This window comes from Flavobacterium bomense (assembly GCF_003970355.1).
Window position 1 is genome coordinate 1 of sequence record NZ_RYDJ01000014.1, and the last position, 57,671, is coordinate 57,671.

Below are 57,671 nucleotides of genomic sequence, written 5' to 3' on the forward strand. Positions count from 1 at the left end.
TAGGTGGTCATTTTGAATTGGAATCAGGTGCTCACTTTAAATTGGAATTGGGTGGTCAATATCACTGGAATTTGCACCTTTGGGACACAAGTTCCCTTACCCATAAATTTAATTTTCATAGGAACTTGAACTTTGGCTACCGCCAAGAAACCAAGCTGGTGGACCGCGCTGGTCGAAAACTGCTATTCTGTGTAAATTTCCTGTTTTACAACACGGACACTTGGGTAAAAAGGGCTTCTTTTCTACTTTTTCTAAAACTTTTACCCTAAGTTTTTCCTGTAAAAGTTTCAGCTTTTGTCGCTTCCAAGTGCTGCTCAAAAAACCATAATGTCTTATTTTTACAAAACGTTTGGGCAAAATATGCAACGCAAAACGCCTGATAAATTCCTGATGCGTGAGTGTCATTTGTTTTTTCACACCCGCTACTCGGTAATCCTTATAAGTAAAAGTCACGTTTTCATTGTCAATGTTCTTGATTCGATGGTTGCTAATGGCGATTTTATGGGTGTATCTCCCCAAATATTCCACCACTGACTTTGGACTTCCAAAAGGCTTCTTAGCAAATACAACCCAAGGCTTGCGCCACAATTCTTTCCGGATTTGTTCGTATTCTGTGCAAATGGATTTATATTTTGGGATACTAAGAGCAATATTTAACCCTTTTTACGGACTGTTTTATTTTAATAATCATAAAGCGAGTTTTGCCAGAACGAGTTTTAATTGTAGTTTAAATAACATATATTTACTCACTGTTTAACCAAATACAGTTCGTTTAGAGGGTTTTAGACGAACTGACGTTGTGCGACATGCGAAAAAAAAATCATACTAAACAACTTCATATCTAAAAAAGATATACCTTTGTGATATCAAATTAAAACATATGAAAACAGTATCACTTAAAATAGATGATTCAATTTTCGGAGAAACCGAAAAAATTCTTTCAAGAATCAGTATTCCTAGAAATAGATATATCAACGAAGCAATTGAATATTATAATAAAGTACAGAAAAGACAAATTTTAGAAAAAAGACTTAAAGCCGAATCCGAATTAGTCAAAAAAGATTCAATGAACATTTTAAAAGAATTTGAAAAAATTGACTATGCAGATTAATCAATACGAAATTTGGATTGCTGACTTGAATCCACAAATAGGAACTGAGGCAGGTAAATCTAGGCCTGTTCTAATTGTTCAAACAAATTTGCTGAATAAAGTATCGCATCCCTCAACAATCGTTTGTCCAATAACTACAAACGTTGAAGATGATTCTGATATTTTAAGAGTTCATATTAAAAAGGGAATGGCAAATTTACATGAAGATTGCGACATAATGATTGATCAAATTCGAGCAATCGACAACAAAAGATTATTTAAAAAAGTTGGAAAATTACCAACCGATTTAATTGAAAAAATAAAAGAAAATATTGCGATTATCATGGACCTAGAATAAGCACGACCAGATGGCTCGGAAATACACTCAGTTTTCCCCTTAACAAATAGCGCGGTTTTGCAAACCGTGCCCATTCCAATTGGTAATTATAACACTTAGTCGGTAGGTAGCCGAAGAAATAAAGCTAACAAAACCCAAAAAAAAACTGACGTTAAAATGTAAAAGCTATGCCGCTTTAAGGATATAGCTTTTCTGACTTGTTTTATCTGCATGCGCCGGTGGGCACGGTTTACAAAACCGCGCTAACCTTAGTGACGACATATCTGATAGACATGGAAATTTTAAAAGCCAAATTACTAGTTGGACAAAAGAATGACCTCAACGCTACATCGTGTTTATTCAAAAATAAATCTGTCGTTTAATCCTAATAAAAAACCCTTCTTTTTCACTTCAAAAGGTTTTCATAGCAATTACAAACACCGTTACTTAAGAAAAAGTAATGGTGTTTTTTTATTGCTACAATTTTGTATTTTGCAACAGCATTTAATTCTAAAATAAAAACATGAATACTAATCATATCGATATTATTATAATAGGAGCGGGTTTATCCGGTATAGGCGCTGCGTGTCATTTGTCACGTAAAAATCCAGACAAAAACTATGTTATTTTAGAGGCAAGAGCGGAACTTGGAGGTACCTGGAGTTTGTTTCAATACCCTGGAATCCGTTCCGATTCGGATATGTATACTTTTGGGTATTCCTTCAAAACATGGGAGGATCAAAAGTCTTTCGCCGACGGACCTTCTATATTAAAATACCTCAATGAAGCCGCAGACGAATATAAAGTGCGAGAGCATATCATCTACAATCAACGCGCTCTTTCTTATAACTTCGATACAGAAAAAAAATCATGGACGGTCACTACCGTAAATACCGTCACGGAAGAAGAAACAGTTTATAGGTGCCAGTTTATCTTTAGCTGTAGCGGCTATTATAATTATAACAAAGGGTACACTCCTGAATTTAAGGACCAATCCCGTTTTGAAGGTAAAATTGTCCATCCTCAAAAATGGCCTGAAAAATTAGATGTTGCCAATAAAAAAGTGGTTATAATTGGCAGCGGAGCCACTGCTGTGACCATCCTTCCGGAGCTTGCCGCCGAAGGTGCACAAGTTGTCATGCTGCAACGATCGCCAACCTATATTGCTGCTTTACCCAATAAAGACAAAATTGCTGCTCGCCTCAAAAGCCTGTTCCCAAAAAAAGTAGCTTATAGACTGATTCGTTATAAAAATATTTTTTACGCTATTGTCTTTTTTAATCTGTGCAAGTTCTTTCCAGAGGCAATGAAAAAATTCATTATAAAAGGGGCCGAAAAGGCTTTGGGTAACTTTCCCGTGGACCCTCATTTTATACCCAATTACAATCCATGGGAACAACGTTTTTGCATTGCGCCAAACGGAGATTTTTTTAGAGCCATCAGAAAAGGGAACGCAGCGGTAGTTACGGATCATATCGATTGTTTTTTAACAAATGGGATTTTACTAAAATCGGGGAAGACACTGGCCGCCGACATTATAATTACCGCAACTGGACTTGATTTAGTGGCGTTTGGAGGCGTAAAAATTCAACTGGATTCGCAACCTTTTGATGTTTCTAAATCTTTTGTCTATAAAGGCCTCATGTTAAGCGAACTCCCCAACTTCTTTATTTTTGTTGGCTATACCAATGCTTCGTGGACGTTGAAAAGTGACCTTACCAGCGAATATATATCTCGGGTTTTAAATTATTTGGACAAACACCATTATAAAGCGGTGCAGTCAAAAGTAGTCGAGACAAATTTAAAACCGGTTCCACTACTCAACCTGAATAGCGGCTACATTAACAGAGCAGCGAATACGCTTCCTAGTCAGGGAAACAAAGCACCTTGGCGTATTTACCAAAATTATGTGCTGGATTATAAAATGCTTCGCTTGGATGCCGTTAAAGACAAACGACTTACGTTTTTCAAATAAAGAAGGTTCAAGAGTCCGGATAGTAAAGAATTGGGTATTAATAATCCGGAAGTAAACGGTCTTCGAGCTCCAAAATCCTAATAAAACCTGAGAACGTTCAACAACATATCAATAATGCAAATTAAATAGATTGTCAAAGTATTTAAAACACGTTTGGAACAATCTAAACGCCCAATTCTTTGGCTAAAAGAAAAATCATGCTATTATTACTGCATTGATGATCGAAAGGTCAAACGGAATGAACGTGGAAGATCATATGATTAACGGAAACCAAAATCACACGGAATAAAAACATAAAAAAAATTGATTTGATTGTTTGTACATACGTTGTAACACACAAGAGATGAACAAGAATAGTATTAAAAGTCGGGTTGCTCTGCAGCGTCTCCCGACTATTAATACTATTTCAGTAAGCAATAAATTTGAGTAAGAAATCTGGAAACTTAGTCAACGGATTACCTCATATTCACGAAAAGAAAAGGCCATTTAAATAGAAATCAAAATGGTAATAGCATCACCAACAGTAACAAGACCAGTTCCAGAACCGATCAAGTTTTGTCCAAACAACACATTATTTCCCGATGTCCTGTATTTTGCCAAAGTCCGCAAAGGATCTTTTCCTGATGTCACTCCTTTTTCTTGGTCTACAGTTGTCATTACGCATCTCCCGCAAGGTTTCACTCCAAAAAAAGTCAGCTCACCTATTGTGAATTCTTTCCAAGAATCCTCTTCATAAGCGTCACCTCCTGTAACAACAAAATTAGGTCGAAACCGATTCATCGGCAGTGCTTTTTTTAAACGGAAATTCAAATCATCCAATGACGATTGACCAATCAACAAAAAAGGATAGCCATCCGAAAAAGAATTAATATCAGCTTGCGTAACGGCATATTTAGCCTCTACTTTTCGGTGACTTTCCTCAGGCATGTATACCAAACGAGCCGAAAATCCCAATATTCGAGAAAACCAATCTGAAACAACCGAATCTACTTCATACGCCTGAATGGAGTCCTCCCAGACCATCACATCAATTTTAGTTTCGGCTTCCGAAAAAGATTGCTGCAGCGGAAATTGTATTGTTTCTAACTGCATGCGATGTGTAATCTTCAGGAAATTCCCTATAATTTCAGGTAGAAAAAGAGCTAATTCCGGATGTTCCCTTTGCGACAGAAACATTCCGTTTTCATCAATCAACAACCAACGGCGGTCGTGTTCCAAACCACGATCGGTCACTTGAGCTTTTTGCAATTTAATTCCACCTAATGATTTTACAGGATAAATCCAGATTTCTGAAAGTTGTACCATAGCACTCTATTTTTCCCAAAATTACAAAAACAAAGTATTCCGTTTTTAATAATTCAAACTCAATCCAAAACCCATTCCCATATCGCTGTCATAATGCGTGGTAATTCCAAAATTTCTCTTGACTATATACCGCAATCCCGCCATGTATTCTTTGTCCGTATTCCACATTAAATTCATGCGCAATCTTTTAGAAACCGGAATATCCATGCGTTCAAATTGCAACCTGAAATTCCCGTCGGTATACACTTCGGCTTGTGCTTTAATCAGCATTGGCATGGTATATTCGACTCCGGCACTAAAAACGGCGCGATTGTCTTTGGTATTGGTTTGCCCAAAAAGATTCTCTTCCATTGCTCCCATTTCCATTTTTCGATACCGCCAGTCAAAACCAATAAATGGCATTAACCACTGCATTTTCCCTAAATATCGTCCAATATGCGTTTCCGTTTCATACCCGTGATGATCGGTATAACCCAAACGCCATTCGGTACCAATACTCCAACGCGTGTTTTGAATCATCAGCATTCCATCGTTCCCATTGGTGGCAAAATCATTTTCGGCCATCACATGGAAGGCTCTGTCATCGGCAAATAATTTGCGTTGCGCTAATTTTGGATTTGGAATCAAAGGATTGGGCTCTTGATTTTCATAACTAAAAACGCGACCCATTCCCGCCATCATGTGATAGAGAATGTGACAATGAAAAAACCAATCGCCTTTGACATTCGCATTAAACTCAATCGTATCGGTTTCCATCGGCATAATATCGATGATATTTTTCATGGGAGCGAACTCTTTCTGACCATTCAGGACTCTAAAATCATGTCCGTGTAAATGCATCGGGTGGCGCATCATGGAACCATTGAAGAGTACAATTCGAACATTCTCTCCTTTTTTAATTAAAATTTTATCGGCTTCAGAAACCACTTTATTGTCCAGACTCCACACGTAGCGATTCATATTTCCTGATAATTCAAACCGCAGTTCTTTTGTCTCCCCAGTCCCCGAAGGGGGAGTTGGAAGCGTTGTTTTAGTAGGTGATTTCAGCATGGCATAATTTAAGGTAGTAATATCAGATAATGCATTACTATTATAATCTTCCTCCGTCATTTTCATACCATCCATCTTCGGAGCGGTTGCCTCCATTTTCATTTTTCCCATATCATGAGACGAATGATCCATCTCCACTTCTTGTTGTGTTCCTCCTTTAGAATCTATAGGCCCCGTGATTTCAGGATACATTACTACATTCATATCCATTTGGTTCAGTGACATTTTCATTCCCATATCATCTAAATCGCCATTCATTTTCATCATGCCGTTCATCATTTTCATTCCTTCAAAATATTTTAATTTTGGCAAAGGCGACATCAGTTGCTTGATTCCATCTCCTAAATACAACGAAGCTGATTTAGTTCTATCCTCCGAAGTAACTAAAAATTCATACGCCGTTTTATCTGCTGGAATCGTTACAACAACATCATACGTTTCAGAAACAGCTACGATTAATCGGTCGACTTCAACTGGTTCCACATCGTTTCCATCACTGGCCACCACGGTAATTTTCCCACCGGCATACGTCAGCCAAAAATAAGTAGAAGCGCCACCATTGGCAATCCGCAACCTCACTTTATCTCCCGCTTTGAACTTCCTCAACCCAGACCCCTCTCCAAAGGAAAGGGGAGAAGAAACGCCATCTATTTTACTTTCATTTTTGCCGTTGATCAAAAACTTATTGTAATACACATCGCTTACATCCATCGCATTCATTCGTTTCCATTCATTGGTAATTTTTGTCTTAAAATGTCCTGCTTTTATGGCTTCGGCATAGCTCTGGGTAGTTCCTTTTTGAATTGCAAACCAATCGGTTGCATTGTGCAGCATCCGATGGACATTTTTTGGATTTAAATCCGTCCATTCACTCAAAATGATTGGAACGGTTGGTAAATCATCAATTCCTGCTCTAAAAGTTGGATCCTCATTTCGTTTGTTCATAACAAAGGAACCGTACATCCCAATTTGTTCCTGCAACCCCGTATGACTGTGGTACCAATGTGTTCCGTGTTGAATAATTGGAAACGTATATTTATGGGTGGTATGCGGTTTTATTGGCATTTGAGTCAAATAAGGCACGCCGTCTTCTTTATTGGGTAAAAACAATCCGTGCCAATGCAGCGAAGTATCTTCATTTAATTCATTGTGTACATAAATTTCGGCAATATCGCCTTCGGTAAACGTGAGTGTCGGCATGGGAATCTGTCCGTTTACGGCAATCGCTCTTTTGGGTGTATCGCCAAAAGTGACAATCGTATCCCGAACATATAAATCATACCGAACTATTTTTTGCGCTTCAGCATTCCAAGCAAAAAGCAAGAGTATAATTATTATGGAGTATTTTTTCATAATTAAAATTTTAAATTACGCAATCGCAACGCATTTGCAATTACTGAAACAGAGCTAAAACTCATGGCCAAAGCCGCAATCATTGGCGAAAGCAACACGCCAAAAAACGGATACAAAACACCCGCTGCAATTGGAATTCCAAGCACATTGTAGAAAAAGGCAAAGAATAAATTTTGCTTAATATTTCGCATCACCGCATGACTTAAGTTTTTGGCTTTGACTATTCCTTGCAAATCGCCTTTCACTAACGTTATTTTGGCACTTTCGATAGCCACATCTGTTCCTGTTCCCATGGCAATTCCTATGTCGGCTTGTGCCAAAGCCGGCGCATCGTTGATTCCATCACCTGCCATGGCTACAATTTTCCCTTCGGCTTGCAATCGTTTAATTTCTTTGAGCTTGTCTTCAGGCAAACAACCCGCTTTATACGAACTCAAATGCAACTCCTGAGCCACTGCTTTTGCCGTATTTTCATTATCACCGGTAAGCATGATTACCTCAACTCCCTGACGCATCAGTTCTTTTATAGCTGTGATGCTTGTGGCTTTGATGGCATCTGTAATCGAGACAAATCCCACCGCAATTCCGTCAATTGAAATATAAGAAACCGTTTTTCCGAGTTTCTGTTCGGCGATAATTTTATTTTCTAATTCTTCGGAAATCGTGGCATTTACCTGCTCCATCAATTTTTTATTTCCGAGTGCCACTTTTTTATCGACTACGGTTCCAATAACTCCTTTGCCGGAAATCGCTTCAAAATCCTTGACTTCGATTAATGAAACTGCTTTCGCTTTCGCAAAATTGACTACGGCTTGCGCCAAAGGATGTTCGCTATACTGATTTAAAGAAGCAATACTTTGCAACAAAGAATCTTCTTCATTATTTAAAGAGAATACTTTTTCAACAGAAGGCTTTCCTTCCGTAATGGTTCCTGTTTTATCGGTAATCAGCACATTTACTTTATTCATATTCTCTAACGCTTCGGCATTTTTTATCAAAACTCCAGATTGCGCTCCTTTACCAACACCAACCATTACGGACATGGGCGTCGCCAATCCCAAGGCACACGGACAAGCAATAATTAATACTGCAATCGCATTGATAAATCCATACACCATTGCGGGTTCAGGACCAAATTGTGCCCAAACAAAAAAAGTGATTATGGAAACCCCAACTACAATTGGTACAAAATATTTAGCGATTCTGTCCGCTAGTTTCTGGATTGGTGCTTTAGACCTACTGGCAGTGTTGACCATTTGTATAATTTGCGAAAGCACCGTTTCCGAACCTACCTTTTCAGCAATCATCACAAAGGATTTATTGCCGTTAATGGTTCCGGAGCTAATACTATCGCCTGTTTTTTTATCTACAGGAATGGGTTCACCTGTTATCATCGATTCATCAACAGTACTTTCTCCATCGGTAATTTTTCCATCCACCGGAATTTTATCTCCCGGTTTTACCCGCAATAAATCTCCTTTTTTGATATCATGAATCGAAATCACTTTATCCCCTTCATTGCTAACCAAAACAGCTTCGGTTGGCGCTAACTTCAATAATTCTTTTATCGCTCCACTGGTTTGACTGTGCGCTCTAGCTTCGAGTAATTGCCCCAATAAAACCAAAGTTAATATCACCGTTGTAGCCTCAAAATAAAGATGAACCGCTCCGTTATCCGTTTTAAATTCATCCGGGAAAATAGCGGGAAAAAACAATCCAACCAAACTAAACAGAAAAGCGACTCCAGAACCAATTCCAATCAACGTAAACATATTGAGATTCCAAGTAACTATAGATTTCCATGCACGCTCAAAAAACATCCAACACGCATAAAAAACGACAGGAAGTGAAAATAATAATTGTACCCAATTCCACTTTTCTAAATCCATAATTTTCATTATTGGATTATTCGGAATCATATCTGACATGGCAATAATAAAAATGGGAACTGTAAAAACTACCGCTATTTTCATTTTGCGGACTAAGTCATTGTACACTTTGTTTTCTTCAGAAGCGGTGGGTTCCATTGGTACTAAATCCATTCCGCAAATGGGACAGGAACCGGGACCGTCTTTGATTACTTCGGGATGCATCGGACACGTGTACCTTGTTTTTGCAACACTCAATTCGGGAACTTTTTCCAGATTCATTCCGCACACAGGGCAACTTCCCGGTTTATCATAGACTTTTTCCCCCTCACAATGCATCGGACAATAGTATTTGCCTTGCGCAGTAGCGGGTAAAATTACGGTTGATTTCTCTTGTGGTTTATTCGAACTGCAACATGACTTCTCAATTGGTTTTTCAGTAATTCCATGAGAATCAACACCAGTATTCATTTCTATGGTGTAGTTTCCAGCGCCAGTTAAAACCTCTTGTAATTGAACTGTGGAAATGTGTTGATCCATTGTTATAGTCGCTATTGGCGGATTCAAAGTAACTGTCGCTTGAATTCCATCAATAACATTCAATGTTTTTTCTACTTTGGAACGGCAACCGTCGCAAGACATTCCAGTGACTGTATAAGTATGTTTCATAATGTTGAATTTAAAAAAAATCGGTTCTATAAAAGTATAGAACCGATTTAAAAAAACTTTAATGTTGATGATTCTCTTCTTTTGTATCACTTGCTTTTGGAGTCATCTGCATCCCACATTTTGGATATTTTACAGATTTATCACTCATTTCTTTCGGGTGCATTGAACAAGAATACATTGCTTTATGGGTTTCCTTTTGGGAAGATTTCACCACTTCTTGAGCTGATGCTATGGAATTCACTGCTAAGAATACGCTTAGTACGATAATTAATGTTTTCATTTTTTCTATTATTAAAATATTTAGCTAAACATTCATTGCTACTAAACAAAGGTACATAACCTTCTATTTTAACTTGTTGTAGAATTTTGGAAATGATTTGTAAGTTTTACAACGCATCAATTTGCGATCTGTTATTTTCTTTTAACTGTTTAAAATGAGTTGGCGTAACGCCCGTGATTTTTTTAAATTGATTGCTCAAATGCGCTACATCGCTGTAATTTAACTTATTTGCAATTTCACTTAAAGTTAATTCTTTGTACATTAATAATTCCTTTACCTTTTCAATTTTTTGAGCAATAAAATAATGCTCAATAGTTATGCCTTGCATTTCTGAAAATAAATTACTCAAAGTACTGTAATCCTGCCCTAATTGTTCTGATAAATAGTGTGATAAATTAATTTTTAATTCCTCATTTTGATGATGTACCAAATCAATAATTAGGCATTTAATTTTCTCTGTCAGTATCGTTGTTTTGTCTTCTAACAATTCAAACCCGAACGATTGTAATTTTATTTCTAACTCTCGCTTCTGATTTTCTTTGAAATTTTCTACTACTTCGACTTCTCCTAACTTCACCGAAACAGGAAAAATTCCAAGTTTTTCGAGCTCGGATTTCACAACCATTATACAGCGACCACAAACCATATTTTTGACATAGAATTTCATCGCTATTGAACGGTTCCTATTCTCCTGCCACAATTTAGCATCTCCGCACCAAAATAGGGATTAATCACGTCTTGGGTTTCACTGATCCAATACCCGTTTTTTCCTGCTCCATACATGGGACAGTAATCCTGATATACGGTTTGTTTGGTTCCAAAGGCTTTTATCAAATCAAAAACATCTTTGCTCAATAACGAAAAATACGTTCTTTGATGCTCCATTTTACCGGCATTATCCCCAATATGTTTGACATTTACTTTGGCATCCGCCACAAAAGCATTGTATTTATTTTTTAATTTGGTGTCTAATGAAGTTGCGCTGGAACTATTCAATATAGTATGCAAATCTTTTGCCGCGATGGCTGCTCCTTTTGAATCGTCTTTGGTTAATGCATTTTTAATTTTGAGATAATTAGATACAATAGCATCGGTTGGAAAAGTCATTTTATCAGCACTCTCCGTTTTGAGCACAGCACCGGATTTTGCCCTGTTTTCAACAGGAGTTAGCTCTTTTTCAGTAGGGATTGTTTGCACCACTTTCTCGGTTAGTTCCATCCCGCATTCTGAACATTCGCCATCGGAAGCACCAGTAACTTCCGGATGCATCGGACAGGAGTATAACTCAGTAGTTTTTTCTGTTTTCCCAGAACTTGTAGCTGCTGCTTCTTTGTTTTTCTGGTCACAAGAAACCGTCATAAATACCGTTATTAAGGACAAAAGCATTATTTTTTTCATTGTGTTTTTTTTATAATTACAAATTTACTTTTATTTAAAATCAATTATTCATTGTTATAAATTTAAGCTTTATCTATTTATTTTATGATATTAAAAAAATTATATTCTAAATTTAAATAAATTCCATTGGGTGCTGTACGCATCATAGAACTCATAATTTCCCTCCGGTAAGCCAAATCCAAACGGGCTTGACTATTGAAAATAAATTGTATTGCCGGAACCACATCAAGATACGATTTTCCATTTTCATTGATCGTTTGCCCAACAAATTCAACCATCAGGTTAATATTTGTTTGTTTAAAACTGGTGTATTTTTTGGGATACATCAGTTTACCAAAAGACAAGGTATAATTCGTGGCGTTATTGCCTAATTCACTTGGAAAAGGATAATTTGGTTTATTATCAAATGCCTTTTCAAAACTTACCGACGAACTAATTGCTACTTTTTTTATCAGTTTCGTGGCTACTAATCCGGTCTCAAAACCCGTATTGTGCCCCATTATTTCAATTTGATCCTGATGAATATCCGCGTTATTAAAACTATACCTTCCAAAAGCAGCCAAACGAAAATGACTGTTTAAATCATCTGTCGAGAAAAACCGGTATTTAGCATAAAAACCGCCTCCTTCTGTAACCAATTGACTGTTTCTATTACTGACAAATGCGGTAGCCCTAACCATCAAATTTTTATTCAAACCATAGGTTACTTCCGGCATCAAATGATAGTTGTACTCTTCACTAAATTGCTCCTCAAAAAGGGATTGTGACAGTCTTACACTCAATGAATTTGCAGGGATATTACTGGCTGGGTCCGTAACAACAAATAATTCTTGGGCTTGCATTTGAGCCGATATCAGGAATAGGACAGCAAAGCGTAAATAACTCATATTAAATTGTTTTAAGGTGAAAATTATTTTCATTTTCAACCATATAACTAGGGTATTTCGACAATGTTTTAAGTGTTTTTTTATACTCTTTTTGAGTAACAAAACCTTTATCAACCACTTTTAACTTTGTTTCCCCGTTCATTGTCTTTGCTTTCACATCAACAAATATAAAGGTGTGTTGACCCTTTTTCAATGCTAGGTTGTCTTCTATTTTCAAATTATCGAAAGCCATTGTCAACACCATGGAGCCCACAAAAAAACCAGCTTTTTCGACACTCGTTTTTAAAGTTTTTGGACTTATTGAATTATTTTCCTTCAAATAAACGGTAAACGTATTCGTATTTAGATCTGTACTGACGCTGTCTACTTCAGTCATGGCCTTTAGCTGTTTGTTAATTGCATTGGAACACATGGAACACGTTAAACCCGTTGCAATTATGTCTGCTTTTGAAATTTGAGAATAGGACTTCATGCTTGCCATCAAAACCAAACAAGCAATACCAATGAATTTTATATTTATATTTTTCATCTTATTTTATTTTTTTATTTGCATTAAAATTTGTTCTTCTGTTGGATTTACAGCAACCAGTTTCCCTGTTGCATCAAAAAGATAGGCACTAGGCAACTGCTCTACGCCAAAGACTATAGCCGATGGCGCATCAAACCCTTTGGGATCAATCAACTGCTCATATTCTAATTTGTCTTTTTGAATGGCACTTATCCATTTCGCTTGATCCGTATCCAGGGATATCCCTATAATTTCGAAATTTTCTGTTTTATACTGATTGTAAAAAGGCACCAGCTTTTTATTGGCCATTCTACACGGTGCGCACCAAGAAGCCCAAAAGTCAATTAAGACGGTTTTCCCTTTTACAGAAGCCAAACTTACAGTGGCCTCTTTATTATTTTTAAGTTCAAAATCAGGTAAATTATCTCCAATTTTCATCTGGGCATTAGCCGTTGAAAAACTGATTATTACACTTACTACCAGAATTATTTTTTTCATTTTATTTTCCTTTAAATAATTATTGAAGCGTCTCTACCGTTTTTCCACAAGTCATCATTTGCGAACCGTAATACGGATTCTTAACGGCATTTTCTTTGCTCAACCAGTTGGCTCCTTTACCGCCATTTGCCATAGGACAAAACTGAAGATAAACCGGAGTCTCGTATTTAGCCACTTTTATCAATTCATACATCGATTTTGATAAATCCATGAAATGATCTCTCTGATGAGAAATATCTTTTGTATCACCAATATGCTCTGAATGTTCTTTTAAGTCATTCAAAACTTTCATCCAAACAATATGTTCTTCCGATTTTAGTGTTTCCATCTTCACGGAATTGATTGCCATTAATAAATCCTTCGCTTTCAAGGAAGTACTGTTTCCGTCTGTTTTCACTAAAGCATCTTTTAAAAGAAAATAGCTATCAAAAACAGCTTTTAATGTAGTATCTACTTGTTGTTTTGGAACTGCATTATCTGGGTGATTGGCGTGGCCTGCATGATTTTCTGTAGTGACGGTTTCCATTTTCGTTGCTGGAGAAACGGCTACTTTTGCTTCTCTTTCATATTGGCAACAGCCATGTAGTTTGTCATAAACAGCATCTGGAGCAAGAAACTTATCACTGTCATACCCTGCTAAAGCAATGCGTTTCAGGATTTCGTCTTGACTTGTTTTAGTCGAGTCATACGTGAGTGTTGCCATTTTGGTGTCTTTATTCCACTCGACTTTCGCTGCTTTTTTCAGGTTACCTGTAGTTTCTATGGTGCTTTTACACATCTCACAGTTGCCATATATTTTTACCGTTTCTGTTGTAGCATTTTTAATTTGCGCATGGCTGATTGTGATTGAAAGCAACAGAGTAGTTGCCATCAATATTTTTTTTATTGAATTCATTTTGATATTATTTTGAAGTGAATTAGTCACAAAACATTGAAAACAACAGCTTATTTTGCTCTGTTTTTTGAATTGTAATTGACTACGTTTATTGGTTTTTAAAGCATATACTGCTTTGAACAAGACAGTTTTTTGGCTGTCAAAAAAGAAATTTAGCTTATTTTAGGTGGAAGCCAAATAGAACGGAAATGGGATGAGATAAAGATTTCCGAGTAATAATAATTTTGTTTTTCAGTAGAAAAACTAAAAATTTGCTTGTTTAATTCCGTGTTAAATATGGATGTTAAACCCAAATGAATTGCTGTACTGCCACAAGAAATACTCTTGCAAGCACCGTTACAACCATCATGCAACCCTTTATTTGATTTTTTTTCTTTATTACAACAGTCTTTTTGCTCCGTTTTTGAAGAGAATTCTTTTTTGCAACACGATTTCTCTGCTTTTATTCCACACGCAATAGCTACGCTTGGAGTCATAAAGAACCCAAGCGTAACTAGTAACAATATGTAAAAATTTTTAGACATAGTATCGTTTAAATAAAGTACAAAGATATTGATTGATTCTTAATTTCAAATGCATTACGTCATAAATACGTGTTAAAAATAGCCTATTATTTTCCCTCGCCTAGAATTCCATTCATTATAGACTGCGATACGGATAATATAATACTAAAAAACAAGGCAGTCCAAAACGTATCTACGCGAAAACCGTCCACAATTTTTGTACACAACAAAATCATCAGTGCATTAATAACCAATAAAAACAAACCTAAAGTTAGTATCGTTACCGGCAAAGTTAGTATCACTAATATTGGCTTGATAAATATATTAAGTAATCCAAGAACAATTGCCACAATCAAAGCCGTGGCGAATCCATCTACACGCACACCCGGCATAAAGTTCGCAATAAGCAATACTAAACCAGAGGTAATAAGAATTTTGATGAGTAAATTCATAAGTTTATCTTTTTAAATTTTAATAAATGTAGTGAAAATTAGAAACCATCTCCTTTATTTTAAAAAAGAAGTGACTTTTTGATAGAACTCAGCTGGATTTTCGGCATGAAGCCAATGCCCTACATTAGGAATCGTTTCAATATTTGAATCCGGGAAATGCTGTTTTATAATTTCAAAATCGCTGTCTAAAATATAATTTGATTTTCCGCCTCGAATGAACAAGGCTGGTTTCTCGAAAACGGAATTCTTAGGCAACGGAATTCCTATTTCATCCATTTTTGTATTGAAAACTGCCAAATTAAATCGAAAGGCAAGTTGCCCGGGCTCTTGCCAAAACAAATTCTTCATCAAGAATTGTCTGGTTCCAAAATCAGGAACAAACTTCTCCATGATTTCTTCGACATCACTTCGACTTGGTTTTTTTGAAAAATCAACCGCATTCAATCCCGCCAAAATATCCTGATGATGCTGCGGATAAAATTTTGGTCCTATGTCCGCAACAATTAACTTATTAACTAATTCAGGATGCAATGTTGCCAGAAGCATGGCTATTTTCCCGCCCATCGAGTGTCCTAAAATATTGATATTTTCTAATTTATGAGCTTGACAGTACTCGTAAACATCCTGCGCCATAATTTCGTAGGTAAAATTCTCTGAGTGCAGGCTTCGTCCGTGGTTGCGTAAATCGAGAATATGAACCTGAAAATCAGTTGCGAATTGCGTTCCGAGTGTTTTCCAGTTATCAGACATCCCCAGAAATCCGTGAAGAATTAAAAGTGGCTGTCCTGATCCTTCTATTTTTGAAAAAAGCATATAATTTTAGATTTTAACGTTATGATTTAAATTAAAAACCATTAAGAAAGTAAAGCTATTAAGCTTAAAACTTAATCCATCATAATTTCTTAATGGTTAAAAAAAACTATTTTAATTTTTGCAAATACATATTCACCACATTGTCTAATCCCAGATAAATAGCTTCGGAAATCAGTGCATGACCAATAGAAACTTCGAGTAATCCCGGGATATTTTGTTTAAAAAATTGAATGTTATCCAAACTCAAATCATGACCTGCATTGATCCCTAATCCAAGCGCATTGGCTAGGATGGCAGCGTGTGTGTATGGCACAATTCCGTTTTGATTTCCTAAACTGTATTGGTGTGCGAATGCTTCGGTATACAATTCAATTCTTTCGGTTCCAATTTTTTTTGCACCTTCAATCATTTCGAGAACAGGATCTACAAAAATGGACGTTCTAATTCCGTTTCGTTGAAACTCCTGAACAATTTCAGTCAAATAAGAAGCGTGCTTTATGGTATCCCAACCAGCATTAGATGTTATGGCATCTACAGCATCCGGAACTAGAGTTACCTGAGTCGGTTTTATTTCCAGAACAAGGTCGATAAAGGTTTTTTCTGGATTTCCTTCTATATTATATTCCGTATAAACAGTCGTTTTTAAATCCCGTGCATCCTGATAGCGAATGTGGCGCTCATCCGGACGGGGATGTATGGTAATTCCTTGCGCTCCGAACTTTTGAATGTCGGCAGCTACTTTTAATAAATCAGGAACATTTCCTCCACGAGCATTACGTAAAGTAGCTATTTTATTGATGTTTACACTTAATTTTGTCATTGGAACCCTTTTTGATTAAACCAGTACTATTTCTTGAAGCAAAAATACAAAGTAAAACTTAGGAGTTTTTGCTTATTTTTGATTATTTTGCATGAAATATTTTTGCCTTATTTATGATCGGAATTACAGACTATATAACCAATGATTTTAAAGCGATTAACAACCAAGATACTATTGCGGTTGTTCAAGAATTCTTCAATGACGTCCACTTTTCACATTTCCCAATAATCGAAGAAGGGGTGTATCTGGGCAGTATTGCCCGCGAAGATCTAGAAACTTTTGACAGCACTAAAAAAGTATCTGATTTTCGCTATTCACTGGAAGGGTTTTTCACAAGAACTAATACAGTATGGCTTGATGTGCTGGAAGTTTTTGCAAAAAATCAGACTAATTTAGTTCCGGTTTTAGACGAAAACAACACCTACGTGGGTTATTATCAAATAGAAGACATCATGAAGTTTTTTCATGAAACTCCTTTTTTAAAGGAACCCGGTGGCGTTATCGTTGTCAAGAAAGCCGCTTTAGATTATTCTATGAGTCAAATTACCCAAATAGTCGAAAGCAACAATGGCAAACTTTTAGGTGTATTCGTCTCCGAATTAGATGTTGAGAGCGTTGAAGTTACCTTAAAAATAACGTTAGGCGCTATCAATGAAATAATACAGACTTTCAGAAGATATGATTATGAAATTATATCCGAGCATCAAGAAGACAATTACATCAATAATTTGAAGGAACGCTCTGATTATTTAGACAAGTACCTTAATATATAGTGCTCGTTTAACCGATTATTTGTTTAATCGATTAAATACTAAAACAAACATATCAACATTAAACGATTACACAAAAAGATGAAAGTAGCGATCTACGGCCAATATTATCAAAACAGTACCGAACCTATTATAAACGACATCTTTGTTTTTTTTAACAAAAATAATGTAGAGATGATTATTGAGTCTCATTTTTTGCTGATGCTCAACGAAAGGAAAATTGTAGAAAAAAAATACAAAACCTTCACATCCCACACTGAACTTGATTCTAGTTTTGATATGCTCATCAGCATTGGAGGAGACGGAACTATTTTAAGAGCGGCCACTTTAGTGCGGGATTCCGGAGTTCCTATTTTAGGAATAAATGCGGGAAGACTAGGTTTCCTTGCAACCGTCCAAAAAGAGAATATCGCAACATTCATGCAATTTGTCATTGACAAAAAATACACCATCTCAAAAAGAACATTACTGAGCGTAACCTGCACGCCACCAAATGAATCCATCCAAAAAATGGATTTTGCCATGAATGAAATTACGGTCAGTAGAAAAGACACTACATCGATGATTACGATAGACACGTACTTGAATAACGAATTTTTAAATTCATATTGGGCCGATGGGTTAATTATATCAACACCAACAGGATCTACGGGGTATTCTTTGAGTTGTGGCGGTCCAATCTTGACACCTGATGTAAAAAGCATCGTCATCACCCCAATTGCTCCCCACAACCTAACGGCCAGGCCTCTTGTTGTTCCGGATGAAACAGAAATTAGACTAAAAGTTTCCGGAAGAGAGGAAAATTATTTAGTGTCCTTAGACTCCAGAGTTACCTCGGTAAAGAACGAATCCATACTGACCTTAAAAAAAACACCCTTTCAAATCAATATGGTAGAAATACCCGAAGAAACTTTTTTAAAAACCCTTCGAAGCAAATTACTTTGGGGACAAGATAAGCGTAACTAAATCATTTTAATAAATAATATACGATTCTATGTTTTTTTTTCGTTTGAATAAATAAAATACTCACTTTGCGCAATTTACTTGTCAATTAATCAAAAAAACACACATTTAACTGAATGGGTATTGAATCGTATTGATTATTATTATATTTGCACGCAATTTTTGATTGAATGAACAAGATTTTCTATTTATTGTTTTGCTTACTCCCATTTACGAACACCCAGGCTCAGATCCACGAAATTGGTGTTTTTGCAGGTGGAAGTAACTTTGTAGGCGATGTTGGTCCTACGACTTACCTTGCGCCAAACGAACCTGCTTTTGGGGTTTTATACAAATGGAATAAAAGTCCAAGACATGCTTACCGATTTTCATACATGCAGTCAAACATAAATTCAGATGATTCAGATTCAAAAGAAGCAGCAAGAAACCAAAGAGGATATCGTTTTGAAAACAATCTAAAAGAAGTCTCTTTAGGACTTGAATTCAACTTTTTTGACTTTAATCTTCACGACTCTCGAACTAAAATTACACCTTATGTGTTTTCAGGAATCAGTTATTTCCTGAGCAGGTACAAATTGACAGACACGCAAGCAGGTACAACAGCAGAAGGCAGATCAGAAAGAAGAAAATCAATAGCGATCCCGATGATTTTAGGAATCAAGTCAACGCTATCTCCCAGTTTAATATTGGGATTAGAAACCGGAGCACGGTATACGCTGACCGATGATATAGAAGGAAGTTATAATGGGAATTTTGGAAATATAAATAATAATGATTGGTATGTCTTCACAGGAGTTACGCTAACGTATACCTTTGGAAACAAACCCTGTTATTGTGCAGAATAAAAAAATGAATTTACTAGACACTATAGATGCAACGAACCTACCAAACCATTTGGCTATCATAATGGATGGTAATGGCCGTTGGGCAAAACAAAAAGGACTCTTACGAGCTTTAGGTCATGAAAGCGGGACAAAATCAGTAAAAAAAATAATTGAAGCCAGTGCTAAACTAGGGATTGATTTTCTAACACTCTATGCTTTTTCTACCGAAAACTGGAACAGGCCCAAACTGGAAGTAGAAACCTTAATGAAGGTACTCATCAACTCCTTAAAAAAGGAATTAAAAACCTTACAGGAAAACAATATAAAACTGAATGCTATTGGTAATTTAGAAAAATTACCAAAATCTGCACAAAAAGAGCTCCTCGACGTTATTAGTAAGACAAAAGACAACACGCAAATGACACTAACCCTAGCGTTAAGCTACGGTTCCAGGGAGGAAATTGTCACTGCTGTAAAAAACATTTGCAGTAAAGTTAAAAATAATATAATTTCAATAGACACTATTGACGATTCCATTATTAATGAGCATCTTTACACGCAAAATTTACCTGATGTAGATTTATTAATACGAACTAGTGGAGAGCATAGAATAAGTAACTTTTTGTTATGGCAAATTGCCTATGCAGAATTATATTTTACTGATGTATTATGGCCAGACTTTAAAGAACAAGATTTATATGAGGCTATCATTAGTTATCAAAAAAGAGAACGTAGATTTGGAAAAACAAGTGAACAAATTAAATAATTATTTAGTGTTAAATAAAAGCATCAGAATAGCCCTCACCGTTTTAATTTTAGGAAGTTTTACACAAGTTAAAGCACAAGAAAGAGTTCCTTTTGATCAAGGAAAAAAATACATCTTAGGAGATGTAACAGTTGTTGGCGATATCACTTTCAACACTCAAACTGTAGTTACTTTTGCTGGTCTGCAAAAAGGACAATCGATAACTATTCCTGGTGAACAAATAAGCAGCGCCATAAAAAAACTAGGAAAACTGGGCTTGTTCGATGAAATTTCATTTTATATCAATAGAATAGAAAATGACAGCATCTATCTTGATTTGAATATCGTGGAATTACCTAAATTGAGTGGTGTAAAATTTGTAGGTGTAAAAAAATCAAAAACGGAAGCTTTAATTAAAGACAACAGCCTTAACAAAGGGAAAGTAGTCAATGAAAATTTAATTACCACTACAAAAAACTACATCGAGAACAAGTATAAAAAAGATGGGTATTACAACACCAAAGTAAACATAAATACTGCCAAAGACACAGCTACGATAAACCAAGTCAACATGGTTATCAATGTAGACAAAGGAAATAAAGTAAAAATACAAAAAATTGATTTTGTAGGAAACACAAAAATATCCGATAAAGTATTGCGTAAAGCAATGAAGGATACCAAACAAAAAAACTTCCTGCGTGTTTTAAAAGGCTCTAAATTTATAAAAGAAAAATACAAATCGGATTTAGAAAACGTAATCGCTTCTTACAAAGAGAAAGGCTATAGAGATGCCAGAATACTTTCGGATTCTGTTACCTATGACAAAGACAAAAAAGCCTTAATGATTAAAATAAATGTCGAGGAAGGAAATAAATACTTTTTTGGAAACATTAAATTTTTAGGAAATACCGTTTATCCGGATCAATATCTAAACAGAATTTTAGGTGTCAAAAAAGGGGAAACCTACAACGGAGTACTTCTGGAGAAAAGAATTGCAGACAAATCAAAACCTGACGGAGAGGACATCACGAATTTATACCAAAACAGCGGTTATTTATTTTCTAATATCAATGCTGTAGAGGTAAGAACCGCAAATGATACCATTGACTTTGAAATCAGAGTTACTGAAGGACCAATTGCATACTTCAATAAAATTACAGTAGTAGGAAATGACAAGACCAATGACCGTGTAATTTACCGGGAATTAAGAACCAAACCAGGAGAGAAATATAGCAAAGAAGAGTTAGTACGAACCATTAGAGAGATTGGCCAATTAGGATTTTTTGATCCGGAAGCCATCGATCCAAAATTCAAGAATGTAGATTCAGGAGCAGGAACTGTAGACATTGAATACAATCTGGTGGAGAAAGGATCCAGCCAAATCGAACTTCAAGGTGGTTACGGTGGTGGTGGTTTCATTGGAACATTAGGACTTTCTTTTAATAACTTTTCAGCCAGAAACTTACTCAATAAAGAAGCCTACAAACCGCTTCCTATGGGAGATGGTCAAAAAGTATCGTTACGTTTACAGGCCAGCACCTTTTTTCAAACGTATAGCGTCTCGTTTTCCGAGCCTTGGTTTGGAGGTAAAAAACCCGTATCTTTTAGTACCTCATTGTCATACAGCAAACAATTTTTGAATAATTTTATAACACAAAGAGCCGATAAAAGTAAGAGTTTTAATATCATTACATTGTCCGTTGGCTTGTCAAAAAGATTAACGGTGCCGGATGATAACACGTATTTATCTCAATCCGTAAGTTACCAACATTATGATTTAAATAATTACAACACTGGATTATTTACTTTTGGAAACGGGTCTTCCAGAAATTTAGCGTATACTATAGGACTAACGCATACCAATAAAGGATTCAATCCTATATTTCCAACGTACGGTTCTGAATTTAGTTTAACCGCTAAATTTACACCACCCTATTCATTGTTGAATGGAATAGATTATGCCACACTAGGCGATAAAGAAGAATACAAATTAAAAAACACTGTAGACCGACAAAATGTGCCTGATGGAAATGGGAATATTGTTCAAATTGGAGATTATATTGACACCAACGGAAACAAAGTGACCGATTTTAACCTGGCGGCAACAAACATTAGTAAAGTAGATCAAGAGCGATTTAAATGGTTGGAATATTATAAAATAAAGTTTAAAGCGGACTGGTATACTAAGATTTACGGAAAATTAGTCCTTAGAACGTTGACTGAATTTGGATTTCTTGGAGCATACAATCAAGACAGAGGTTCAGTTCCGTTTGAACGATTTTATCTTGGGGGTGACGGACTGGCTAACTTTTCTATGGATGGTAGAGAAACCATTCAGTTAAGAGGGTATCCTAATAATTCATTGACACCCGTAAATAGCACAGGAGATCAAATTGGAGCTACGGTTTTTAACAAATTTTCAATGGAGTTACGCTATCCAATAACATTAAAATCATCCGCATCAATTTATGCTTTGGCATTCATGGAAGCAGGTTCGTCATTTAGTGATTTCAAGAGCTATAACCCTTTTGCCTTAAATCGTTCCGCAGGAGTTGGATTGCGTGTATTCATGCCCGCATTTGGTTTGTTGGGAATTGATTTTGGCCATGGTTTTGACGCTCTGCCCGGACAAGCAGAACCAAACGGATGGGAAACTCACTTTATTATTGGACAACAATTCTAAAAAATTGATTTAAAATTTTTCTAGTACGTTACTATTTATGAGAAAACAATTTTTATATCTTTTTTTAATTTTAGCAGTTGCGCAGACTATGAAAGCGCAAACTAGAGGAACCAAACTGGGCTATATTGATATGGAATACATTTTACAGAATGTTCCAAATTATACCGAAGCAAAAGTTCAATTAGAGCAAAAAGCCCAAAAATGGAAACTAGAAATTGAAACTAAAAAAATTGAAATCAATAAATTGAAAGATGCGTTAAAAGCCGAAAAAGCACTATTAACCAAAGAACTCATTAGCGAAAGAGAAACAGAAATTAGTTTCCTCGAAAATGAAAATTTAGACTATCAACAAAAAAGATTTGGACCCAATGGCGATTTGATCCTACAAAAATCTATTTTGGTAAAACCAATACAGGATCAAATTTTTACTGCCGTTCAGGATATTGCTGAAGCAAAAAAATATGATTTCATCTTTGATAAAGCCTCTGATCTTACCATGCTGTTTGCAGCAAAAAGATTTGATATCAGTGAGCAAGTTTTACGTGTATTGAACCGTACAGAAAAAAGAGAACAACTGACAAAAAAACAACTTCAGGAAGAAGAAGCCAGAGAAAGCAAGGAAGATGCGTTAGATGAAAATCCTACCTTAGCCGATAGACAAAAAATCCTGAACGATAAAAAAATAGCCCGAGACAAATTGCTTGAAGACCGAAAATTACTTCAAGAACAAAGAAAAAAAGAATTTAACGACAAGCGAAAACAAATAATAGCTGACAGAGAAGCTAAAAAAACTGGCACGGTTTCTGCAAATGTCAAAACAATTGACACCGTTACAGCACCATCAGTAAGTGACTTAAAAAAAGAAAAAGCTAAAGAAACTGTTGAATTAGCCAAACAAAAACAAGCTGATGCCAGAACTAAAACATTGGAAGATCGTAAAAAAGTCATTGAAGATCGCAGGAAAGCTTTAGAAGAAAGAAGAAAAAAAATACTGGAAGACAGAGAAGCTCTCAAAAAAGCAAAAGAGGAAAAAATAAAAGAAAATACAAACAATAATTAATTACTAAATACTTTAAAAACGATGAAACAAATCAAAACCCTATTAATTGCTGCCCTTGTTATTTTAGGAGCAAATCAAACAATTACTGCACAAACAAAAACAGCACATGTAGATGTAAGTGAAATTATGACAAAAATGCCTGCAATGTTAGATGCTCAAAAACAATTAGACAAATTGAGTACTACGTATGATGCTGATTACAAAAAAATGGTTGAAGAATACCAAGCTAAATTAAAAAAGTACGAAGCAGAAGCAGCAACAGTTACTGAAGTTATAAACACAGAACGTTCTAAAGAAGTTCAGGACATGCAAAAAAGAATTGTTGACTACAGAGACAATGCTCAAAAAGAATTGCAACAAAAAGAATCTGATATCGTAAAACCATTAATGGAAAAAGTAAGAGCTTCGATCCAAAAAGTGGGTAAAGCAAAAGGGTATCAATATGTTTTAGACGGTTCAACTCTTTTACTTGCTGATGGTCCAAACTTGACTATGGATGTAAAAAAAGATTTAGGTTTCTAAAAAAAAGAACAAAATTCAAAAAAACTGCTCACCTTATATTAGGACAGAGCAGTTTTTTTGTTTAACAAATATTCTAGGAAATTAAAATTTCAGCGCGTAACTTTGTTTCTATGAACAACAACGATCAACCTATAGGGATTTTTGACTCAGGAATAGGTGGCACCTCCATCTGGAAAGCAATTCACAAACTACTTCCAAACGAAAAAACCATATACCTTGCCGATAGCAGGAATGCACCTTACGGACAAAAAACAAAAGAGGAAATTGTTGCATTAAGCATGAAAAATACCGAATTTCTGCTTGATATGAAATGTAAATTAATTGTAGTTGCCTGCAATACGGCAACAACTAATGCCATTCAAGAATTAAGATCTAAATATAATGTTCCTTTCATAGGAATAGAACCTGCGATAAAACCAGCAGTCACTCATTCAAAAACACAAATAATAGGAATTCTGGCTACACAAGGCACACTAAACAGTGAACTTTTCAATAAAACCACTGAAAAGTACCAAGACACTAAAATAATTGAGCAGGTGGGACATGGATTAGTGCAATTAATTGAAAATGGAGAGATTAACTCACCCGAAATGACCACATTACTTCAAGCCTACCTGATTCCTATGATTAATGCCAATATTGATTATTTAGTATTAGGTTGCAGTCACTATCCGTATCTGATTCCTCAAATAAAAAAAATCCTTCCCAAACACATTCACATTATAGATTCCGGTGAAGCAGTTGCCAAACAAACTCAAAACATATTACGGGAAAATATAGGTTTCGCATCATCACAAAACAACGAACCTATTTTTTATACCAACACCAATCCAAAAGTATTGACTGAAATTTTAGAAAACAAGTATACGGTAGAACAGGAAAATTTCTAAAACGGCTGAATATTACTCCTCCTTGAACCAACTGGAATACATAACATAATTATTCGAAATGCGTTCAATTTCTCCTGCAAAATCGGACTGATCTATATCCTTAACTTTTCTAGCGGGAACTCCTGCCCAGATTGTCCCTGAGCCTACAACAGTGTTCTGAGTAACAACAGCACCGGCAGCTACAATAGAATTACTTTCGATAACACAATTGTCCATTACTATCGCCCCCATTCCAATCAATACATTGTCGTGAACCTCACAACCATGCACGATTGCATTATGTCCAATAGAAACATTATTTCCTATGAGTGTAGGATGTTTTTTGTACGTACAATGAATAATAGCACCATCTTGAATATTGACTTTGTTTCCAATTTTAATACAATTAACATCGCCTCTGATAACAGCATTAAACCATACACTACAGTTGGTTCCAAAAGTAACATCCCCAATAATAGTGGCATTTTCAGCAACATAACAATCCTTCGGAATAGAAGGTGATTTACCGTTGACAGATTTTATTAGCATGATAAGATAAATTAGTTAATTGCCGGACAATTGCAATCGTATTTTACAGGTTTACAAAACAAATCAATCCCAAGGGTAATTTGGTGGTAACCACCATTATCAAATTTAACCGCTCCAGACAATTGAGAATACGTATAAGCGACCATAAATTGATCAAAATTCACACCCACAATTGGTGTTATGTATTGCAGTTTTTGTTTGGAAATTGTATTGCCATCAAGATATTCTGCACCATCAAAACTTCTTCGATAGGACAATCCACCCCAAACTCTACCAAAATCTAAATTTTTATATGCTTTCAAATTAAGGTCAATTGATTTCTCTTTTGTTTGATCCACCAATTGGAATAAAACAGAAGGCTCCCATAAAATTTGATCTGAATTACCAAAAACATACCCTGCACTGAATAAAAACTTCCTTAAGTTATCACTTTCATATTCCGTGTAAATATTTCTTCTCGTTTCAATTGCGTTTTTTACTGTCGCATGCGCGTAAAAATCTAAAAAATTATAGGATATTCCAAAGTCCACGTTAAAATAAGAATCTTTTTGCACCACGGTTCCGTCAATTATTGGATCAAAATCCCCTGACTGCAAAAAAGCGGTTTCATCTAATTGACTTTGTATCAATCCACCACTAATCCCGAAAGACAATTGATTTAAATCAATTTCATCTCTTGAAAACATAAGGTGATACGCATACGTCAATTTTATTCCTTTTTGAGAATGATACCCGTTTTTATCATTAAAAAGTATAAAACCCGCTCCTGCTTTTTCACCTACTTTACCATTAAAACTAAGTGTTTGTAATTCAGGCGCGTCCTTCTGATCGAACCATTGCTTACGACCGGTTAACCTAATTTTAGCACAATTTGCCGCTCCGGCCATAGAAGGATGTATCAAGTAATAATTGTCTGACAGATAATCTGAGTACACCGGTATTCCTTCCTGAGAAAAGGAATAATGTGACATCAAAAAAATAATGGCTAGAAATCTAATCTTATTATACATTCAAATACTTTTTAGTAAAACGGATGCGATCAAAAAACAATATAAATTATTAAAAAAAAGCAAAAGCCGAATCAAACACGTAAATTAAAGTTAATTTATTCATTAAAAAATCAAATATAGGTATTCGTAGAAAATAACTTTAGTAAATTTGTAAAAAATTCAAAACTGATGAACAAAGTTACCATAAAAGAGACCCAAAATCCAACGATATTAAAATTTGAATTTAACGATTTCATCACTCAAAATGAAAGTTTTGAATTCAAAAATATAGACGAGGCAAAAACATCCCCTTTAGCACAACAATTATTTTACCTGCCTTTCGTAAAAACAATTTATATCTCCGGGAATTTTATTGCCGTTGAAAAATATAATATTGTTGAATGGGATGATGTCAAAGATGCTGTGGCGCAACAAATAGAAAAATTTGTAAATGATGGCGGATTAATCATTACTATAGAAGAAAATAAGTCTAAAAAACAACCGGTGACCGTGTATGGCGAAACAACTCCTAATCCGTCAGCTTTGAAATTTGTAGTTAGCAAAATACTCACTAAAAACGCTATTGAATTCAAAAATATCGATCAAACTGGCGCTTCTCCATTGGCAAAAGAACTGTTCAAATTCCCTTACGTAAAAGAAATTTTTATTGATGAAAATTACATCTCCGTAACTAAATACGAAGTCAATGAATGGCAAGAAATTACCTTAGAACTAAGAAGTTTCATCAAGCAATACATAGAAAATGGAGGAACTGTTTTAGATGAAAATTATATTGCCACGGTAACTGCAGAAGAAAAAATAAAAGTAAAAGAATTTGACACCCTGGATGTCACTTCGCAACAAATCATTAATATATTAGAAGAATATGTAAAACCCGCAGTACAAGCTGATGGTGGAAATATAGCCTTCGATTCCTATAATGAAGCCGACAAAACTGTAAAAGTGATTTTACAAGGTGCTTGTAGCGGATGTCCTTCTTCTACATTTACTTTAAAAAGCGGGATAGAAAACATGTTAAAAAGCATGTTAAATGACGAAAGCATCAAAGTAGAGGCAATAAATGCATAAAAAGGAAAAATAATTCAAAACATTGATTTAAATATAGTTACGTTAAAAAAATGTATTTTAAATTGAAAATACATTTTAATCTTTAACTTAATACCTAGAAATCAGGTCAATATTAAAAGTAATTGAAATTCTTTGCAGTTCTGAAACAAGTTGGCAAGATGGAGCTCGAAAAGAATAGCCAAAGCCTGAAAATCTGTAAAACACATGCGGTCCGTCTATGTCCATGACCAAAGCGTAACCATCAGTAATGGTGTTATAACAGAATTTAGAATAAATCTAAAATTAACTTTCGAACACGAATAGAGTAGCTAAAAAAATCAAAGCGTTTCATCAGAAGCGCTTTTTTTTAGGAGCAATTTCCCGTTATCCGTTACAATCTTTTTCTTTTTAAAGAAAAAAGAAAAAGGATTTCCACTTCTACCGGGGCTAAAAAAATTTCCATGAATAAATTCCATTTTGAAACCAGTCCCTATTTATTACAACACCCCAAAAATCCAGTAAACCGAAAACTCTGATTTCAAAATCATTGGCACCAATCCTAGAAAAAGACAAACCCAACATTATAAACACCGCTAATTTCCCAGCCATTAACAACCAACCTGTACGGCACTACTGCAGCAATAACAGGAATACAAAACTATCAAATTATCTTTTTTACAGGCACGCATCTCAAACCAAGAAAAGCTGTCATCCTTGAGTCAAAACTATACCTGTTCAATGCCAAATACTGATTATCAACAAATTATTAATGATTTAATAAAGTAATCATAGAAAAAAATCACTACTATTGTAAGACCAATCAAATAGAAATACCATGGGACTAGCATCATTTTTTAAAAAATTATTTGGCTCAGCCAAAGAAACGACTAATGAATTAGCGAACAAAGCAGAAACTAGTTTTGATCACGCCAAAAAAACAGCGGCACCTTACTTAGAAAAAGCAGAGAATTTCGTAGCAGAAACATTTGAAAAAACAAAAGAAAGCGCAACACCCTATTTTGAAAAAGCAGAACTTTTTGCTGAAGATACTTTTGAAAAAGCAAAAGAAACGGCAGCGCCAATTATAGAAAAAGCAGAACACTTTGCCAGCAATACTAGAGAAGTATTAAGCGAGTATTCAGCCAAAACCGGAGAAGCTCTTGGGGATTTAGTAAATAGTATAAAAGAAAAAACTGATGCAACTGCTGACAAAGCATCAGATATGGCCATTGAGAAAAAAACAAGCGTATCTGAAGTTATTGATACCCTAAAAGAAAAAGCAAGCGAAACTGCTGACAAAGCAGAAGACTTAGCCAGTGATGCAAAAACAACCGCTTCTGAAGTTGTTGATACCCTAAAAGAAAAGGCAAGTTCCCTTGCACATGATGGCGATGAAGAACTAAAACAGAGCAAAAAAGAAACCATAAATAAAATAGAAGAAGAAGATGCCGATTAATTTATTCGTATTTTTGTCTTTCAAACTTAACCTTCTCCTTTTGAGAAGGTTTTTTATTACATAAAAATGAATTTAGATCCAGACCAACTTTCTAGTTACGCTAATACTTTTTTAAAAGTATTGATAGATTATTCTCCAAAATTGATTTCTGCCTTTATAATTCTATTTGCTGGACTTTATATCATCCGCCTCATCAATAGATTCATAAGAAGAATAATGGTGAAAAGGAATCTAGACCCTACACTGACAAAATTTCTGGCAGATATCTTACTTTGGGTTTTGCGGATCATCTTATTTGTTTCTTTCATCTCAAAACTTGGGATTGAAACGTCTTCCTTCGTGGCTATTCTTGGCGCAATGGGACTTGCTGTAGGCTTATCTCTCCAAGGATCACTCTCCAATTTTGCAGGCGGCATGTTGATTATTCTCTTTAAACCCTTTAAGGTTGGCCATACAATTGAAGCCCAAGGGGTCATTGGAACTGTTAACGAGATACAAATATTTGTAACCAAATTAATCACAGCTAACAATCAAACTATTTTTATACCCAATGGATCTTTATCAAATGGAAATATCATAAATTATTCTTTACAAAGGATCAGAAGAGCTGATTTGACAATTGCTATTTCTTATGATACGGATATTAAAAAAGCACGCGAAATGATCACGGCAGTTCTAAAGAACAATCCAAAAGTGCTTGAAACACCTGCTGCTGAAGTATCCGTAAAAAACCTCACCGACAGCGCCATCCAAATAGCGGTAAGACCTTGGGCTACAAATGAAGATTTTTGGGGTGTTTATGCCGATACATTGGAAAACTGCAAACAAGCGTTTGATACTGCTGGAATTATTATTCAGCCTTATGTTAAGGAGTCGTCAAAAAAGAATAACACGGAGAGTAATGAAATATAATAATAAAGGCAGAAGTTACGACACTATTATTTTAAAACCCAGATTCCACAAAAGCAATAACTATTTTTTTGAAGTCGTAATCAAAAAATCTTTCAAATAATAAGGCTCAAAGTACGCAACATCAACGGTGTCACTTACTTTGAATTTCTCATAACTCAAAGCGCTCATTTCTTTGGCAGAAGGATATTTAATCTCCTCTAAAAAAATATGATTTTTTTTAGTTAAAACCAGCTTGCATTTCTCGGCACAATCTCCAACAAAATAGATGGATTCCTGCAAATCTTCAAATGAATTCTCCGTAATTATTTCGGCAAGAACTTCTCGTTTTTTTTCTAAATTCGGGTTAAAAACAGCACTATATACTTCCATTCTTCGCGCATCAATCATGGGAATAATCAATCCGCTGGAAACTGTAACCTGCGATGCCAACGCTTGCAAAGTATCAATAGCAATCAATGGGATGTTCAGTGCATAGCAAAGCCCTTTTGCTGCCGAAACCCCAATTCGCAAGCCAGTATATGAACCCGGTCCCTGACTTACGGCAACAGCGGATAAATCCTGAAGCGTAATTCCGGCTTCTTTGATAATTTCCTCAATAAAAACATGCAATCGTTCCGCGTGGGAATATCCTTCTTCTGCTATTTCTTTGCAGAGAATCGTTTTTCCTCCTTTTGCAAGAGCTACCGAGCAATTTTTAGTGGCGGTTTCAATATTTAATAAGTAAGACAAGCCGTTTAAAGTTTAAAGTTTAAAGTTCCTCTCGAAACCTTTAATTTGTTTTATTTTTGAATTACAAAATTCGCATTATTTATCCTGTTTTTCGCTTTTATTTTTTCTTAATTTCCTTATCTTTTTTCAGCATCACTTTATCTCCTGAATTCAGTTCCTTAGCGACTGTAGAGTATGGCCCAGTAATGACCACATCACCTTTTTTAAGACCTGTCAAAACTTCAATATTAGTATCATCCTGAATTCCGGTTTTAATAACTCTAATTTTTGCTTTATCCCCTACTTTTACAAACACACATTCGTATTTTTTATCACTTTTAGGCGCTGCTCCTTTTTGTTCTTCAGCTGGATCTGCCACTTTAATCTCTTTGACTGAAGCCGTATCTGACTTTATAACAACAGCACTTATAGGCACTGTCAGTATATTTATTTTTGTATCGGTAATAATATCAACCGTTGCGGTCATTCCTGGTCTAAAAGGGGAATATGTTTCTGGTCTCCCTTTAAGTAAATCTTGATAAGATTCCTTCAAAATTCTAACTTTTACTTTAAAATTAGTGACCTGATCAGCTGTCAAAGCGGAACTGGCTGAATTAGAAATACTAGTTACCGTCCCTTTAAATTGTTTTTTTAAATAGGCATCTACCTCCACATTTGCTTCATCTCCTACTTTAATTTTTACAATATCATTTTCATTGACATCCACTTCCACTTCCATATTATTTAAATTGGCCACTCTTAAAATCTCCGTTCCGGTCATTTGTTGCGTACCCAAAACGCGCTCGCCCAGCTCTACATTCAGTACTGAAATGGTTCCGTCAGCGGGTGCATAAATGGTGGTACGCCCTAGATTATCTTTAGCCTCATTTACGGTTGCCGCAGCACTTTGAACATTAAAGTAAGCCGTTTGTTTTGATGCTTTAGCAACTTCATAAGAAGCAACTGCTTTATCCCAATCTGATTTTGAGATAATGCCTTTTTCAAATAATATTTTGTTTCTCTCGTAATTTGATTTGGATTCTTTAAAAGAGGCCTCCGCCTGACTCAAAGCAGCTCGTGTGCCTGATAAATTAGAAACGGAACGATTGTATCCTGAAGTATACAAATCCGGATTTATCTTGACCAATAAATCGCCTTTTTTAACGGCTTGTCCTTCTTTTACATTCAAAGAAATAATTTCGCCTGAAACCTCCGATGAAATTTTAACTTCAATTTCTGGTTGAATTTTCCCGGTAGCCGATACGGTTTCAATAATAGTTGAGGGATTGACCTGGGCGATTTCAATTTCTGTTCCCTCATCTTTATTTCCTATAACACCTGCTTTTGAAAGCGTTACTAACAATACAATAGCTGCTACTGAAACACCTAATACAATATAAATTGTTTTTTTTGACATGATAAATTAGTATTTGATAATTGGAATTCCAAAATAGAATTCTAGTATTTTGATTTTAAAAATATAATCGTATTTGGTTCTAATAATTTCTGATTGTGCATTCGTCAGTAAGGTTTGTGATTGATTAAAATCAAATGAATTCATCAAACCTACATCATATTTTTCTTTGGCATAATCGTAAGCACCTTGTCTCGCCTCAAGTGCCACAACTGAGGATTCATAGGCATTTAGTGCGCCTTTAGCATCTGTAAAGGCAGTAAAAACATTACGCTGCAAATCTAAATCCTGCTGTTCCACTGCAATTTTTGACCGTTCTAAACTTACTTTTGAACGTTCTACATTGTTCCTCACCGAAAACCCATTGAATATCGGAATCGACAATTGTGCTCCAAAAGACTGTCCTTTATTACTATTAAACTGTTCGAAAAACGGAGCTGAATTTTTAGTGCCAATTAGATTCCTCATACTATCAAAGAAAGGGACATCAGCATAAGAAACTCGGCTATTAAAGCTGTAAAAACCTTGTAAAGTAGGTTGAAAAGCTCCTTTGGCAATCTCCAGATCTTTCTGTGCAATCTCCAGATTTGTTCTGGCAATTTTCAGTTCAGTTCTGTTTTCTAATGCTTTGTCATAAATAGCAGCTGGAGTTTGTACCATTATATTATTTTTATCTCTAATGTCAGTATCATCTACTACATCAAAATCTTCAAACTCTTTTAATTGCAACAACTGCGCTAAACTTAATTTAGAAATTAATAAAGCATTATCTGCAGCAATAACATTTTGATTGTTCAATGCTACTGTAGCTTTGATATCTAATAAATCCCCACGAGGAATTGAACCTGCTTTAACTAATTCTTCAGAGCGTACATATTGTTTTTCATTAATTTCCAACTGTTCTTTTTGTACTTTTAGATTTTCTTTATTAAAAAGAATCTGTAAGAAAGCGTTGGCAACATTCAGGGCAATATCCTCCTGCATTTTGAGTAATTGGTATTTAGCCGCCACAATTGAAAGATTAGCTCTTCGAAGTGTATTTTGATTTTGCAGTCCTTTATAAATATCCACTCCAACATTGGCTCCAGCCGAAGTAAACTGCGTCGTTTGGTTCTGCAAAAGCCCTGTTGTAATATCCTGATTCAAACCAATGTTCCAGGAATGTGATGCATTTGCATTTAAAGACGGCAGAAAATTTCCGATGGCTCCTTTTTTATCAATAAGAGCTGTTTTACTATCTAATTCAGATTGCTTGATGGAAATATTGTTTTGAATGGCATATTTCACGCATTCCTCGAGGGTCCATTTTTTGGATTGCGCCTGAATAGACAAACTGAACAGCGTGATAAAAACGAAACTGATATAACTATTTTTTTTCATATATTTTAGATGAAAGTGTAACAAAGGTACTACACATATTTAACATTTTTTAAAAAACTGAATTTCTTTTTTAAGTACAGATTTAGGGTTTCACTTCTTCGCTTTTTAAGACTTGATTCCAAACTTTAATCGTATCGGAAGCTTTAATTCCACTTTTGATTTCGACATAAATACCATCGCTGATACCCAAGATTAACTCCTTTCTTATAAATTCCTGCGTCCCCGTTTGAATCTCTACGTATGGTTTTTGTGTCTTCTTATCAAATTGAATCAGCGCCTCTTTCAGTGCCAATACCTTATCCACTTTTTCAAGTATAATTGACACATTTACTCTAAAACCAGCGCGAATAAAAGTGTTCTCACTATTGGCTAATGATGCTTTGATTTCAAATTGGATGGCACCATTTTCAGTTTTACCTTTTGGAGCAATGTATTGCAATACGGCGTCAAATTTTTTGTTCTCGATAGCGCCAATGGTAATTTCGATGGGTAATTTTTCTTTTATTTCGCCCACTTCTGACTCGTCAATTTTTCCCACAAATATCATTCGGCCTACATCTGCAACACTTGCAATTGTTGTCCCTTCATTGAAGTTATTACTTTCAACAACCTGATTCCCTACTTTTACGGGAACAGTATCTAAATTGTAATTCCCGGAATCTGCCTCATCCAGAATTCCAAGTGTGTTTAATAGTGTTAATTTCCCTGAACCAGGGGAACCCATAATGGCCACTAGCTCGCCTTCCTTGATATTGAAATTAATCCCTTTTAAAACATGTAGATCAGAACTTCATATTTTATACGATTTGTACAGGTCTTTAATTTCAATCATAATCTGGCAATTTTAAAACACTATTTAATTAGTTTCAACAGTAAATTATACGGAAATAAAAAGAATGACTTCAAGGATTTTAACCATAAGACTTCGTTGCAGATAAAATGTTACACTTTAATCTTAAAAAAGAATAGTTTTATTAATTTTACCGCTTTAAACCCGAATTAAATGCCAAAAACGCTATCAACCCTGCTTACACTCTGTTCTATAATTTTATTTTTTAGCTGTTCGTCAACAAATCAAATTGAAGCTTTGAAACCTGAGCCTGACGACGCAACACCATTAGTCTATGAAAATACTCCGTCCTTTATCAACTTGCCCATCAGTATCAAACTGAAAGAAATTCAAAACCAAACCAACACTCTAATGAACGGCTTGATTTACGAAGACAACAACATTAACGATGATGGCATTGAAATGAAAGTTTGGAAATTGGCACCAATAAGTATCGTGAATGACCCGGAGAACTCAGGAGAAAAAATAAAAACTATTTTACCCTTAAAAGCGGTTGTGAAATACCGAATTGGCACTAAAAAAATGGGTATTGAATTGTATGATACGCGGGAATTCAACCTGAATGGCGTGATCACTTTAGTAAGCGAAATTAGCTTAACCAATTGGAAACTGAATACCACAACACAACTGCAATCATTGGACTGGAATGAAAGCCCAACGATGCGTGTTTTTGGAAAAAATGTTCCAGTTACCTATTTAATCAATCCTGCCATCCAATTATTTAAATCGAAAATCGAAAATAAAATTGATGCCGCTATTGCGAAATCAATGGATTTCAAGCCGAATGTCTTGGCCGCTTTAGAAAAAATTTGCACCCCTTTTCAAATGAGTACTACTTATAACAGTTGGCTTCGTATTGTTCCTATTGAAATTTATTCTACAAATGCCCAACTAAAAAAAGACACTTTTGTGTTGCAAATGGGGATGAAATGCAACATGGAAACCATAATAGGACAAGAACCTGATTCTAAATTTGATGCCTCAAAGATCATTTTAAAACCAGTTACTAAAATTCCAGAAGCCATCACTGCAAATATCATTGCTGTTTCGACCTATCAGGAGGCTTCAAAAATAATGACCAAGAATTTTGCAGGCCAGGAATTTAGCTCAGGATCAAAGAAAGTAAAAGTGCAAAATGTAGCAATTTGGCACAAAACCGGAAAAATGATTATTGCGCTAGAAATAACAGGATCTGTAAACGGAACACTCTATTTGTCCGGATTACCCAAATATAATGAACAAACAAAAGAGATCTATTTTGATCAATTGACCTATGCTTTGGATACCAAAAATAAATTGATGCGCACTGCTAGTTGGCTTGCACAAGGATTTGTATTGCGAAAAATGGAACAATCTTGCCGATATTCCTTGATACCAAATCTTGAAGATGGTCAAAAAAATATACTACCTTATCTAAAAAATTATTCTCCAATGCAAGGCGTGTTCATCAATGGAAAAATGGAAAACATTCAATTTCAAAGAATCCAATTGACAAATCAAGCCATCTTAGCCTTTATAAAAGTAAAAGGAACCATCAATGTCGCTATAAACGGCCTGAAATAATTTTTCCATTTTAAAAAAAATAAAAAGTGCTGTTTAACTGGATTTGTTTTTTTTCATTCGATAAATAGCGTAACCAATCCCTGCAACCAGAAGATAAGGAATTACCATTAAATATACAATTCCGTCATTAACCGCCGCTGCTGTAGTGGTATTTCCTTCACTCGTCAATGCTGCGCGACACATCGCACATTGGGCCTTTACAGAGGACGAAAAAAGAAAACAAATTAGTACAAATATAGATACGGACCACTTTCTGATGATGCTCTTGGTTTTTGAAATCTGGCTTTTACTTTTAATATACATAATAAGGGGAAATCATTAAATAAACAATTACTCCGGTAACGGCGACATACAACCAGATTGGGAAAGTAATTTTGGAGATCTTTTTATGACTTTCAAAATTTTGTGCTAATGCTCTAACGTACGTAATTAAAACCATTGGAATAATCACAATCGATAAAATAATATGCGTGATTAAAATCAATAAATAAACGATTCGTAATGATCCTATAGTTACTCTTTCAGAATCCTCTAATATAAGATTATGGTTAGAATCTCCAAAAATAGCAGAAACGGACGTCATGTGATAGGCAACATACATTACCAAGAAGGCAATAGACAATGCAATAGCGCCTGTCATCAACCTTTCGTGTAATTTTCTTTTTCCGTTTTTAATTGCTACTACGGCTGCTACTAACAAAATCGCAGTAACCCCATTAGTGGCAGCATAAATGGGTGGCAAAAAAGAAAGAGGCGCTACATTATATCCCAAATCTTTTAATTTGACCCCAAAGAGTATAGCCACAACCACTGGTATTAATACCGATACCGCTATAATTAGCGTATTGTATTTTTTTTCTAAAGAACTGTTTTCCATTTACTCTTTTAATAAAATATTAATATCCTGTTGGATGTTCCTTACTCCTTTTTTATCTAAACCATCGTAATATAAAATTGGATTCCCAAAATCATCTTTTCTACAACGAATATTTCCATTCTTATCAATCAAGGCAAACAATCCTGAATGCTCGAATCCACCTGCTGCTTTATTATTTTCCCCAGCATAAAGATTAAATCCCTTATTGGCCAGATTAAAAATGTAGGCTTTATCCCCGGTCAAAAAATTCCAATTCGTAGATTTTACTCCTAAAAAGTCTGCATGCTCTTTTAATACTTCTGCAGTATCGTGCTCTGGATCTATAGTAATAGAAACGATCCCAAAATTAGGATTTCCGAAAAAACTTTTTTCAATAAGAAGCATACTTTCATTCATCTTTGGACAAATAGTAGGACAAGTTGAAAAGAAAAACTCTAAAACATAGACCTTTCCTTTGTAGGTTTCATTCGTTATTTTTTTATTGTCTTGATTTGTCAATTCGAATTGTGGGGCTGGACCAATTTTAGTTAGCTTCTCACCTTCTATAACTGCTGGCCTCACACTGTCCAGACGATCGCCCTGAACCACTTTGTCATTTTTAATTCTATCTACAATTTTTGGAATCGCATAGATGCCAAAAATCAAAATAATAAACGAAATACCGATATATGATTTATTCTTAAACATAAACTATAAATTTAAATTTTTCTACTGGCATTCTTATTTTTCTTCAGAGCAGCGCGATATTCATACAAAATGACTTTAAAATCATCCAGCATTTCATTGCTTAACTCAGCGGGGTGAAACGTATTATACCCCTCTTTGGTATCTTTTACTAATTTCCTCCCTCGAAGATTGCGTTCTTTATCGATGATATACACTTTGGGAGTCCCTAACTTTTGGTCAAGGTTCTCGATCAGTTTTAATTGCTTGTGATACGCTTGAATTTCTTCAGCTGAGGCAAACACAAAACGCCATTGTGCCATATCTGTAAAAGCGGACAAGGCATCAACTACTTTCTTCGCATCTTTCTCAGTCCCTATAGGGCAAATTACTACGAACTGGACATCTTTAAACTTATGATACGTTTGATAAATTTTCTGATTTAGGTTAAAAAGGTTGCCTCGGTTTATCAAAAGATCTGTCCCTGAAAACCCCAGAACGGTAACCTTATCATTTAAACTGATTTTTCCTCCGTCTAAAGTAGACCAATCTCCAAAATCAGCTGTTTTAGGGGTTACAATAGGAAGTTTTGTAAAACTGTTTACACCAGAAGCAAAAAAGAGGTACGCAACGATGGGTAAAATAAAAAGAACAAAAAGAACACTATTTTTTTTCATTGTGACAATGCTATTTATTAAAGTACAAAAATAAAAAAAGGCACGCAATGCGCACCCTTTTTTGAATTAATATCGTGTTAAAAATTCCATTTAATCGTGGAATTTTTAAAAACCTCATGAATATAATCTCCTTCTGTCAAAAGAATGAAAAGCAGGTAAATGATCAAGAAAATTAAAGGCAAAACAACTGCACTTCTTAAACTACTTTTTTCACCCTCCATGTGCATGAAGGCCCAAACTATATAGTACGCCTTATAAATTGTAAGGCCATAAAATATCCAGTTAAGCAAATTCATACCCATAAAATTATTCATGTGAAGAACTTCAGGTTTCAAAATCCCAAGAATAACTTCTATTATGGTAACGGCAGATAATATTCCGAAAACTTTCCAGATTCTGCCTATGTTAGATACGTGTACGTGTGACATGATAATTACTTTTTTTGAAAATTAAACAAGATAGAAAACGGTGAATACAAACACCCAAACTAAATCGACAAAATGCCAATAGAGCCCCACTTTTTCTACCATTTCGTAGCTACCTCTTTTTTCATAGGTTCCAATTAATACATTAAAAAATATAATAATATTAATTATTATTCCTGAAATAACGTGAAAACCGTGAAAACCGGTAATAAAGAAAAAGAAATCAGCAAATAATTTACTTCCATATTCATTTCTGACCAGATTTGCGCCTTCCACAACATAATGTGCCTGACCCAATCTAGATACGGATTCTTCTCTAGAAAGAATTGTTTTCTGTTTGGTTGCGGTCATCACTTCTGTTCGAATCAAAAGTTCAGGATGTGCTTTGAAACCGGCTTGAACCTCGGCTACAGAATAGGAAGGTAATGATGGCTCACTCATAAACCATTTGGCTTTATTTGGAGTCAATTGCTCTCTTTCTTCGTGCAGATTGGCAGCAAAATCAGCCAAAGCTACACGATTTCCGTCTTTATCAACAAACTGAAGCAAACTACCGCCTTTTGTTTCGATAGCGCCGTATTCGCCTTTGATGAAATTTTTCCATTCCCAAGCTTGAGACCCTACGAAAATCAAACCTCCAATAATAGTCAAAAACATATAAAGGATTACTTTGTTTTTTTTCATTTGATGCCCTGCGTCAACGGCCAAAACCATAGTCACAGATGAAAAGATCAAAATAAAAGTCATTAATGCTACATAATACATCGGAGCAGATACCCCATGCATAAATGGAAAGTGTGTAAACACTTCATCAGCCAACGGCCATGTCTCAATAAATTTAAATCTAGAAAAACCATACGCGGCTAAAAATCCAGAGAACGTTAAAGCATCCGATACGATAAAAAACCACATCATCAATTTGCCATAACTTGCCCTCATTGGCTCATTCCCGCCTCCCCAAGTTTTCTCTTCACTATTTGCAGTAGTAACTGTCGCTTCCATAAAAATTATTCGTTAAAAAGTTCCCAAATTTACGTTTTTTTCTTATTTAAAGAAATATAAAAACAAAAACAAATAAACCCATAATAGATCCAAAAAGTGCCAGTACATTGCACCTAGTTCTATACCAAGGGTTTGAGATGAATTGTATTTTTGTTTAAAATGATTATAAATTATAATTAGTAGTGAAATCACACCACCAGCAAGGTGAATCAGGTGCACAACCGTTACAACATATAAAAAAGTAGTCGTTATTGAGCTTCCACTTCCCGTGAAATAATACCCGCTTTCGACTATTTCTCCAAAACCTGCAAACTGCAAAAAAACAAACAATATTCCTAATGCTAAAGTAGCTAAAAGAAACATTGTAGTTTGTGTTTGATTGTCTTTTTGAATCGCTTTTTTGGCTAGGTAAAAAGTCACACTACACCCTATAATTGCCGCAGTGCTATAGTAAAAAGCAATTGGCAATTGAAAATTCTTCAACCAGTCAGCTCTTGATTTACTCACTACAAAAGCACTCGTTAGTCCTGCAAACATCATAGTCATACTCACCATAGCAAACAACAAAATCAATTTATAGGATCTTGCCGTTCTTGATTTTTGCTCGGCTGCTGTCATTATCATTTCCATAATTTATCTTAAAAATTTATCAAATATATAGACTAATTGTAACAAAGTAATATAGGCTACACTAACTAACATCAAAGTTTTAGCCGCTTTTGCGGTTCGTAATTTATACAATCGAACGGCATAAAAAAGCATCCAAATACCCAGTAAAAATACAACAATTGCTGCAATTGGCGTGATAAAAAAACGTCCCGTATACCCTAAAACCGGCAATAAGGAAGCCAAAATAAGCCACACTGTATACAGAATAACCTGCAAAGCGGTTCCTTTGTCTTTCTTTCCCGTTGGTAACATAAAGAACCCTGCTTTTTCATAATCTTCGTATAGAAACCAACCAATAGCCCAAAAATGTGGAAATTGCCAAAAAAACTGAATCAAAAACAAGGTTCCTGCCTCTATTCCAAATTCTCCCGTTGCCGCTACCCACCCCAACATAAAAGGAATTGCACCCGGAAATGCCCCCACAAAAACGGACAATGAAGTCATTGTTTTTAATGGCGTATAAACACTTGTGTATAAAAATATGGAAATAGCACCAAACATGGCCGTCTTCGGGTTGATCGTATAAAGCATCGCAATTCCTATAACGGTAAGCAAACTTGCTACCAGCAATGCAGTGCGTTGAGATATTCTTCCCGTTGGAACCGGACGATTTTTGGTCCTGTCCATCAAAGCATCTAAATCTTTTTCAATTACCTGATTAAAGACATTCGAAGCGCCCACCATACAATACCCGCCTACAGCTAATTTGAACAACACCGCCCAATCTAAAGAGTGCAAATCATAAATCCCAAGCATAAATCCTGCAATAGATGAAAATACGACACTAACGGCTAAACGAGCCTTAGTGATTTCGCGGAAATCGATATAAATAGATTTTAATGAAAGGGTACTTTGTGTTGTGCTCAATGCTAAAGATGATTTGCTTTGTAAAAACTTTTGCAAAAGTAGGGTATCAAAAGGGATTTGACAAAAAACAATTCATAAAAAACTTTTTTAAAATGAAAATGAAAACTAATAGTCAAAATACCAGTTAAAAATATCAGCTCTTAATCCTAAAGTTAGCCAATTAGTGCTCTGATTGAAAGTTGTTGCCGTATTTTTTGAAGGGTCGAAACTCCTGTAAATATAGCTTCCAAAAAACTTTAGGTTGGTTGCCGGATTGACTAAATATCCCCCTTGAAAGTCCGCAATAAAAACAGCTGTTTTATTTCCTTGACCCACTTTTACACCACTGTCAAACGGCCTGTTTTCATCATAATCCTTGTAAATATTTCCTCCATAATTAAAAACATCTTCTGTTGTACCAAAATCCAGGCCTCGAGTTCCCATAGTAACTTTTGCGTCAGCAAAATACCTTCCTTTGTGGTATCGGGCAATTGCAATAAATTCCTTAAAATTTCCGCCCCACTGATGTCCTATACTTTGATTATTATGTCCATAATTTGTGATTGGAGCACTATGAGAATATACATACGGACGAACATGATTGTACTCTAACTGCAATAGTAAATTATCTACTTTGAAAGCATCAAAATATTTAATTCCAAGTTGGTATCCGTATTTATTTTTCCAGCTGTTATCCCGTTTTTTTACATCACCAAGCGAAAATTCATCGAGAACAAACTGTCCGTATAAGTTAATCTGGTTGCTCCATTTGTATTTATAAGTCAATCCTAAAAGCGCATTTCCGGTTCTTGCTGACGAAGCAAATTCGACCGCACGATAAAAAATTATGGGATTCACAAAACTCATGTCAAATCCTCTCTCATTGGTATTTGTCCAAATCACAGATTCGAAGAAACCTAGATTCAGCCTGTTCGAAACATTCCAACTCAAATAATGGTTGGCCATAAACTTCGTAGCGTAGGTTCTTTCCAGCGTAGCGTCCGGGCGAACGTCTTTAAGCCACATATAAGTATTGGTATATTTTATTTTCCAAAAATTAGTATTCAATTTAAAATAAGGATAGGGACTGGCACCATCACTTTCTAACAAAGAGCGATAACCATCCCCAATAAAATTTCTTCCGTAACCCAATTGCATATCAATATGTTTGCTGGGCGCAAAAGTCAAATTGGCTTCGGCCAAAGGAAAATCATACGAATCCGTTTTGAAATCTTTTGCAATTCCGATTCCCGGAATAATCGCAGGATTGCCTCCATCCGGTTTGATTGACTCAGCATACCGATTGTAATAATCCGCAAAACGACCCTGACTTTCAAAAATGGTTGTGGTAAAATTGAGTTGTTTTCCTATACCACCACGAAAATTTATCCCCCGTGTATTTACATAAGTATAAGAAGCCTCCGTTTGGGTAGCCTTCCCAAGCTGCAGGTCAAAAATAGGGTTAACTGTAAACCAATAGTCTTCCCCTTGAATTGCAACTGTACTCTCATTCCATAGTTTTCTGGCCCACCAGCCGGAAACATTCTTTTTCAGCTTTTCATTGGCTCCTTTTAAGTCATAATATTTTGACACCTCCGTGTACGTATATGGTTTTGATGCCGTATGATTATTGCTCCCCACTTGATTTAACGAAGCATCAAATTGCGCATAATAACTGTGTGAAAAGGGCACATTCAAATGGCTATCAAATTCAGGGTTATTAAATTTTTTATACACGATGCTATCCAGTTCTGTTACCTTTTTATTGCTACTAGGCAGGAATTCGGCTTTCGCCAAAGCTTCAGCAACAACTTCTTCCCTGCTTTTTAAAGGAATTGCAATCGTCATTGTAAACTTATTATAGGTGGGGTTACCGTTGTAGGTTGAGGGTTGAATTTTAGGCAATTTTGCAAAAACTCTTTTGGTTTCCTTTATCAGGTCTTGCGCTATGGCATCTACATAAATCACTTTAAATACCCCCGTATTATCTACTTCAAAGAGCACTTTTACCGCTCCTTGAAAATCATTTTGGACTAGGTGCTCTGGAATTTCAAAGTTTTGAAAAACAAAATCCTGAACCTGATTATAGAAACACGTTTCTAATGTTTTGGATTGCAAGTTTACACAATCTGGAAAAACAGGAAATCGTTCGGCTGAATTTCCTGACTCTTGCAGTAAACTATTAATCTGCTGAGCGTTTGTATAGAAAGAAGACAGGAACAAAAGCATTACAAACACTGTTTTTTTTACCTCAATTTCCTTTATAAATCTAATATTCATTGTGTGAATTTTGACCGTTAGCAATCATTTTAGCTCCCGAAGTTCCTATTCGTCTCACGCCTAATCGGATCATTTCAACAGCTTCCTCATACGTCCGCACTCCTCCGGCAGCTTTTACCGGTAAAGGCGACGCATTTTCGAGCATCATTTTTATAGCAGGAATCGTAGCGCCATTGGGCAGATTATTTTCCGTTTTATAAAATCCGGTTGAAGACTTCACAAAAATCGTAGCGAACAACTCTTGCTGAAAATTAGAAACAATAACATTTTTAATCAAACTTGATAATTGGATGATTTCTTTATCATTGAGCGCTGCAACTTCAATAATCCACTTTACAACTTTCTTATTGGCCAATCCCAATTGCGTACACTTTAGAATTTCATCTTTGACCAAGTCAATTTCACCATTTTTGAAGGCTTCATAATTACAAACAAAATCCAGATCATCAGCCCCATTATCTATAGCCTGTCCGGCCTCAATCAACTTCTGTTCAATTGAAGATTTGCCCTGCGGAAAATCAATTACAGTTCCTATTTCCAGATTTGAATGTGCCGAAAGAATCATTTTTCTAGCTAAAGGAACCATCTCGGGACGTATCATAATGAGTTTAAAGCGTTCCTCAATGGCTTCCTGAATAAATCCCTGAGCCACAAGCGTATTTTCTTCATGACTGAGACCCGCTTGTACCGCAGTTTTCAAATAGGTTGAGTCTAAATATTGCTTGATATCCATAGCGATTTTGATTTCATAATTATAGTGAACTCTGACTGACAAAAATACATTTTATATGCACATGAGCTTAGTGCTAGATCGTACAATTTAATTATTTTTGATACTACAACTGATACTTTCACTACCTTAAAAATAGTATAAATCCTGTTCCGTAAAACCGCAACTCTTCTAGTGCCTAAAACATAAAATCCCACAAGAAGTGGGACTTTATCTTTGTGTTTTTATTTCTTAAACAGCACCGCGATTGCTACTGCCAGCACCGCTCCGGATGTATTTGCTGAAACATCATATATGTCTGCATGTCTGGAAAGGGTAAACAACTCTTGTGAAATCTCGATTACTATTCCAAAAAAAAAGGAAAACAAAAAAGAAAACACTAACGGTTTTAAACTATTCGAACTGCTTATCTGTTTTTTTAAAAACAAATAACAAAATGACGTTAGTACAAAATGAAAAAAAGCATGGACATATTTATCTATATTGGACACATTCCCAAGAGGGACATTGTTCAATTGTATTAAACAAAAAAAGGCAATAATTCCAGCCCATACAATAGCTGCCCACAAAAATAGTTGCTTATGCACCAATAATTTCTTTATACGAATCACTCGAAAGAAGCGAATCAAATTCAGCAACATTAGTTACTTTAATTTTTACCATCCATCCGGCGCCATAAGGATCTGAGTTGACACTTTCCGGAGTGTTCTCTAGTGCGTCATTAAAAGCGATAATTTCTCCTGAGAGAGGAAGAAACAAATCAGAAACCGTTTTAACCGCTTCCACAGTCCCAAAAACCTCATCTTTCTCTAAAGTCTGATCTAAAGTTTCCACCTCAACATACACGATATCACCTAATTCTTTTTGCGCAAAATCAGTGATTCCTACTGTTGCAATATCCCCTTCAAGGCTTACCCATTCGTGATCTTTTGTGTACTTTAAATTTGCTGGTATGTTCATATTATTGTAATTGATAATTATTAAATGATAATTTGAATTTTATGTGACAAATGTAGCAATCTCAATTCAAATCTGGTTTAGATTTAAAGAAAATTAATTCCCAAAATTATACCGAAGTGTAAACCCGGAACGAACATTTGTCAGTGGAAAAGAAGTCGAGATTACTGCTTTAGAAAAAGAATGATCGTAATAGAAAATAGCCGTAAGGTTTTTACTAAAGGAATAATCAGCTTTTACGGTAAGTGACCACAAATTTTGACCGCCTGCCAGCTGATTGTTGTTATAATCCAAGTACCTTACAATGGTTTGATTGTTCCGATAGGACAAATCTGCTTTCAAATTAATATCGCTTTTTATTATTCCTGTAGGATTATCCGCGAGTCTGGAAGAAAAAATAACATCTTTGAAACGGTAGCCTAGCCCAACCACATATTCAATTCCTTTGACTTCGGTCAATAAATTATTATCAAAACTCATGGATAACGCTCTGTCTTTTTTGATTTCGGCCAATACTTTCAAGGAACTTTTCAGTTCAAAATCCATTCGCAACAACGGATTAAATTGCTCTACTAAATTGATATTAGACATGATGGTTTGATTAAAAAAATTACCACTTGCATCAGTTCCGTCGGGTGTTTTATCGTATTCAAAATTTGATCTGAATGCATTTATCGTATATGAAGCCCTGTAATTATGCTGCAGGGAGAATCGTTTGAAATTCTTTTTAAAAACTTCATAACGCATCAGTCCATTATATTTCACAGCCCAGTTTGGGATTGGAAAATTTCTAAAAATTCCCAGCGAAACAGCGGAAGCATCTCCCCCGGAATAAGCAGCTAAAAACGCTGGTAACAATACGGCCTGATTATTTTTTCCATAACCCAAAGGGAATCCTTCCGGATCCAGGTTACTCGGATTATTAATGTCGATGCCGCGCTGTGTTGCCAGTCGATTTGCCACAGTAAGCCTGTTTGATCTAAAGTCATCAAATGCAGCTGATATATTTTCATCACTACCCGAAAAGGAAGTTTTTATCAGAACGGTCGATATCGAGAAAATCCCGGCAGTGTAGGGAGATCTTGCGTTATAAACGCCATCGGTAACGTCATATTGTTCCGAAAAATTTTCAGAGTAGGCCCGGTCTAAAGTCAAATCAATTTTTAAATCCGGCAGTAAATCTACATTTGCTGTAGCTTTAAATAATTTATTTGTCACTCGGGAAAAATTTTGGTTGAAATCCGGATAATTGGTCAGCCATCCATTTTTTGCTGCTTCAAAGCGAACATCATCCTGACTTCCAAAAATAAATCCTAACGATGGTCTTGAAGAACCCAGAAACCCCACGCTTGGTGTGTATCCCGGCAAAACGGTACCGCTATTGTGTGTATAGGTCATCTGAATGTTTTTGACACTAGTCAACATCCCAATCAAACCATCTACAAATGGATTGTTTTTTGGAGCTTGGTTTGCATTCCTATTTACTATTTTTTCTCCCGGTTTTGGAGCAGTCATTCTAGGTTTAGGTACTGTCTTAGTACTGTTTTTGGCAAGTCCTAAATATTTATACAACAAATCCATATTGAATGTTGCATTCAAATTATTGGAATTTGCATTTTGAACGGTATTTCCCAGATTATAATTAGCGCCTTCAATTTGTATTTCTGACAAAGCATTAGAAGTACGCTGCCAGCTGTAATCACCGGTATAAGAATACGTTGCTCTTACAAAACTGAACAACGGAATTTTATTAATTGGAATTTCATAATTCAAAACCAGTTGTTGCATGTGTTGATTTGGATCTCCCATGTCCCAATAACTATCCCAAATTGTAAACGTATCAATAGGCTCATTATTCTCGTTCAAATAGCTTTTTACAATATTGCTGGATGAAGCGGTATAGTTTAATTTCAGTGATTTTGTCAAATTATAATTAAATCCATATTGGTAATTAAAAGCAAAATTTCTGCGATACAACGGATCAAGTCCTATGCCTTCTACCTCAACCTGTCTGAATTGCTGACGGTTGTATTGTCTAATAATATTGCTGTTAAACGAAATATTTGAAGGTAAATAATTAAAATTAAAATCACTCAGTAACTTCCAATAATTACTGTTTTTCATGAACTTAGTTTTCTTGAACGGCTCCACTGATTTAGGCTGAAATGTGTACGCATAATCTACAGAAGAGTTTACCTGTTGATCCACATAATCTTCGATTTCAAAATCATGTCTTTCTACTTCATTAAAAGATTGCGAAAAAGTAAAGTTTTCCGGGTCGTAAACATGCTGTTTTTGTTCCGGACCACGTTCTTTTCTAACCCCGATAAAGTTTATGCTTTTGCGTTTTGTATAATCAATAGCTCTACTGGCAATATTATCTCTTTGATTTTGATCCGTGGTTTTATCCAGTAACTGTTTTAGTTTTATATCTTGATTAAAAGGATCGTATTCCGGCGTTATTGTTTCTTCGCCTATAGCGTAATTAAAAGGCAGGTTAATCTGCCATTTTGGAGGCAGTAATTTTCCTAAATTCACATTAGCAACAATAGTATACTGTTGCGTATCTTCTCTGCTTCTTTCATTTGGGCCTTGTTCCAATGCTCCAAAACCAATAGTGCTTTTTCTACCGGAAGCTGAAACAGTGGCGAAATCAGCTAAATTTGAATCAATATTCAACACTGCGGCCATTCCGCCTTTGTTATCCATATCGGCCAGGCGAAGTTCATTAAACCAAACTTCTCCTTTAATATCGTTGCGGGCATCATTGTTTTTTACCCCAACCATTAAGGTTCGCACTAACCCAAAATTAGGATTCCCCTTAACTCCTATTCTTAATTTATTTATTTTATTGCCCAGGGAGGAATCCAATTCATCTTCATTTTGATAATAAATCCCATCTAATGGCAGTGTGGCAGGATCGATACTCATAGCCAGAATCTTCAATTGCGTTAATAAAGCAAGTGACAAATCAATTTCATTCTCTGCGGGCCAAACTGTTTCGGCACTCAAAGGTGAGCAATCAGAATTAGATGCTGATGATGGCGTGGTGACTTTTAAAGGAATTTCAATTTGGTAAAAATTCTGGGTAAAATCATTTCCAAAACGAATGAAACCTACCATTTGATTTTCTTGAAGTGCAATTTCGTTTGGTAAAGATTCTGCATGCAAAAACATTTTTAATTTCTTGAATTGGCGCATATCAATACTAACGTTTTTAAAAACGGCTCTGGAGTCTAATGGTTCCAGTCCGTTTCCGGATACCCGCAAGGCTAATGATTGTTCGTTTTGATTAATTACCGTGTTGTTATTAAACAGTTGTTCACGCGTTACGCCCGGTGGAGTAATGTAATTAACAGGACATCTTTGGTTGTTTTCCTGAACATTTACGGCTAAAACATCTAAATTAGTATTGTCATCGTCTATGTTAGTATCATTAAAATCAAGGGTATTGGTATAGCGCCTCCATTCTCCTCGAACTAAATCCAAGGCTCCAAAACGAACCGTTACTTGATCTTCAAAACCGGTCATAAACATTCTCATGAAACGAATAGATCTAAAATCGGAAATATTTCCTATTGTGTTTTCAGGTTGCGAAACCGGAATTTTAAACTGCAGCCATCGGGCCTCTGTATTTGAACCATCGGGCAAGGTCACTTGCGTATTTCTAATATCCGTAATGTAATTTTGTCCCACGGCCATATTGGGCTGGACAGTAATGCTGTATTCATAATACGCATTAATGGTATTCATCGTATTATCCTTATTGATATCCTCGACATCAGGAAGAGTGGTAGACCCTCTGTTAGGATCATTGATATCTACTGTTGAGTTGCCATCAGTACCGTTGTACATTTTGTATCGATCAATAATCCCGCCTGATGCATTCAAGTAAAAAGTATAGTCATCTGCCGCTGGATCCAGCTCAGAAGCAAAATTAGTATATACTGATCCTTCATTAGCATTAGACAAACCATCTAAACCAATGTCTTGATTTTTTCTATTATCAACATTTGTGTCAAAAGCATAAATCAATGATTGAGAAGCCGGGACATCGCCCCATATTGGCTGTGGATTTGCCACTATCTGATCCGGTCCTAATCCGTTTTCATATTGTTTTCTTCCATCTTTCAGGACATCCTCTGATATCTCTCCTAAGTTGAAGTATATTTTACCCGTATTTGTTTGTGCTGCCTGACCATTTCCTACATACGGATCTAAAATCCAAAACTGGATGTATTCCACATTTCCTTGTTCGAAATTAGTCGAATTTAATGCTCGCATGATTCCACCAAAATTGTCTTTGGCATTTGCACCAACATTTAGGCTGTTGTTATATGGCCCCCGTTCTAAAGGATAATAACTTAAATCTAATGTGTTTATCACTTGTGATTGTCCTTGAGCGATATCTGTCAGGGGATACAATTCCTGACTAAAAATTCTTCTGGTGGTATTGAAGGAAAGGTCTTCATTAGAAACACCGGATGGTTTTTGTGTATAAAATATCGGATCTATAGAATACCATGATAATTTGGCTCTTTTAAACCCGTAACTTAAGTCATTGGCACTGGCATTAAAATCATACGTACTAGTTGTGTTTTTTTCTGGGGTTGATGCAAGACTCCAAGAATATGGGCTTCGCATATCAATAGTAGATTGAGTTCCTTCAAAATCATCTACATAAATCGTAGATTCACCCTGAAATTGATCTGCTTTAGGCGAATCCGGTTTCAAGAAAGCAACTTCGCCTCGTATAGAAAGATTAGAAGGCACATCCGTATCCAGATTGGGTAATTTATTTACCAATCGAGTCAAGAATGGCACTTCGGTTGAAAAATTAGTATTAAATCCAAAAATAGTATTGTTGACCGATTCCTGTCCAAAACTCGATTTTTGAGTAAATGGCCTTTCGCTCATTTTCAAAAAAGTGGCTCCAACCACAAAATTATCAGCAATTTTATGCTCTACATTTACACCCATAAACCGCCTGGTTTGCTGGCCAAAAACAGAGTTGTTTTCCAATGACACCTCAATAGGCGTATTAGAGGCTTGAAGTGAAGCATCTAAAATCTGTACGCGACCCAATTGATAATTGACACTGTAGTCAATTCCTTCTACCAGAACCCTTCCTGCTGCGGTCACTACAACAGAACCTCTAGGAACATTAAAAGCGCCAATTGGTATTCCATCACCACCTGTAGATTTGTATTTCCCTCTTAATAAGAACTTATTTTTCTCACTATCCTGCAAAGCCCCTGATTGGGTGTTGCGGTACATATTGCGGAACACATATTTTTTCTGATTCTCATTATAAGAACTTACATTGTTATAATTTTCTATTAAAGCGGGGTTTGCTAATTTAGAAAACAATAATTCTCCAAACGGTTCTTTTGTGGTAAAAATAATTCTTCCGTTCTGAGCATCTATAGTCAGCCCTGGCATAAAGTCAAAAAAACCATCACCTCCGGCTTGCGGATCATTATTGAAATTTAATTTGTCTAAATTAAAGACTTTCAACAATGGTGTGCTGGTAACGGTATAGTCTTTTGGGGGAATTTCATTTTTATTGTTAGCATCCGGAAAAGGACTTCCAGGTACTTCCGTAATATAGTTTAGAGGCGAAGGATCCGTGTAGAGAATATTAAATCTGAAATCTTCTTGTTTCAATTGATAGCCTCCTTGAATCTGATAGATGTTTTTCATCATCAGGTTCCAAATAGGGTTTCTAACGTTAGTCAAATTACTTTTCAGCATTTTCAATATCAAACTTTGCGAGATAACCGCTTGATTTGAGGAACCATTCCCCGTAACCACCGTTGCATCTACTCCATCATTACCAAATTCCCCCACTTGATAGACCTGATCGCCTATGGTATATTGATACGCCACTGCCAGAACCTCATCATTTGCCAGTCGTTGTTGCAATGAAATATATCCTAATTGTGAATTAAAAGTATATTCATTTGGATTCAGTTTTCGAGCATTTTCTAGTTTAGAATAATCCTGTGCTTCACTTACTGTCACATTAAAACCGGAGTTTGCCGTTACAATTTCACGTATATTGGGATTCAGCAAACCTCCTCCTGTAGTAATTTGTGCAGGATCATAATCATTATTTGAATTGTCAGCAGGAGAATCTAAGGGATTATTAAAAATACCTGTTGATGGATCTAAAACAACTACTTCGTTGTCTGCCAAACCCGATAATTGTCCTTCCCCTAAATCCTGAAGTGCAATAATATTTCTAAGGTTATTATTCGTGGTCGTGACACGGTTTTGCTTATTGGTTACCCAAATTTCGATTCGGGAGATCTGAACTCTACTGTCAATAAAAGGATAATTTGCCAGGGATTTATCATACCTGTTTCTGAAATATTGGGATAAGAAAAAATGCCTGTCACTATCATAATCTAAGGCAAACATCTCAAAATCTTCAATTGTGCCTCCACCTTGAGCGATTAAACTTTTAGTCTGCGATTTTTGTTCCGAAAAAACACCGGTGACTGTTGTTTTCCCAAACTGTAATTGTGTTTTTACACCAAATAGACTTTGTGCTCCACGGATCAAGGAACTATTCAATGGCATGCTGACATTACCCACTTCTATTTTTTGAATAATATCGTCCTCTGATGGTGCATATTCCAGCTTGATCAGGTTTTGAAAAGCAAATGTTGACTGCGTATCATAATTTACATTTACATTGAGCCGAGTCCCTACCTTTCCCATCAAGCTCATGCTAATTCTTTGATCAAAATCAAATGAAGTAGTAGTCCTGTTTCTCGGGGAAAATGAGGGATTGTCTTGTTTGGTATACCGCATTCCTAAATCCATTTCAACAGATCCGGTAGGTTTTACATCAATGGTATTGCTACCAAAAACAGATTCAAAAAGCCCTGATTTTACGTAATATCGAGGTAATAAATCTCTTTTAGCAATTTCACTTCCTTCCTTTTTTCCGTCAATAGCGTCTACTTTTTTCTTGAAATAATCCCGCATGGATTCCTTCAAAACAAGATTTTCATACTCTTTTGGTGTTAAAATAATAGGGTAATTAATAGAAAAACCATCCACGGAATTTGTATAGATGTACCTGTCAGTTACAGGATCATAGGTATATGCCGAAAGGACACTTTGAGGATTTTTTAACTGTACCTTCCCTATAGAAAATCCGGTTTTTACGGTATCCTGAACTGCCTGAGTTACTTGTGCATTTGACATAAAACCACAAAATAAAACAAGTGAAAAAATACAAATTTTATGCATACAACTCGTGTTTCTTGAATCCCTTTTTATAGATTTTTCAATGCTTTTTTGATGATTGTTTCCACTGTGGCGTCCGGATCTTCTTTAACAATTTTTTCTATAATTTTTTCCGAAGTTTTTCGTACAAAACCTAAAACTTCCAAAGCTGATAACGCTTCATCTCGATTTGTATTGTTCTGTGACATAGAAACTTCATCTAAGTCGTATAATTTTAATACTTTCTCTTTTAGATCCAGTATGACTCTTTGTGCTGTTTTACTTCCAATTCCCTTTATAGACTGAACAGTAATTACATCCGCAGTCGCAATTGCTTGTATGATTTGTTTAGGATCTAGCGAGGAAAGCATTGTTCTTGCTATGCTCGCTCCTATTCCTGAAACGGACAATAACATTTTGAATATTTCTCTTTCTGACTTTTCCATAAAACCAAAAAGTGTATGCGCATCTTCTTTTATCTGAAGATACGTATACACTTTTATAAAATCTGTACTAGGAAGTAACGAATAAGTATGTAAGGAAATATTTACGTGGTAACCTACGCCACCACAATCAATAATTATGTGAGTGGGTGATTTCTCAACTAGTTTCCCTTGTAAGTGTGCTATCATGAATTAACAATATGTTAACAAATATAACAAAATTAGCATACTATTTTAGTAAATTCATTAATTTAACTTTGTTAGCTTCTTGACGCTTTTCTGAATTTAATTTATTTTTTCTTTTGTTTTTCCTGAGCATCAATCACAGCAATAGCCGCCATGTTTACCATCTCCTCAACACTGGCTCCCAATTGAAATATGTGAACAGGTTTTCCCATCCCTAACATGATTGGCCCAATAGAATCTACTTTATTTAGTTCTTTCAACAGTTTATAGGTGATATTAGCCGATTCCAAATTGGGGAAAATAAGGGTGTTTACTTTTTTGCCTGCCAATTTAGAAAACGGAAATTTCTCTTTCAGCATTTCTGGATTAAGGGCAAAATCAGCCTGAAGTTCTCCATCAATAATCATTTCCGGATGATTTTCATGCAAATAAGCAACCGCTTGTCTTACTTTAGTGGCACTTTCATTTGAGGAAGATCCAAAATTAGAATAGGAAATCATGGCAATGACTGGCTCTACTCCAAACATTCTGGCGGTTTTAGCTGTCATAACTGCAATTTTTGCCAAATCATCTGCTGATGGATTAATATTTATAGCCGTATCAGATAAAAACATTGGTCCACGAGCCGTCATCATCATATTAGTTGTAGCCACCAGCGAAGCCCCAGGTGCTTTCTCGATAAGCTGTAAAATAGGTTTTACCACCGTAGGATAGCTTCTGGAATATCCTGTTACCAATGCATCAGCTTCGCCTTCATTGACCATCATAGCCGCAAAATAATTTCTTTCGCGCATCAGCTTCTGAGCATCTAATAATGAGATTCCTCGTCTTTGTCTGGAGGCCCAGTATGTTGTGGCAAACTTATTTCTTCGACCTTCTTCTTCAGTGATTTTCGGATCAATAATTTCAACATCGGCATCAAAGCCAATTTCTGCTTTCAATTCTAAAATAATTTCTTTATTCCCCAATAAAACTGGAAAACCTATTCCTTCTTCCAATACTATCTGGGCTGCTTTCAAAACATCTAAGTGATCTGCTTCGGCAAAAACGATTTTTTTAGGATCCATTTTAGCTCTATTGGTAATCAATCGAACCATTTTATTATCATTCCCTAAACGCTCTAAAAGTTCCTCTTCATACTTGACCCAATCCGTTATAGGATTCAATGCAACCCCAGAATCCATTGCTGCTTTAGCTACCGCCGGAGCAACAACTATAATCAATCTTGGGTCAAAAGGAGAAGGTATAATATAATCCCGTCCAAATGTTAACTTTTTAGCCCCGTAAGCGATATTCACTTGTTCAGGAACGGACTCTTTCGCTAAAGCTGCCAGCGCTTTGACTGCAGCCATTTTCATGGCTTCATTTATTTTGGTCGCACGCACGTCTAAGGCACCCCTAAAAATATAAGGGAATCCAAGAACATTATTCACTTGATTAGGATAATCAGACCTTCCAGTAGCCATAATCACATCTTTTCGAGTTGCAATGGCTAAATTATAATCAATCTCCGGATCTGGATTTGCCATAGCGAAAACGATAGGATTTACAGCCATTCCCTGTAACATTTTAGGGGTCATAATATCTCCTGATGATAACCCTAAAAAGACATCAGCACCAACTAAAGCTTCTTCAAGACTGATAGGTAAAATGTCTTTGGCATATTTTAATTGTAAATCAGACAATTTCGGATTGTCTTTGGTCAACAATCCTTTGCTGTTATACATTAGGATATTTTCTAGTTTTACACCCAGTAAAATATATAAATTTGCACAAGCAAGAGCGGCTGAACCTGCTCCTGAAACTACCAATTTTACATCTTCTACATTTTTACCGGCCAGCTCAAGGGCATTTAGCAATGCTGCCGAAGAAATGATGGCTGTACCATGCTGATCATCGTGCATCACGGGTATATTAAGCTCTTCTACAAGCCGTCTTTCTATTTCGAAAGATTCCGGTGCTTTGATATCTTCCAGATTAATACCCCCAAAAGTTGGCGCTATGTTCTTTACCGTCTGGATGAATTCTTCTATATCTTTTGTCCCAATTTCAATATCAAATACGTCGATATTGGCGAAAATTTTAAACAACAACCCTTTTCCTTCCATTACTGGTTTTGACGCTTCCGGACCAATGTCTCCCAATCCTAAAACTGCAGTTCCATTAGTAATCACTGCAACTAAATTTCCTTTTGCAGTATATTTATAAACATTGTTTACGTCTTTAGCAATTTCTAAACACGGCTCAGCTACACCAGGAGAATAGGCCAAAGATAAATCTCTTTGTGTTGCATATTTCTTGGTGGGAACTACTTGAATTTTACCAGGAGTCGGCTTTGCGTGGTATAATAATGCTTCTCTTCTTTTGCTATTCTTTTCCATTGTTTTTAGATTTTATTCTAGCGCGTAAAGATAGGGGTCTAGATTTAAAAAGAGAGGACTTTTCTCCCATTCTTTTGCATAAAAAGGTCTGATTTGATTCCAAAAAAAAAGCTACACGTAATGCAGCTTTAAATAATTATTATTTTTTTGAATCTTTTTTATTGGGTAATGTAGGAGTTTAAATGTTGAATAGTCTCTTTTTGGATCTCGATTATAGCCTTTACCACATCACTTATTGAGATAATTCCAATTACAATTTCATTTTCCAAAACGGGCAGGTGACGCACTCTTTTGGCACTCATCAACTCCATGCAGTACTCCAAATTATCCGATGGACTTACTGTAACCACATCCGTCTCCATGATTTCATAAACAAAGGCTTTCTTTGAAGATTTTGCTTTCAGAACAATTTTCCGAGCATAATCTCTTTCAGACAGCACACCTTTCAAAATCGTATCTTCAATAATAAGAATTGCTCCGATGTTTTTTTCACTCATCACTGACAATGCTTCGTAAACAGTGTTAGTGGAAAGTATGGAATACACTTCCTTCCCTTTAGTACTTAAAATTTGATTAACTGTCATAATTGATTCATTTAGTGAATCATAAAGTTAAAAAAAATATGCATTCAAACAACAAAAACTTTTTTTTAAGCTCTAAAATATAGCATCAGGAGAAACCAACGCTCCTAATTTAGCTTTTAATTCTTCATTCAAAATTTGTAATCCATATTGATAGGACGCATTCATCCAGCCAAAACCTTCCTTTGCGATGTAATCAAATTCAGTCCCTACATTACCATATTCGGCAAAAACTTTATGGGAACTGATTTCCAAATCAAATTTTTCCGGGATTGTTCCATTATAATCCACTGCATTTCTAGTAATTAACCACAACCATCGGTACACCATTTCTTGTGCTTTATCTAGATAATTATAGTTAATCAATCCTTCCCACAGCAACATTTGGTGCGGCGCCCAACCAAAAGGATAATCCCATTGTCGTTGCGGTACCTCTTTTGAAGCATTAGCAATACTAGCCTTAGTGCTTCCTGTAATTCCACCTGTTTTCACAAATTGCGGCAAAGCAATTTCCACTAATTTTTTGGCCTGATTTTCATCACATAACCCAGCCCACAAAGGAAAAAATGTTGTCGCCGCTTCAAACGGGAACTGCTTATGGCTCACAAAATCATAATCAAAATACATACCTGCGTCCTCGTTCCAGCACAATTCATTCATTTTATCTTTACGGGAAAGTGCTTTTTGCTCCCATTCTTCTGAAGTGTAAAGGATCTCGCCACTTTGAAAAGCATTACTAAAATATTCTTTTATCAAGTAAGCGACATCTTTTTCATATTTGTAAAGAAAACTATTGACATCTACTGAATTCAAATTAGTACACGTATTTATCAGGCGGTTTGTTGTATCATGCCCGCTTTCTCTCATGCTTCGATCATGAACAAAATAAATGTCCAGTTCGTCATCAACAAGCGTTCGCTGTAAATATTGTTTTTCAAATTCTCGAATAGGTAAATTGTATTTTTTAGCATACGGCTCTAAAACATCATCAAAATGCCCCGGTTCTACTTCAAATGGCATTCCAATTCCATCAGCTTTATACCTGTTTAAACCTGTTGGGGTCAAGCGATTTCCTTGCACCATCCAAACTGTATTGTACTCCAAAATGACCGTTTCCAAATGACTTGTTAACCAGTCTACACTTGGTGTTTTCTTTTTTGCAATTTCGATTAGCAAAGAAGAATACAAAGGCGGTTGTGTTCTGGTCAAATAATAACTTCTATTCGCATTCAGAATTTTACCATACTGTATAATTTGGTATTTAAAATTTTCAGCAATTGCGATTGCTTTGTCTAATTGACCATCTATTAACAAGCCAACGCCAATAAAATAGCTGTCCCAACCATACATTTCGTTGAATCTTCCACCAGGAACAACAAAAGGCACACCTTGCAGACTGTATATTTTTTGTTCCAAAGCCAAAGCCAGAATTCCTGGTTTTTCATTTAAAGTTTCCACATATTCCACCGAATAATTCTCAGGCAGAATTTCAACTTTAAAATTTGGCAATTCTTTTTCTAATTCTTGAAAATAAGCAACTCCCGTTTTGTCTTTGGCAGCAACATAAAGTGTTGCCACATCACTGGACGTTTTTTCATCTTCAATAATTTGTTTCAACCCTTTTTTATCAATGGTACGAGTCAGTTCCTCCCAATAATCATCCTTGATTTTTCTTGAAATTCGGTGAAC

53 protein-coding genes and 1 pseudogene (1 of these 54 running past the window's edge) are annotated in these 57,671 nt (G+C 35.7%); 16 read left to right on the top strand and 38 right to left on the bottom strand.

Annotated elements, in window-relative coordinates:
* Positions 1–108: 108 nt before the first annotated feature.
* Positions 109–612: pseudogene (locus tag EKL98_RS11690) on the bottom strand (IS91 family transposase); the annotation flags it as partial.
* Positions 613–880: 268 nt separating this feature from the next.
* Here EKL98_RS11690 and EKL98_RS11695 point away from each other — a divergent pair.
* The 3 genes from EKL98_RS11695 to EKL98_RS11705 all read left to right on the top strand — a co-directional run bounded on the left by EKL98_RS11695 (position 881) and on the right by EKL98_RS11705 (position 3,402).
* Positions 881–1,111 (top strand): hypothetical protein, encoded by a 231-nt coding sequence (locus EKL98_RS11695; RefSeq protein WP_066082045.1) that lies wholly within the window; start codon positions 881–883, stop codon positions 1,109–1,111.
* The gene (locus EKL98_RS11700) at positions 1,101–1,448 is read left to right on the top strand and encodes a type II toxin-antitoxin system PemK/MazF family toxin (RefSeq protein WP_126455663.1); all 348 of its coding nucleotides are present in this window, start codon (positions 1,101–1,103) and stop codon (positions 1,446–1,448) included. The genes EKL98_RS11695 and EKL98_RS11700 overlap by 11 nt, the downstream gene beginning before the upstream one ends.
* A gap of 502 nt (positions 1,449–1,950) precedes the next feature.
* On the top strand, positions 1,951–3,402 hold the full coding sequence (locus EKL98_RS11705; protein ID WP_126562582.1) for a flavin-containing monooxygenase: 1,452 nt from the start codon (positions 1,951–1,953) through the stop codon (positions 3,400–3,402).
* Positions 3,403–3,888: 486 nt separating this feature from the next.
* Here EKL98_RS11705 and EKL98_RS11710 read toward each other — a convergent pair whose 3' ends face one another.
* From EKL98_RS11710 to EKL98_RS11775, 14 genes are all read right to left on the bottom strand, one after another.
* Complete coding sequence (locus EKL98_RS11710) at positions 3,889–4,707, bottom strand: MOSC domain-containing protein (protein ID WP_126562584.1); 819 nt, start codon at positions 4,705–4,707, stop codon at positions 3,889–3,891.
* 45 nt (positions 4,708–4,752) lie between these two features.
* Positions 4,753–7,110 (bottom strand): multicopper oxidase domain-containing protein, encoded by a 2,358-nt coding sequence (locus tag EKL98_RS11715; protein ID WP_126562586.1) that lies wholly within the window; start codon positions 7,108–7,110, stop codon positions 4,753–4,755.
* A gap of 2 nt (positions 7,111–7,112) precedes the next feature.
* The gene (locus EKL98_RS11720) at positions 7,113–9,647 is read right to left on the bottom strand and encodes a heavy metal translocating P-type ATPase (protein WP_126562588.1); all 2,535 of its coding nucleotides are present in this window, start codon (positions 9,645–9,647) and stop codon (positions 7,113–7,115) included.
* A gap of 58 nt (positions 9,648–9,705) precedes the next feature.
* Positions 9,706–9,927 carry a hypothetical protein gene (locus EKL98_RS11725; protein ID WP_126458589.1) on the bottom strand — a complete coding sequence of 74 codons (222 nt, stop codon included), beginning with the start codon at positions 9,925–9,927 and terminating at the stop codon, positions 9,706–9,708.
* Between the two features lie 106 nt (positions 9,928–10,033).
* Entirely contained in the window at positions 10,034–10,594 is a 561-nt protein-coding gene (locus EKL98_RS11730; RefSeq protein WP_126458586.1) for a helix-turn-helix domain-containing protein, read from the bottom strand.
* Positions 10,595–10,596: 2 nt separating this feature from the next.
* Positions 10,597–11,325 (bottom strand): DUF3347 domain-containing protein, encoded by a 729-nt coding sequence (locus EKL98_RS11735; protein WP_126562590.1) that lies wholly within the window; start codon positions 11,323–11,325, stop codon positions 10,597–10,599.
* 77 nt (positions 11,326–11,402) lie between these two features.
* Entirely contained in the window at positions 11,403–12,245 is an 843-nt protein-coding gene (locus tag EKL98_RS11740) for a hypothetical protein (RefSeq protein WP_233579257.1), read from the bottom strand.
* Complete coding sequence (locus EKL98_RS11745; protein WP_126554821.1) at positions 12,214–12,741, bottom strand: heavy-metal-associated domain-containing protein; 528 nt, start codon at positions 12,739–12,741, stop codon at positions 12,214–12,216. Before EKL98_RS11745 ends, EKL98_RS11740 begins: the two co-directional genes overlap by 32 nt.
* A 6-nt stretch (positions 12,742–12,747) precedes the next feature.
* Positions 12,748–13,218 (bottom strand): TlpA family protein disulfide reductase, encoded by a 471-nt coding sequence (locus EKL98_RS11750; RefSeq protein WP_126458574.1) that lies wholly within the window; start codon positions 13,216–13,218, stop codon positions 12,748–12,750.
* A gap of 19 nt (positions 13,219–13,237) precedes the next feature.
* On the bottom strand, positions 13,238–14,113 hold the full coding sequence (locus EKL98_RS11755; protein WP_126562592.1) for a DUF3347 domain-containing protein: 876 nt from the start codon (positions 14,111–14,113) through the stop codon (positions 13,238–13,240).
* Between the two features lie 152 nt (positions 14,114–14,265).
* On the bottom strand, positions 14,266–14,637 hold the full coding sequence (locus EKL98_RS11760; protein WP_126554815.1) for a hypothetical protein: 372 nt from the start codon (positions 14,635–14,637) through the stop codon (positions 14,266–14,268).
* A gap of 86 nt (positions 14,638–14,723) precedes the next feature.
* Positions 14,724–15,068 carry a phage holin family protein gene (locus EKL98_RS11765; RefSeq protein ID WP_126458568.1) on the bottom strand — a complete coding sequence of 115 codons (345 nt, stop codon included), beginning with the start codon at positions 15,066–15,068 and terminating at the stop codon, positions 14,724–14,726.
* A 54-nt stretch (positions 15,069–15,122) separates the two neighbouring features.
* Positions 15,123–15,881: an alpha/beta fold hydrolase gene (locus tag EKL98_RS11770; RefSeq protein WP_126562594.1), complete on the bottom strand. Its 759-nt coding sequence runs from the start codon at positions 15,879–15,881 to the stop codon at positions 15,123–15,125.
* Between the two features lie 106 nt (positions 15,882–15,987).
* Positions 15,988–16,701 (bottom strand): pyridoxine 5'-phosphate synthase, encoded by a 714-nt coding sequence (locus EKL98_RS11775; RefSeq protein WP_126458562.1) that lies wholly within the window; start codon positions 16,699–16,701, stop codon positions 15,988–15,990.
* Positions 16,702–16,814: 113 nt separating this feature from the next.
* On the opposite strand from EKL98_RS11775, the gene EKL98_RS11780 reads away from it, so the two are divergent.
* From EKL98_RS11780 to murI, 8 genes are all read left to right on the top strand, one after another.
* Positions 16,815–17,474 (top strand): CBS domain-containing protein, encoded by a 660-nt coding sequence (locus tag EKL98_RS11780; RefSeq protein WP_126562596.1) that lies wholly within the window; start codon positions 16,815–16,817, stop codon positions 17,472–17,474.
* 78 nt (positions 17,475–17,552) lie between these two features.
* Positions 17,553–18,437: an NAD kinase gene (locus EKL98_RS11785; RefSeq protein ID WP_126554809.1), complete on the top strand. Its 885-nt coding sequence runs from the start codon at positions 17,553–17,555 to the stop codon at positions 18,435–18,437.
* A gap of 167 nt (positions 18,438–18,604) precedes the next feature.
* Complete coding sequence (gene porG, locus EKL98_RS11790; protein ID WP_126554807.1) at positions 18,605–19,279, top strand: type IX secretion system protein PorG; 675 nt, start codon at positions 18,605–18,607, stop codon at positions 19,277–19,279.
* Positions 19,280–19,283: 4 nt separating this feature from the next.
* Positions 19,284–20,024, top strand: a complete 741-nt coding sequence (locus tag EKL98_RS11795; protein ID WP_126458549.1) for an isoprenyl transferase — start codon at positions 19,284–19,286, stop codon at positions 20,022–20,024.
* On the top strand, positions 19,957–22,686 hold the full coding sequence (locus EKL98_RS11800) for a BamA/OMP85 family outer membrane protein (protein ID WP_126458546.1): 2,730 nt from the start codon (positions 19,957–19,959) through the stop codon (positions 22,684–22,686). Before EKL98_RS11795 ends, EKL98_RS11800 begins: the two co-directional genes overlap by 68 nt.
* A gap of 37 nt (positions 22,687–22,723) precedes the next feature.
* The gene (locus EKL98_RS11805) at positions 22,724–23,746 is read left to right on the top strand and encodes an OmpH family outer membrane protein (protein ID WP_126562598.1); all 1,023 of its coding nucleotides are present in this window, start codon (positions 22,724–22,726) and stop codon (positions 23,744–23,746) included.
* Positions 23,747–23,767: 21 nt separating this feature from the next.
* Complete coding sequence (locus tag EKL98_RS11810) at positions 23,768–24,268, top strand: OmpH family outer membrane protein (protein ID WP_126458540.1); 501 nt, start codon at positions 23,768–23,770, stop codon at positions 24,266–24,268.
* 110 nt (positions 24,269–24,378) lie between these two features.
* Complete coding sequence (murI, locus tag EKL98_RS11815; protein ID WP_126458537.1) at positions 24,379–25,158, top strand: glutamate racemase; 780 nt, start codon at positions 24,379–24,381, stop codon at positions 25,156–25,158.
* A 12-nt stretch (positions 25,159–25,170) separates the two neighbouring features.
* Here murI and EKL98_RS11820 read toward each other — a convergent pair whose 3' ends face one another.
* Both EKL98_RS11820 and EKL98_RS11825 read right to left on the bottom strand, forming a co-directional pair.
* Positions 25,171–25,686, bottom strand: a complete 516-nt coding sequence (locus EKL98_RS11820; RefSeq protein ID WP_126458534.1) for a gamma carbonic anhydrase family protein — start codon at positions 25,684–25,686, stop codon at positions 25,171–25,173.
* 11 nt (positions 25,687–25,697) lie between these two features.
* Positions 25,698–26,696, bottom strand: coding sequence for a PorP/SprF family type IX secretion system membrane protein (locus EKL98_RS11825; RefSeq protein WP_126562599.1), 999 nt, complete (start codon positions 26,694–26,696; stop codon positions 25,698–25,700).
* A 168-nt stretch (positions 26,697–26,864) separates the two neighbouring features.
* Between EKL98_RS11825 and EKL98_RS11830 the strand changes: the two genes are divergently transcribed.
* The 4 genes from EKL98_RS11830 (at position 26,865) to EKL98_RS11845 (ending at position 30,111) form a co-directional block, all read left to right on the top strand.
* Complete coding sequence (locus EKL98_RS11830; protein ID WP_126562601.1) at positions 26,865–27,764, top strand: NifU family protein; 900 nt, start codon at positions 26,865–26,867, stop codon at positions 27,762–27,764.
* 204 nt (positions 27,765–27,968) lie between these two features.
* Positions 27,969–28,067 (top strand): dodecin domain-containing protein, encoded by a 99-nt coding sequence (locus EKL98_RS18510; RefSeq protein WP_317125130.1) that lies wholly within the window; start codon positions 27,969–27,971, stop codon positions 28,065–28,067.
* A 511-nt stretch (positions 28,068–28,578) separates the two neighbouring features.
* Positions 28,579–29,199, top strand: a complete 621-nt coding sequence (locus tag EKL98_RS11840) for a hypothetical protein (RefSeq protein ID WP_197037217.1) — start codon at positions 28,579–28,581, stop codon at positions 29,197–29,199.
* Between the two features lie 66 nt (positions 29,200–29,265).
* The gene (locus EKL98_RS11845; protein ID WP_126554794.1) at positions 29,266–30,111 is read left to right on the top strand and encodes a mechanosensitive ion channel family protein; all 846 of its coding nucleotides are present in this window, start codon (positions 29,266–29,268) and stop codon (positions 30,109–30,111) included.
* A 60-nt stretch (positions 30,112–30,171) separates the two neighbouring features.
* On the opposite strand, the gene tsaB is transcribed toward EKL98_RS11845, so the two are convergent.
* From tsaB to EKL98_RS11865, 4 genes are all read right to left on the bottom strand, one after another.
* Complete coding sequence (tsaB, locus tag EKL98_RS11850; RefSeq protein ID WP_126458522.1) at positions 30,172–30,840, bottom strand: tRNA (adenosine(37)-N6)-threonylcarbamoyltransferase complex dimerization subunit type 1 TsaB; 669 nt, start codon at positions 30,838–30,840, stop codon at positions 30,172–30,174.
* A gap of 97 nt (positions 30,841–30,937) precedes the next feature.
* Positions 30,938–32,236, bottom strand: coding sequence for an efflux RND transporter periplasmic adaptor subunit (locus EKL98_RS11855; RefSeq protein WP_126562603.1), 1,299 nt, complete (start codon positions 32,234–32,236; stop codon positions 30,938–30,940).
* Positions 32,237–32,242: 6 nt separating this feature from the next.
* Entirely contained in the window at positions 32,243–33,613 is a 1,371-nt protein-coding gene (locus EKL98_RS11860; protein WP_126562605.1) for a TolC family protein, read from the bottom strand.
* Between the two features lie 82 nt (positions 33,614–33,695).
* A complete protein-coding gene (locus EKL98_RS11865; protein ID WP_199740697.1) occupies positions 33,696–34,376 on the bottom strand; it encodes an efflux RND transporter periplasmic adaptor subunit in 681 nt (226 codons plus the stop codon).
* Between the two features lie 240 nt (positions 34,377–34,616).
* Here EKL98_RS11865 and EKL98_RS11870 point away from each other — a divergent pair, with 240 nt between their 5' ends.
* Positions 34,617–36,026 carry a DUF4403 family protein gene (locus EKL98_RS11870; RefSeq protein WP_126562607.1) on the top strand — a complete coding sequence of 470 codons (1,410 nt, stop codon included), beginning with the start codon at positions 34,617–34,619 and terminating at the stop codon, positions 36,024–36,026.
* 33 nt (positions 36,027–36,059) lie between these two features.
* Here the strand turns inward: EKL98_RS11870 and EKL98_RS11875 are convergent, their stop codons facing one another.
* The 17 genes from EKL98_RS11875 to EKL98_RS11955 all read right to left on the bottom strand — a co-directional run.
* A complete protein-coding gene (locus tag EKL98_RS11875) occupies positions 36,060–36,329 on the bottom strand; it encodes a hypothetical protein (protein ID WP_126458507.1) in 270 nt (89 codons plus the stop codon).
* Positions 36,319–36,903 (bottom strand): DUF420 domain-containing protein, encoded by a 585-nt coding sequence (locus EKL98_RS11880; protein ID WP_126562609.1) that lies wholly within the window; start codon positions 36,901–36,903, stop codon positions 36,319–36,321. Before EKL98_RS11880 ends, EKL98_RS11875 begins: the two co-directional genes overlap by 11 nt.
* Positions 36,904–37,590: an SCO family protein gene (locus EKL98_RS11885; protein WP_126554780.1), complete on the bottom strand. Its 687-nt coding sequence runs from the start codon at positions 37,588–37,590 to the stop codon at positions 36,904–36,906.
* A gap of 11 nt (positions 37,591–37,601) precedes the next feature.
* Positions 37,602–38,243: a hypothetical protein gene (locus tag EKL98_RS11890; RefSeq protein WP_126458498.1), complete on the bottom strand. Its 642-nt coding sequence runs from the start codon at positions 38,241–38,243 to the stop codon at positions 37,602–37,604.
* Between the two features lie 77 nt (positions 38,244–38,320).
* Positions 38,321–38,671: a cytochrome C oxidase subunit IV family protein gene (locus EKL98_RS11895; RefSeq protein ID WP_126454166.1), complete on the bottom strand. Its 351-nt coding sequence runs from the start codon at positions 38,669–38,671 to the stop codon at positions 38,321–38,323.
* Positions 38,672–38,692: 21 nt separating this feature from the next.
* A complete protein-coding gene (locus tag EKL98_RS11900; RefSeq protein ID WP_126458495.1) occupies positions 38,693–39,670 on the bottom strand; it encodes a cytochrome c oxidase subunit 3 in 978 nt (325 codons plus the stop codon).
* 42 nt (positions 39,671–39,712) lie between these two features.
* Complete coding sequence (locus tag EKL98_RS11905) at positions 39,713–40,300, bottom strand: cytochrome c oxidase subunit 3 (protein WP_126458492.1); 588 nt, start codon at positions 40,298–40,300, stop codon at positions 39,713–39,715.
* 3 nt (positions 40,301–40,303) lie between these two features.
* Complete coding sequence (gene cyoE / locus EKL98_RS11910) at positions 40,304–41,206, bottom strand: heme o synthase (protein ID WP_126458489.1); 903 nt, start codon at positions 41,204–41,206, stop codon at positions 40,304–40,306.
* A 105-nt stretch (positions 41,207–41,311) separates the two neighbouring features.
* Positions 41,312–43,465 carry a gliding motility protein RemB gene (locus tag EKL98_RS11915; RefSeq protein ID WP_126562611.1) on the bottom strand — a complete coding sequence of 718 codons (2,154 nt, stop codon included), beginning with the start codon at positions 43,463–43,465 and terminating at the stop codon, positions 41,312–41,314.
* The gene (gene deoC / locus EKL98_RS11920; RefSeq protein WP_126562648.1) at positions 43,455–44,198 is read right to left on the bottom strand and encodes a deoxyribose-phosphate aldolase; all 744 of its coding nucleotides are present in this window, start codon (positions 44,196–44,198) and stop codon (positions 43,455–43,457) included. The genes EKL98_RS11915 and deoC overlap by 11 nt, the downstream gene beginning before the upstream one ends.
* A 221-nt stretch (positions 44,199–44,419) precedes the next feature.
* Positions 44,420–44,836 carry a VanZ family protein gene (locus tag EKL98_RS18585; protein WP_126454173.1) on the bottom strand — a complete coding sequence of 139 codons (417 nt, stop codon included), beginning with the start codon at positions 44,834–44,836 and terminating at the stop codon, positions 44,420–44,422.
* Positions 44,775–45,155 (bottom strand): glycine cleavage system protein GcvH, encoded by a 381-nt coding sequence (gcvH, locus tag EKL98_RS11930; protein ID WP_126454175.1) that lies wholly within the window; start codon positions 45,153–45,155, stop codon positions 44,775–44,777. Before gcvH ends, EKL98_RS18585 begins: the two co-directional genes overlap by 62 nt.
* 93 nt (positions 45,156–45,248) lie before the next feature.
* Positions 45,249–52,415: a T9SS outer membrane translocon Sov/SprA gene (gene sov / locus EKL98_RS11935; protein WP_126562613.1), complete on the bottom strand. Its 7,167-nt coding sequence runs from the start codon at positions 52,413–52,415 to the stop codon at positions 45,249–45,251.
* A gap of 26 nt (positions 52,416–52,441) precedes the next feature.
* Complete coding sequence (gene ruvA, locus EKL98_RS11940; protein ID WP_126458479.1) at positions 52,442–53,023, bottom strand: Holliday junction branch migration protein RuvA; 582 nt, start codon at positions 53,021–53,023, stop codon at positions 52,442–52,444.
* A gap of 101 nt (positions 53,024–53,124) precedes the next feature.
* Positions 53,125–55,401, bottom strand: a complete 2,277-nt coding sequence (locus EKL98_RS11945; protein ID WP_126458476.1) for an NADP-dependent malic enzyme — start codon at positions 55,399–55,401, stop codon at positions 53,125–53,127.
* Positions 55,402–55,559: 158 nt separating this feature from the next.
* Complete coding sequence (locus EKL98_RS11950) at positions 55,560–55,985, bottom strand: CBS domain-containing protein (protein WP_126458474.1); 426 nt, start codon at positions 55,983–55,985, stop codon at positions 55,560–55,562.
* Between the two features lie 72 nt (positions 55,986–56,057).
* Positions 56,058–57,671, bottom strand: partial view of a trehalase family glycosidase gene (locus EKL98_RS11955; protein WP_126562615.1) — the 3' portion only. 252 nt of this gene lie beyond the right edge of the window; only the last 1,614 of its 1,866 coding nucleotides appear in the window; the start codon falls outside the window, past its right edge; it ends in the stop codon at positions 56,058–56,060.

Bases quoted from the DNA above. Each gene is read 5' to 3' on its own strand.
- EKL98_RS11695 (WP_066082045.1), top strand. From the start codon at position 881: ATGAAAACAGTATCACTTAAAATAGATGATTCAATTTTCGGAGAAACC.
- EKL98_RS11700 (WP_126455663.1), top strand. From the start codon at position 1,101: ATGCAGATTAATCAATACGAAATTTGGATTGCTGACTTGAATCCACAA.
- EKL98_RS11705 (WP_126562582.1), top strand. From the start codon at position 1,951: ATGAATACTAATCATATCGATATTATTATAATAGGAGCGGGTTTATCC.
- EKL98_RS11710 (WP_126562584.1), bottom strand. From the start codon at position 4,707: ATGGTACAACTTTCAGAAATCTGGATTTATCCTGTAAAATCATTAGGT.
- EKL98_RS11715 (WP_126562586.1), bottom strand. From the start codon at position 7,110: ATGAAAAAATACTCCATAATAATTATACTCTTGCTTTTTGCTTGGAAT.
- EKL98_RS11720 (WP_126562588.1), bottom strand. From the start codon at position 9,647: ATGAAACATACTTATACAGTCACTGGAATGTCTTGCGACGGTTGCCGT.
- EKL98_RS11725 (WP_126458589.1), bottom strand. From the start codon at position 9,927: ATGAAAACATTAATTATCGTACTAAGCGTATTCTTAGCAGTGAATTCC.
- EKL98_RS11730 (WP_126458586.1), bottom strand. From the start codon at position 10,594: ATGAAATTCTATGTCAAAAATATGGTTTGTGGTCGCTGTATAATGGTT.
- EKL98_RS11735 (WP_126562590.1), bottom strand. From the start codon at position 11,325: ATGAAAAAAATAATGCTTTTGTCCTTAATAACGGTATTTATGACGGTT.
- EKL98_RS11740 (WP_233579257.1), bottom strand. From the start codon at position 12,245: ATGAAAATAATTTTCACCTTAAAACAATTTAATATGAGTTATTTACGC.
- EKL98_RS11745 (WP_126554821.1), bottom strand. From the start codon at position 12,741: ATGAAAAATATAAATATAAAATTCATTGGTATTGCTTGTTTGGTTTTG.
- EKL98_RS11750 (WP_126458574.1), bottom strand. From the start codon at position 13,218: ATGAAAAAAATAATTCTGGTAGTAAGTGTAATAATCAGTTTTTCAACG.
- EKL98_RS11755 (WP_126562592.1), bottom strand. From the start codon at position 14,113: ATGAATTCAATAAAAAAAATATTGATGGCAACTACTCTGTTGCTTTCA.
- EKL98_RS11760 (WP_126554815.1), bottom strand. From the start codon at position 14,637: ATGTCTAAAAATTTTTACATATTGTTACTAGTTACGCTTGGGTTCTTT.
- EKL98_RS11765 (WP_126458568.1), bottom strand. From the start codon at position 15,068: ATGAATTTACTCATCAAAATTCTTATTACCTCTGGTTTAGTATTGCTT.
- EKL98_RS11770 (WP_126562594.1), bottom strand. From the start codon at position 15,881: ATGCTTTTTTCAAAAATAGAAGGATCAGGACAGCCACTTTTAATTCTT.
- EKL98_RS11775 (WP_126458562.1), bottom strand. From the start codon at position 16,701: ATGACAAAATTAAGTGTAAACATCAATAAAATAGCTACTTTACGTAAT.
- EKL98_RS11780 (WP_126562596.1), top strand. From the start codon at position 16,815: ATGATCGGAATTACAGACTATATAACCAATGATTTTAAAGCGATTAAC.
- EKL98_RS11785 (WP_126554809.1), top strand. From the start codon at position 17,553: ATGAAAGTAGCGATCTACGGCCAATATTATCAAAACAGTACCGAACCT.
- porG (WP_126554807.1), top strand. From the start codon at position 18,605: ATGAACAAGATTTTCTATTTATTGTTTTGCTTACTCCCATTTACGAAC.
- EKL98_RS11795 (WP_126458549.1), top strand. From the start codon at position 19,284: ATGAATTTACTAGACACTATAGATGCAACGAACCTACCAAACCATTTG.
- EKL98_RS11800 (WP_126458546.1), top strand. From the start codon at position 19,957: ATGAGGCTATCATTAGTTATCAAAAAAGAGAACGTAGATTTGGAAAAA.
- EKL98_RS11805 (WP_126562598.1), top strand. From the start codon at position 22,724: ATGAGAAAACAATTTTTATATCTTTTTTTAATTTTAGCAGTTGCGCAG.
- EKL98_RS11810 (WP_126458540.1), top strand. From the start codon at position 23,768: ATGAAACAAATCAAAACCCTATTAATTGCTGCCCTTGTTATTTTAGGA.
- murI (WP_126458537.1), top strand. From the start codon at position 24,379: ATGAACAACAACGATCAACCTATAGGGATTTTTGACTCAGGAATAGGT.
- EKL98_RS11820 (WP_126458534.1), bottom strand. From the start codon at position 25,686: ATGCTAATAAAATCTGTCAACGGTAAATCACCTTCTATTCCGAAGGAT.
- EKL98_RS11825 (WP_126562599.1), bottom strand. From the start codon at position 26,696: ATGTATAATAAGATTAGATTTCTAGCCATTATTTTTTTGATGTCACAT.
- EKL98_RS11830 (WP_126562601.1), top strand. From the start codon at position 26,865: ATGAACAAAGTTACCATAAAAGAGACCCAAAATCCAACGATATTAAAA.
- EKL98_RS18510 (WP_317125130.1), top strand. From the start codon at position 27,969: ATGCGGTCCGTCTATGTCCATGACCAAAGCGTAACCATCAGTAATGGT.
- EKL98_RS11840 (WP_197037217.1), top strand. From the start codon at position 28,579: ATGGGACTAGCATCATTTTTTAAAAAATTATTTGGCTCAGCCAAAGAA.
- EKL98_RS11845 (WP_126554794.1), top strand. From the start codon at position 29,266: ATGAATTTAGATCCAGACCAACTTTCTAGTTACGCTAATACTTTTTTA.
- EKL98_RS11855 (WP_126562603.1), bottom strand. From the start codon at position 32,236: ATGTCAAAAAAAACAATTTATATTGTATTAGGTGTTTCAGTAGCAGCT.
- EKL98_RS11860 (WP_126562605.1), bottom strand. From the start codon at position 33,613: ATGAAAAAAAATAGTTATATCAGTTTCGTTTTTATCACGCTGTTCAGT.
- EKL98_RS11870 (WP_126562607.1), top strand. From the start codon at position 34,617: ATGCCAAAAACGCTATCAACCCTGCTTACACTCTGTTCTATAATTTTA.
- EKL98_RS11875 (WP_126458507.1), bottom strand. From the start codon at position 36,329: ATGTATATTAAAAGTAAAAGCCAGATTTCAAAAACCAAGAGCATCATC.
- EKL98_RS11880 (WP_126562609.1), bottom strand. From the start codon at position 36,903: ATGGAAAACAGTTCTTTAGAAAAAAAATACAATACGCTAATTATAGCG.
- EKL98_RS11885 (WP_126554780.1), bottom strand. From the start codon at position 37,590: ATGTTTAAGAATAAATCATATATCGGTATTTCGTTTATTATTTTGATT.
- EKL98_RS11890 (WP_126458498.1), bottom strand. From the start codon at position 38,243: ATGAAAAAAAATAGTGTTCTTTTTGTTCTTTTTATTTTACCCATCGTT.
- EKL98_RS11895 (WP_126454166.1), bottom strand. From the start codon at position 38,671: ATGTCACACGTACACGTATCTAACATAGGCAGAATCTGGAAAGTTTTC.
- EKL98_RS11900 (WP_126458495.1), bottom strand. From the start codon at position 39,670: ATGGAAGCGACAGTTACTACTGCAAATAGTGAAGAGAAAACTTGGGGA.
- EKL98_RS11905 (WP_126458492.1), bottom strand. From the start codon at position 40,300: ATGGAAATGATAATGACAGCAGCCGAGCAAAAATCAAGAACGGCAAGA.
- EKL98_RS11915 (WP_126562611.1), bottom strand. From the start codon at position 43,465: ATGAATATTAGATTTATAAAGGAAATTGAGGTAAAAAAAACAGTGTTT.
- deoC (WP_126562648.1), bottom strand. From the start codon at position 44,198: ATGGATATCAAGCAATATTTAGACTCAACCTATTTGAAAACTGCGGTA.
- EKL98_RS18585 (WP_126454173.1), bottom strand. From the start codon at position 44,836: ATGTTGCTGAATTTGATTCGCTTCTTTCGAGTGATTCGTATAAAGAAA.
- gcvH (WP_126454175.1), bottom strand. From the start codon at position 45,155: ATGAACATACCAGCAAATTTAAAGTACACAAAAGATCACGAATGGGTA.
- sov (WP_126562613.1), bottom strand. From the start codon at position 52,415: ATGCATAAAATTTGTATTTTTTCACTTGTTTTATTTTGTGGTTTTATG.
- ruvA (WP_126458479.1), bottom strand. From the start codon at position 53,023: ATGATAGCACACTTACAAGGGAAACTAGTTGAGAAATCACCCACTCAC.
- EKL98_RS11945 (WP_126458476.1), bottom strand. From the start codon at position 55,401: ATGGAAAAGAATAGCAAAAGAAGAGAAGCATTATTATACCACGCAAAG.
- EKL98_RS11950 (WP_126458474.1), bottom strand. From the start codon at position 55,985: ATGACAGTTAATCAAATTTTAAGTACTAAAGGGAAGGAAGTGTATTCC.